Below are 46,753 nucleotides of genomic sequence, written 5' to 3'. Positions count from 1 at the left end.
AAAACGACTACCTAAAGGTAGACGTTTTCGATAGATTACTTAACGTGTTTGGCAAGATCTTTTTGAGCTTTGTCATTAGATTTCGCTCTTTCTTTAAGCCAATCTTTATAAGCTGAGTCGTATTGTTTCTTAGTTACAATATCATCTTGAGATTTAAGATACTTGAAGTAGTATGTAGAACCTTTATCACCAGCTTGAGCATATGCTCCTGAGAATGGCTTAATACGAGAAATTACAGCGGCTGCACCATTATAAGTAGTCGTTGGGATATAAAGTGCACTATCCGTCAACCATGCCTGAGCTTTTGCATATTTTTCATAACGAGCCGTCAAGTCTGTTGTTTCCTTAGAAGCATCATCAACCAATTGGTCATATTCTTTAAGACCTACTTTTTGAACCGCTTGACTATTTGGATCATCATAACCCATGAAAGATTTAGTATTTTCACTATTTGTAGTCTTCAAGACATCAAGATAAGTTGATGGATCAAGGTAATCAGGCTCCCAAGCCACACCTACTGACAAGTCCCAATCCTCTGCAGCTGCATTTGAAGCAGAGTATGTAATATTATAGAAATCATCAGTTGACAATTGGTGAAGATCAAGTACAACATTATCTTTTCCAAGAGCGGATTCAATAGATTGTTTAAGTGACTGCACTTGATTCACAAAGATTTTATTTGACTGATTGACAGGAACATCCAAATGGATTGGGAACTGAACCCCTTCTGCTTGAAGAGCTTCTTTAGCTTTAGCAAATTCAGCCTTAGCTTTTTCTGGATTATAAAGACCATCTTGACTATCTGCAAGATTCACACCAGACCACTCATCACCATAGCTTGGTAATTGATCCATTACCATAGTTCCGAAATCTTTACCATCTGCTTGAACAAAGTCTGGTTTAACATAGATATTACGAACGGCAGTACTACCACCCTCTTTACCGTTAAGTTGTGCAGCATAATTCGTACGGTCAATAGCAAAACCTAATGCTTGACGGAAATCTTTGTTAAGAAGAGCTGTCTTAGTTGATGTCTTTTGCTGGTCATTTTCTTTAGATGTATGACCATAAGTTTGACGATCGATATTAATACCGACACCTTCTACAGCTGCTCCAGGTTGTGTATAGAAAATATTGTCTTTGTACTGTTTTTCAACTTTAGAATAGTTTGAACTAGTTGGGTATAGACGAGCTAAGTTATAGACTCCATCTGTGAAGTTACGTTCCAAGGATTCTTGGTCTGTACCATCATCATAAGTCAATTTAACTGTATCAAAGTAGACATTATCCTTATCCCAATAGTTTTCATTCTTGGTGAACTCAATAGATGATTTCGTTGTCAAAGATTTAAGAAGGTATGGACCGTTATAGAGAATAGAAGTCGGATCTGTTGACTTACCAAAGTCTTTACCTTTAGATTTCAAGAATTCTCCATTAACAGGCCAAGTAACAGAGTAGGTCAATTTTGAATTCCAATAAGGTTCTGGTTGACTAAGCGTATATTGCAAGGTGTAATCATCAACAGCCTTGATACCTACATTTGAAAAGTCCTTGTTGGCACCTGAAAGGTAATCATTCAAGCCCTTAACTGAGTTTTGTAGCAAATAAATCGCTTCAGAATTTGTATCCGCAGCATGCTTAAGTCCTGTCACAAAGTCTTTAGCTGTTACATTGGCATATTCTTCGCCGTCTGAAGTGTACCATTTGATACCCTTACGAATCTTGTAAGTATAGGTCAAACCATCTTGAGAAACAGACCAGTTTTCAGCGACAGAAGGTTTTAGATTCCCGTATTGGTCATTTTCAAACAAACCATCAACACCGTTACTAACGGCTGTCGTCATGTTTTTCTTATTTGTAGAAACATAGTCTAGGGTTGCAGGATCGCCACCGTAAACATAATTATAAGTCTTACCAGACGTCTTACTTGATGACGAGCAAGCCGTTAAAACACCTACAGATAACAGGCCTACGGTTGCTAGTAAAAATACCTTACTCTTTTTCATTCATTGCCTCCTTAATTCGCAACGTAAAAAGTTCAAAATCAATAATTATGTGTATACGCTTAAATTATACCATAAATTCGAAAAAGCAGCACTACTTTCTGAATATTTTTTATTTTCTACTCAAATTTCGTGTCTAGAGTAAGAAAAAAACCTATCCGAAGATAGGTTTTTTACTACTCTTACAATGAGTTAGGATCAACTTTGATACCAGCACCTTGTGTAGTAGTGATTGAAAGGTTTGTGATGTAAGTACCTTTCGCTGTAGCTGGTTTAGCTTTTTGGATTGCATCGTTAAATGCTTTGAAGTTTTCAACCAATTTTTCAGTTTCGAATGAAACTTTACCGATGATAGCTTGTACGTTACCTGCTTTATCAGCACGGTAAGTGATTTTACCACCTTTAGACTCTTCAACTGCTTTAGCAACGTCCATAGTTACTGTACCAGTTTTAGGGTTTGGCATCAAGTTACGTGGTCCAAGGACACGTCCAAGACGACCAACGATTGCCATCATATCTGGTGTTGCAACAACAACGTCAAAGTCAAGCCATCCACCGTTGATTTTAGCAACGAGTTCGTCTTCACCAACGAAGTCAGCACCTGCTGCTTTAGCTTCTTCAGCTTTAGCACCACGAGCAAATACAAGAACGCGTTGAGTTTTACCAGTACCGTTTGGCAATACCATTGCTCCACGGATTTGTTGGTCAGCTTTCTTAACGTCGATGTTAAGGTTGTATGATACTTCAACAGTAGCATCGAATTTTGCGAAGTTAGTTTCTTGTGCAAGAGCTACAGCTTCTTCTACGCTGTAAGCTTTTGTGCTGTCGATTTTCTCAAGAGCAGCACGCATTTGTTTGCTTTTTTTAGCCATGTTAATTATTTCTCCTTGTGTAATGTGGTCATAACGACTTTCATCTTCCACGTCACTCAGCGAAGTGAGACGACGTCTGTGGTTTTCTTGTTAACTGAATTAGTCAGTAACAGTGAATCCCATTGAACGTGCAGTACCTTCGATCATACGCATAGCTGATTCGATGTTTGCAGCGTTCAAGTCAGGCATTTTAGTTTCAGCAATTTCTTGTACTTGTGCACGAGTTACTGAAGCAACTTTAACTGAGTTTGGAGTACCTGAACCTTTTTCAACACCTGCAGCTTTTTTCAAAAGAACAGCAGCTGGTGGTGTTTTAGTGATGAAATCAAATGATTTATCTTCATACACAGAGATAACAACTGGGATGATCATACCAGCTTGATCAGCTGTACGAGCGTTAAACTCTTTAGTGAATCCCATGATGTTGATTCCGGCTTGACCAAGAGCTGGTCCAACTGGTGGAGCTGGAGTCGCTTTACCAGCAGGAATCTGAAGTTTTACGATGTTTTCGACTTTTTTAGCCATTTTGTAATTTCCTCCTATTGTGGTTTTGGCGGTAAGTAAGTTTTGTTACCTCCCACAAGTATGTTTTTACATACCTTATCTATTATACAGAAATTCTTTTTAGATGCAAGAATTTCTTATTAAGTTTAGGAAAAAATTTACATAAAGGACTTTTCGAGGTAAAATAGACTTATGATTCTATATAAATTCTTTGCTATAGCTTTTTTGATTTTAACACCTATCTTTGCTTTTATCATCCACCGATTCTTTAGTTTAAAATACCTCGGGCTTAATTTTGCTGACCTTACCTTCCCACTTTATTTTATTGAGGTGGTTGCTGTGTCAGCCCGTTTCTTCACCCATAGCTTTCTGCCTTACATCACTATCTTATTATCCTTGGCGGCTATAATTATCACAATTCAGATGCTAAGAAAAACACAATCTTTCAAGTTTAAACGTTTTCTTAAGTTATTCTGGCGTATCAGCTTTTTTATCACCAGTCTTTTCTATTTAGGGACTGTGATTCTCATTTTTATCGTTTCTTAAAAACTAGATTAACTCAGCATTTATATTTTATGCTGAGTTTTTTTTATGTCAAACCATGAAAAAAGCAGGCAATCATGCCTGCTAAACTTTTCGGTATTAGGGATGAACTTGAGTCATTCGACCAGTATCTACATCATAAACCGCACCGGAGATGATAACATCCTCAGGGATAAGCGGTGACTGACGAAGAATAGCCATATCTTCACGAACACTCTCTTCTACATCTGTGAATGGAAGAAAATCTTGATCAGAAACATCAACACCAAGTTCTTTATTGAGATAGGCGGTAAACTCATCGTTCTTAAAGGTCTGAGCACCACAATCTGTATGGTGAAGAACTACGATTTCTCGTGTCCCCATCTGTTGTTGAGAAATGACCAAAGAACGAATCATATCTTCCGTCACACGACCACCCGCATTACGTAAAATATGAGCGTCACCTAGGGCCAACCCCAAAGCCTGAGCAACGTGAAGGCGTGAATCCATACAAGTCACAATAGCCACCTTAGTCTTTGGTTTCAAGGGAAGATGGGCTGTCCCGTGGAGGTCAACATAGGCTTTGTTGGCATTGAGAAAGTTTTCAAAATAAGACATAATAACTCACTTTCTAATGAAGAAAATAATTTGACTATCAAATTATTTACACACTATCTTATCATCTTTTTATTAACTTGTCAGCTATTGAGTTCGCAACATAAAAAAGGAGAATAAATGCTAACAAGCATCCATCCTCCTTCAATTTATATTATGAACGTTTTGGCAAGTATCTATTAAGCAAGCCTGCAAAGGTTTGAAGATTGAGACTTTGAACATAAATTTCACCTGTTCCTCTAAAGGTATTCACAACACCCTCTCCTGTCCCAATAGACTGCCAGAAACCATTTTCCAGGTGAATATTATAATCAAGTGTCTGACTCCAGGCAACGACATGAGCATTATCAATAGTCACTTCTTGATTGTTTAGCTCAATTTTTTTAATAGAGCCATAAGCATTTGCCAAGAGAGTTCCTTGGCCTTGGGTAGTCATTACAAAGAAACCACCCTGACCACCAAAAAGAGCCTTACCAACAGACTGAAGCTCCATTGTATAGTAAGCTGTGCCATCAAGTGCTAGAAAGGCACCGTCGTTTAGTCGGTACTGTTTTTCACCTAAATAAAGTGGAATCACTTGACCTGGAGAATCAGGGGCCAAGGCTATATAGCCGTTATTGGACTGCGAGACAACCTGAGTAATAAAGCTACTTTCGCCCGAAACCATTGAACGCCCAACTGCTTTTACAAAGCGACCTAAACCTGATCCACTGGCATTTAATTTGGTACTCAGTGTCACATTCGGTGTGTGATATACCATACTGCCACGCTGGATAAAGACTGTTTCACCTTGATTAAGAGATAACTCTACTAGCGGGAATTGCATATTGCTGTCTGTAAAAAATTGCATAATAAATACCTCCCTATTCTTAAGAAAAGTATAGCATCGAACAGGTACTTTTGCAAGCGCTTCCAAACACTTGTTTTGAGGCCTCTTTTTAAGAAAAGACTTTTTTGAGTACTTCTCCTACCGTCGTGACCCCAATAACCTGGATACCTTCTGGAATCTTCATGCCATGAAGCGAATTTTTAGGAGCATAAATCTTAGTAAAACCTAATTTAACAGCCTCATTAATACGCTGTTCAATGCGAGTTACTCGGCGAATCTCTCCAGTCAACCCAATTTCTCCTATAAAAGCTTCTTGTGGATTGGTTGGAAGCTCCTTGTAACTAGAAGCAATCGCAACGGCTACAGCAAGGTCAATAGCTGGCTCGTCTAATTTGACACCACCAGCCGATTTGAGATAGGCATCTTGATTTTGGAGAAGAAGGCCACAACGTTTCTCTAAAACAGCCATAATGAGGCTGACACGGTTAAAGTCCAGTCCCGTCGTTGTCCGCTTGGCATTACCAAAGACGGTTGGTGTCACCAAGGCTTGAACTTCAGCTAAGATAGGTCTGCTACCTTCCATTGTCACAACAATGGCAGAACCTGTAGCACCGTCTAGGCGTTCCTCTAAGAAAACCTGGCTAGGATTTAGCACCTCTACCAAACCACCAGACTGCATCTCAAAAATCCCAATCTCATTGGTTGAACCAAAACGGTTTTTGACTGCTCGTAAAATACGGAAGGTATGATGACGTTCCCCCTCAAAATAGAGCACAGTATCCACCATGTGTTCCAACATACGTGGTCCAGCCAGCTGTCCCTCCTTGGTCACATGCCCAACAATAAATGTGGCAATGTTATTGGTTTTGGCAATCTGCATGAGTTCAGCAGTGACTTCACGAACCTGAGATACAGAACCTTGAACGCCAGAAATCTCTGGACTCATAATGGTCTGAATAGAGTCGATAATGAGGAAATCGGGTTTTATGGCCTCTACTTGACTGCGAACGGCTTGCATATTGGTCTCAGCATACAGATAAAATTCGTTATCAATATCGCCTAAACGTTCACTCCGCAATTTGATTTGCTCGGCAGATTCTTCTCCAGATACATAGAGGACTGTTCCCTTGTTAGCCAGTTGCGTTGACACCTGTAAGAGAAGGGTTGATTTCCCTATCCCTGGATCTCCTCCAATAAGAACCAGACTGCCCGGAACCACACCGCCACCTAAAACACGGTTAAACTCGTCCATATCAGTCTTTATGCGGGCATAATTGATTGAGGATACTTCTTTTAATTTAGTTGGTTTAGACTTTTCACCCGTCAAACTGACACGGGCATTTTTTACCTCCTGCACCTCAACCTCTTCTTCAAAAGAGGACCAAGAAGAACAGTTGGGACAGCGCCCTAGATATTTGGGTGAATTGTAGCCACATTCTCGACAAACAAAAGTTGATTTTTTCTTTGCTATGATAATTCTCCTTCTACGATTACTCCGACAGAATGCCACTTATGCAATGTTTTTGTAAATTTCTTCTGGTTGGCAACTCCGACAGCGAACAAATCGACAGAAACCTGATAATTCTCCTTGACAGCTGCCAAAATGGAAGCCTTGACACAGCCATTGCCATCTACCCCTATAAACTCTATGCTTCTAGCAGCATTCCCCTCCAGAAACTCTTTTAAATCCAGATTGGTAAAGCAAGAAGCCCGACGCTTCTCAAAGATACGAGAAGATACAAGCAGCAAGCCGGTCGCAAATTTCTTCTTTCTATCTTTTCTCTCCCAGAAAAAACGGTTGAGAATATAGATAACCCGGTCACTGGGATAGCTGGCAATTTTGTCATTTACAGCTACAGTCAGTTCTTCATGATATGCTTTTCCTACAGCAACATAGTCTGACTGCATATCTACAACTAATAAATAGTCTGCCATATTCTTTCTCTATTTCCCTGTCGATCCGAAACCACCTGTACGAACACCGTCAGCTTCATCTCCATCTACAATTAAGAAGGGCATAAAGACACCTTGAACGATGCGTTCGCCAACTTCAAGAGTCACGGGGTGATCCGTAATATTTTTCATCTGGGCGAAGATGTGACCCTCATTCCCTGGATTTCCATAGTAATCGCAATCAATAACTCCAACAGAGTTGATCAAGACCAGACCTTTTTTGCGAGGATTAGAAGAACGATCATAAAGATATAGCACCTCACCCGCTTGCATATAAGCCTTGACCCCAGTTGGGACGAGGACGATTTCTCCTGGTGCAATCACTGTGCGCTCTGCCACCTTTAAGTCGTAGCCAGCTGCATGGGCTGTCTCCCGTTTTGGAAGCAAGTCCTGATTGGTATAGGTTGATACAAGTTCAAATCCACGAATTTTTGTCATTATTTTTCCTTTCGATACATCTATAAATTAATTCTTGTAAAACTAGCCATGCTAGCTTCAGACTTTTAAATCTATCCCATTATAATCTATTCGAAATAAGATGACAAAGGTAATAGTCTAATCACTTTCTCATTAAACGAAGATTGACTTTTAACTAGGAAAACGCTAACATAATAATAGATATAATACTTTTAAGGAGAATTGTCATGAAATTCATCGGACTTGTTGGTACGAATTCAAAACGTTCAACTAATAGACAATTATTGCAATATATTCAGAAACATTTTGCAGATAAGGCAGACATCGAACTTGTTGAAATCAAAGACCTCCCTGTCTTTAACAAACCCGCTAACAAACAATTGCCAGAAAGTGTCCTTGAAATCGTTAAAAAAATCGATGAGGCTGATGGGGTTATTATTGGAACACCTGAGTATGACCACTCAATTCCAGCTGTTCTCATGAATGCTTTAGCTTGGGTCTCATACGGTGTTTTCCCTCTTTTGAATAAGCCTGTTATGATTACAGGAGCATCTTATGGAACTCTAGGAGCTTCTCGTGCACAGCTACAACTTCGTCAAATTTTGAATGCTCCAGAAATCAAAGCTAATGTGCTTCCAGACGAATTCTTGCTTTCACATTCCCTTCAAGCTTTTGATAGCAACGGCGATTTAGTTGACCTCGATGTCATCAAAAAATTAGATGCTATTTTCGATGACTTCCGTCTCTACGTCAAAATTACTGGTAAACTCTCACATGCTACAGAGTTATTACATAAAGAAGCTGAAGACTTCGACTGGGAAAGCCTATAAGACAGGAGAATATAAACTATGAAATTTGTTGGACTCGTTGGAGCAAATTATGATCAATCATATAACCGTAAACTGCTCGAATTTATCAGAAGACATTTTAAAATTAAATTTGAACTTGAAGTTTTGGAAATTGATGAAGTTCCTATGTTTAACCAAGATGAAAAATGGGATGAAAGTTTCCAACTTCGCTTACTTAATAACAAAATTACACGCGCTGACGGTGTCATCATTGCAACACCTGAGCACAATCACACTATCTCTGCAGCACTTAAATCAGTATTAGAGTGGCTATCATTCGAAGTGCACCCTTTTGAAAACAAGCCTGTAATGATTGTTGGTGCTTCTTACTACGACCAAGGAACTTCACGTGCCCAAGTGCATTTGCGTAAAATCCTTGAAGCGCCTGGTGTTAATGCTTATACACTTCCAGGTAATGAATTCTTGCTTGGAAAGGCTAAAGAAGCTTTTGACCTTGAGGGGAACATTACTAACGAAGGTACTATTAATTTCCTTGAACAATGCTTAGACAATTTCATCCAATATGTAGGAGTGGTTTCTAAATTGAAAAAACCAAAACCAATTGAACCTGAAGACTTGGATTGTAACAACCCAATCGCTACAACTGTTACCGAAGTTGATCCTGACGATCCAGAGTGGGTAGAAAAAGTAGCTGAAATCACTGGTGCGGTATCTGGTGATACCTACGTGAAATTGGACCACGGTATTTTGACGGTTAATCAAATTGACATGTTCCTCAAGGCTATGCCATTTGAATTGACCTATGCCGATGATAACAACCAGTTCCTCTACTACAACAACGCCCATCAAGATCCTGACACTATGTTTGCCAAACGTGTGCCACCTCAATCTGGTAGCCGTATGTCAACTGTTCACGGCTCACTTCCACCAGCTCGTATGAAAAATGTGGAATGGGTTATTGGTACACTGCGTAATGGTAACCAAGAATATGTTCGTACGATTGTTCCAGGGTCACCTGAAGGAGTTATCAATACGCATAACTATCAGGCTATGTACTATGATGATGGTTCTTATGCAGGAATCAATGAAATCGTCTTTAACTTTAAACCATGGCTTGACTGGTATCTCGAAACAACTGGTCAACGCCTTGTCGGAGGAAGCGGTCCTTTTGCACCAGCTGCAGCTAGTCATGGCGGTAGCGACGCCACATCTGGTGCATCAGATGCGGGTGGTCATGGTGGCGACGCAGCCCCAGCCGCAGATGCCACATCTGGAGCATCCTCATATTAAGACTTGGAAAAGTTGGGACAACTGTCCTGACTTTTTTTCATGGTCATCCTAGATTAAGTTTCACTCGAGCTTGCGCATTTGCCATGCTCCATGCCACATATTTTAGAGGTAAACCTATGTCTCAATTTAAAGAAAAAGTATTCGCTGCTTGTGCTAAAAAAGAAGCTCTCTTTGACGAAAGTCTGGGTCGCTATGCCTTGCGTTCTATGCTTGCAGGAGCTTATCTTACCATGTCAACTGCTGTAGGAATTATTGGTGCGGATGTTATCGCTACAGGTATTCCGGCCCTTTCTCGTTTTGTTTTTGCCTTTATCTTTGCCATCGGACTGGTCTTCGTTCTCATATTCAATGGAGAGTTGGCTACTTCAAACATGATGTTCCTGACCAGTGGTGCCTATTATGGTAAAATCAAATGGAGCAAGGTGTGTACCATCCTCCTCTACTGTACCTTCTTTAATTTTGTCGGTGCCCTTATCTTGGCCTGGTTCTTCAACCAATCCTTCTCTTTCCAACATTTGACTGACAAGAGCTTCTTAGTTACTGCTGTCTCAACCAAGCTTGGAAAAACAGATTGGATGAACTTTACAGAAGGTATTACAGCGAATATGTTCGTTAATATTGCCATCTTGGGCTACATGCTCCTCAAAGAAGAATCTGCTAAGATTTTCATTGCGCTATCAGCTATCTTCATGTTTGTATTTTTAATTAATGAACACTTGATTGCTAACTTTGCCTCTTTCATGTTGCTCGGTTTCAACGGTGTGCGTGACTCTGTGGATAATTTCACTTTGGCAAATATTCTACGTCAGTGGGTAGTCGTTTTCTTCGGTAACTGGATTGGCGGAGGTATTTTCATTGGTTTGGCATACTCTTGGCTCAATAAAACTAAAACACCTCACATTGATTAGGAGACCACATGCGTCAAAAGACATTCATCAAACAAACCAGCCTAGCTATTCTACTGTATTTTATTTGCCTAGCCCTTGCAGTTGCTATTGATTTAATCTTTTTCAAAGTCAAAAATATGTATCATACACCTGCCTTAGCGGCTATCTTTGCAGGCTGGGTCTACTTGGGGCTTATCAGAAAGACAAAACAATTTGGAGCGATTACCTGTCTGGGTATCTTTATGTCCCTCTTCTTCTTTGCTTCTGGGCACTTTGTTCTAGCCTTTCTTCCTAGCTTTCTGGCTGGCCTTGTCGCTGACTTTCTAGCTAAGAAAGGGAACTATGAGAATAGTAAACTTAATTTACTTTCCTATATGATCTTTTCCCTAGGGAACTTAGCACCCATTATCACCATGTGGCTTGCGCCCAAAGCTTATATCGCACAGCTCCTAGCCAAAGGGAAAACTCAAGATTATGTAAATCAAGTTATGGTTCCCTTTACAGCCAGTCATGTCTTAATCCTGATTGGAGGAACGCTCATGGCTGCTCTCATTGGGGGCTACATTGCCCAAAATTGGCTGAAAAAATAAATAGCCATCAGCCCTCCTAACAGAGAGTACAAGACAAACATGCTTTTCTTATGTTATAATGAGAAAGAATACAGTCTTTTTCTACTTTGTTAGAAAGGACCTAAAGGGAGACCTAATGATGAAAAAACAAAAAATCGCTGTCTTGGGCCCTGGTTCATGGGGAACTGCCCTTGCTCAGGTACTCAACGACAACGGACACGAGGTCCGTATTTGGGGAAACATCCCTGAACAAATTGATGAAATTAACGAGAAACACACCAATACCCGCTACTTCAAGGATGTGGTTTTGGATGAAAACATTAAAGCCTACAAAGAGCTATCTGAAGCCCTAGATAGTGTCGACGCTGTTCTCTTTGTTGTTCCAACCAAGGTCACTCGCTTAGTTGCTAAGCAAGTTGCTGAACTTTTGGACCACGAAGTTGTTGTTATGCATGCTTCCAAAGGTTTGGAACCTGGAACACACGAACGCCTTTCAACAATCCTTGAAGAAGAGATTCCTAAGGAACTTCGTAGTGAGATTGTTGTCGTATCTGGTCCAAGCCACGCTGAAGAAACTATTGTTCGCGATATCACTTTGATTACAGCAGCATCTAAGGATCTTGAAGCGGCACGCTATGTCCAAGGTATTTTCAGCAATAGCTACTTCCGCCTCTACACCAATTCAGATGTGATTGGTGTTGAAACAGCTGGTGCTCTTAAAAACATTATCGCGGTAGGTGCTGGTGCCCTCCACGGTATGGGATATGGGGACAATGCTAAGGCAGCCGTTATTACTCGTGGCCTTGCGGAAATTACTCGTCTTGGTGTGAAACTTGGGGCTGATCCTTTGACTTACAGCGGTCTATCTGGGGTTGGTGACCTTATTGTTACAGGAACTTCTATCCATTCACGTAACTGGCGTGCTGGGGATGCGCTCGGTCGTGGAGAAAAGCTAGAAGACATTGAACGTAACATGGGAATGGTTATCGAGGGTATTTCAACCACAAAGGTTGCCTATGAAATCGCCCAAGAACTCGGCGTCTACATGCCAATAACAACAGCAATCTACAAATCTATCTATGAGGGTGCTGATATCAAGGAATCTATTCTCAATATGATGTCCAACGAATTGCGCTCTGAAAATGAATGGGATAAAAAATAAAAATCTAAGGAGTTCTCATGAAGAATCAAAAAGTTAGAAAAGCTATCATCCCCGCTGCAGGACTCGGAACACGCTTTTTACCAGCTACTAAGGCCTTGGCCAAAGAAATGTTGCCAATCGTTGACAAACCAACCATCCAATTTATCGTTGAAGAAGCCCTCAAATCAGGTATCGAAGATATCTTGGTGGTTACTGGTAAGTCAAAACGTTCTATCGAAGACCACTTTGATTCAAACTTCGAGTTAGAATACAACTTGGAACAAAAAGGTAAGACAGACCTGTTGAAATTGGTTAATGACACCACTGCTATTAACCTCCACTTTATCCGCCAAAGCCACCCACGTGGCCTTGGAGATGCTGTTCTTCAAGCCAAAGCATTTGTCGGAAATGAGCCATTCGTTGTCATGCTTGGTGACGACCTCATGGATATCACTAATGACAAAGCAGTACCTTTGACTAAGCAGCTCATTAATGATTATGAGGAAACACACGCATCAACCATTGCAGTTATGCCTGTACCTCATGAAGAAGTTTCTTCTTATGGTGTCATCGCCCCTCAAGGCAAAGGTGAAAATGGACGTTATAGCGTTGAAACTTTCGTTGAAAAACCAAATCCAGAGGATGCACCAAGTGATCTTGCTATCATCGGGCGTTACCTTCTAACACCTGAAATTTTCGGTATTTTGGAAACTCAAGAACCAGGTGCTGGAAATGAAGTCCAATTGACTGATGCTATCGATAAACTTAACAAGACACAACGCGTCTTTGCTCGCGAATTTACTGGAGACCGTTATGATGTCGGTGACAAATTCGGATTCATGAAAACATCAATCGATTACGCACTTAAACATCCTCAAGTTAAAGATGACCTCAAGCAATACCTCATTGACTTGGGCCACAAACTTGAAGGCAAAGCAGCTAAAAAAGACTAATATAAAAACCATCGAATGTCAGGTTCGATGGTTTTTTCATATAATTTAAAAATAAGTAAATCCTAGAAGAATCAGCAATAGTAAAATGTAAGTTAAAAGAGCTGTAAAACGCCAACCTTTACTAAATAAGCGACTTTCAACCTTGTTAGCCAAAAAGATAGCTGCAAGAGCACCTCCAACTAAACCACCAAGATGGCCTGTAATCCCAACACTAGGTGTAAACAGGTTGAAGATTAAGTTTATGACAATCAAAGCCAAGTAATTGCGACCTAACTGATTAAGCAAAGGACTATGACTATAGTAGCCAAGAATCACAACAGCCGCAAAAAGTCCAAACAAGGATGTCGAAGCACCAGCTGCAATAACATTAGGCGTAAAAAGTAAGGTAAAGGCATTTCCCATAACACCAGCCAACAAATAGAGCCCTAGAAAACGTAGAGTCCCAAAAATCTGCTCAGCCATTTTCCCCATAAAGTAAAGGGCAAGCATATTAAATAGAAAATGCTCAACACCTATATGCACAAAAATCGGTGTTACAAGACGCCAGAGGTTCAGTGGGCTGTACTGAACAAAAGCACCGTACATGGCCCCCATCTTAAAGAGGCTCAAAGGTGAGGTCGCTTGAAAGCCATTTAAGAGATATTGACAGATGAAAGTCAGCGTCGTAAGCCCCAACAATAGATAGGTTGCTGGGTATTTCTTCCACTCATTTACTTGCATGTAACAACCTCCTTAACAGGAATATCATAGCTATCTGGTTGAAAATCATGTTTCTGGCAAGGATAAACCGTACTAACGGTCTCCCCTTCAAAATCAGACAAATAGCGGTCATAGTAACCTGCTCCGTAACCAATGCGATAGCCTTCATCATTGAAAACTACTCCTGGCACATGAATTAAATCAATCTCTGATTTTTCCACAGCCAAATCAGACACAGGTTCCATCAAGCCAAAAGAGGTTGCAACAAGATTATCTGGATCATAATCCACAAAAATCATTCGACCTTGTTTATATGTTTTAGGAATCAAAAGTCGTTTACCATCCTTTAAAGCCTGATTGATTAAAAGACCGGTATCATATTCATGAGGAAAAGACAAATAAGTCGCAATCACCTGGGCATCTTTATAAGCAGGTAAGGCAATCAATTGCTCCAAAAGATATTGATCTATCTTAGCCTTAGTCTCAGGATCTTGTGAAGTTAACTGAGCCAAGACTGTTTTTCTAAGTTCATTTTTCATAGGTTTATCATATCAAAAAAGCTACCAAAAGTCAGACTTGGTAGATTTTTTAGCTGTATCAACTATGGTTAGGCTTCTGCCTTGTGTTTAAGGAATTTTCCAATTTCAGCCACTGCAAAAGCGAGGGCATCTTCATTTGGACTCATCTTAGGATGGTGAAGTGCATATGGCGTGTCAATTCCCAACCAGAACATGACACCAGGAACCTTACTAAGCAAATAACCAAAGTCCTCTCCAGTCATAGCTGGTGGACAATCAATCAGGTTAACCTCTGGGCTAGCATCAAAGAAAGCCATCAACTCTTTGGCCAAGGCTGGATTATTTTCCACAGGAAGATAACCACCTTGTTTCAACATGATATCCACTTCCATACCAAAGCTAGCTGCCACGCCCTCTGCAATCTGGCGCACGCGCTTCTGGATAAGGAGACTCATTTCCTGAGTAAGGGTACGAATAGTTCCATAAACCTCTGCAGTTTCAGCGATAACATTGTTAGTAGTTCCTGCATGGAAAGAACCAAAGGTAACTACCCCACCCTGGATAGGGTCAACATTACGACTGACAATTGTTTGCACCTGAGTAATAAAGTAAGAAGCTGCTACAAGGGCATCATTGGCCTCATGTGGAAAGGCCGCATGTCCACCTTTCCCCTTGAAAGTAACGAGGACTTCACAAGTCCCAGCAAAAAGGGTGCTTGTGTTAGTCGCAATATCACCTACCTTGAAATCTGGACGGACGTGGAGGCCATAGAACTCATCTGGCAACCAGTCTCCAAAGGCACCGTCCTCATACATAAGCATACCACCAGCTTCATTTTCTTCAGCCGGCTGGAAGAGGAAGAGCATGTTATTTTTAGGCTTTACTTGAAGCATCTGGTCCAAAAGACCAAGCGCTGTAGTCATGTGCATATCGTGTCCACAAGCATGCATACGACCTTCATGAGTAGACTTGAAGTCAAGACCTGTTTCCTCTACGATTGGGAGACCATCAATATCTGTACGCCAACCAATAGTTTTTTCAGGAGCATGCCCGTGAAGATAGACAAGGATCCCTGTACGCCAAGTACGTTGCTCCACAAAGTCCTTACCTTCAGTCATTTCAGCAATACGCTCTAAGAGATAAGCCTGAGTTTTAAATTCTTCCAAACCAATTTCAGGAATTTGGTGAAGGTCTCGTCTGATTTTAATTAAATCAAGTGTCATGTTTTTATCCTTTTTATTGTCTTATTTTATAGAGAATCTAGAAATAGAGGCCTTACAGGCCTCTACTATCAATATGTTATAAGTTACGCAAAGCGTCTTCGAGTGCTGTTTTTTGTTGTGTTTTTTCATCAATTTCCTTGATGATACGAGCTGGAACACCAGCTACAACCACATTTTCAGGAACATCTTGAGTAACGATAGCTCCAGCAGCAACGACTGAACCGTTACCAACTTGAACACCTTCAATAACAACAGCATTAGCACCAACAAGAACGTTATCACCGATACGAACTGGGTCTGCTGAAGCTGGTTCAATCACACCAGCAAGGACTGCACCCGCACCGATATGGCTGTTTTTACCAACAGTAGCACGACCACCAAGGATAGCACCCATATCAATCATAGTACCAGCACCAATTTCAGCACCGATATTGATTACAGCACCCATCATAACGACAGCATTGTCTTCGATAGTTACTTGGTCTCGGATAATAGCACCTGGTTCGATACGTGCATTAAGGTGACGTTTATCAAGCAATGGAACAGCTGAGTTACGGCCATCTTGTTCCACAACATAGTCCTTGTTTTCAGTCAAATTCGCAAGAAGTGGTTCGATATCTTTCCAGTCTCCGAAAAGAACGTTACCAAGTTTAGTGACAGAAGCTGGAACAGCAGTTGCCAATTCCCCTTCAAAAGTTACTTTAACATTCGTTTTCTTTTCAGCATTACCGATAAAAGCGATAATTTCTTGTGCAGACATTTTTTGTGCAGTCATGAGATTCTCCATTCACATAAAGTTAGGAATTATTATACCAAAAATTCTGATAATTGTCTTTGCTTTTGCCAAATACAGTGTATTTTTATGTAAAATTGGTCTTTAGAGCTTCTATATCAGTAATCACTCGGTCTGGCTTGATTGGGGAATTCTCCAGTTCTCGACGAGAATAAGGGAAGGTATTGAGCAAGATACTATCGATTCCAACTGCTTCAGCCACAGCAATATCAGTCGTTAAGTCATTTCCAACCATGACTGTCTCAGACGGGTTTAACCCATGATCATCCAAAACTTGCTTTAAAAATTCAGGTTGCGGCTTACAGATACCGGCATCCGAAGACAAGTAAATAGCATCAAAATAAGGTCTTAACGCCATTAGGTCAATCTCAGCGTTAGTAAAGGCTGCTTGAGCATTAGACAAGAGATAAATCCGACAGCCCTGCTCTTTTAGAAAGGCTAGCACCTCCTTGGTATGGGGATAAGCCGTCACATGTTTGCGAGATAAGACGCGAAAGACCATTGCTATCAATTGTCCCCAATCTTCCGGCTGATTAGAGTTACGAGACTGAGGCCGAGCGTCTACATAAAGCTGGTTAAAAATGTGGGCTAAATCAATTTCTGGATAAGCAACTCCTTTGAGATCTATTAACTCCTTACGGGCCTGATCCACGTGCTTAGCATAAGCCTTTTTAAGAGTCTCGCCCTCATAAGCCGCTCCATAAGCCTGATATAGTTGGCCTAGTTTATCCCATAACACAGGATCCTTCTCATCAGTTAAGATATCAACCAAGGTACCATAAAAATCAAAAATGTAGTTCTTATAAGCTCTATTTTTCATCGCTTTTTACCCATTACTGAAACTTTCTTACTCATTGCTCTCATCATACACCTTTTAGGAAGACCAAACAAGCTAACTGAGACATTTTCCCATCAAAAAAAACCCAACGACTGTTAGGATTGCTTATCATCTCTAATACGGCCAATCAGCAGTTCTCCCGCAACGGTTAATTGCGTCACTGAAGTCAAGTCCAAAGTATCCTTATTGGCATGGAAAAAAAGAGGTGTCATCTCAGCAAATGTTTGAACATGCTCTGATGGCATAGACCAAGTCTTAGCAATCGTCACACGCTCCAAAAGGTCACAGGACTCTTGAAAATGTTCCAGAACATCCTGGTTCGAATAAGCCTGCGCCTCCGGTAACAATTGGCGAAACTCTTTAAGATGATCCTCATGAGGAATAACCTTAAAAACCAAGCCATGATCAGACAAAAGTCGTCCAAATTCTTGATAATTAGCTGGTGAAAAAATATCTAAAATCACATCGATACAGTGTTCACGTAAAGGCAATTGAGCCAAATCGCCAACAAACCAAGCTACATTTTTCTGAGGATTTTGACGAGCCGCAAGAAGGATAGAATCCTTAGACAAATCAAAGGCCATGAAATCCTTGTCAAACTCTTGAGCCAACTGACGGCTATAATAGCCCTCACCACAGGCAACATCTAGAACGTGCGAGTGTTCAGGAAGGTCACGCAAGCGCTCTGAAATCACCTCCAGGATAGGATCGTAATAGCCTGCCGCAAGAATCTGACTCCTCTTTTCAAAAGAAGCCATATCATAGTTCTTATCTCCCTTAGTCTGTCTCAAAAAATTGACAAAGCCCTGCTTGGCGATATTAAAGGTATGCCTATTCTGACAAACCAAGCTAGACAAATCCAAATGCATTGGCGCTTGACAGATAGGACAAGCAAAAAGACTCTCTTAATCTTTAAAAACACTAAATTTGGCCATAAATCCTCCTCGACACAAAAAAAGAGCACACACCTGAAATCGCTTAGGGCTGCTGGATTCCTCCCCTGACCCGCTTCACGCACAGATGTTGCTCCGAAAAATATTATACCATAAATTGCAGTGATTGCAAGTAGAGAACTTATGATAAGACTAGCTAGACCTATCCCCTATCAATCCCTATTATTTCCTTCGGTCAGTCTAAACTTCGATAAAACATAAGACTTACCATGGTGACATTTATGTCACTACTTTTTTATTTCTCGACACCTTATAATAAATCCATAGCTTGAGGAAAGCACCAAAAGCTAGTGACATGGCTGACTTTATTTAAAGGAGAAGTCATGTTTAACATACCTCTTAACTCGTGGTGAGAGGGTATGAGATTTAAAAACTCACCAAAAATAAAAAAAGGAGAATGACAGTGATTAACAAAGAAATGAAGGCAGCTGACCTAGCCTCAGTAACAGGAGGCGGATGGAAGACTAACCTTGCCATTGGAGGGCTCTGCCTAGCTTCAAGACCTATTGGAACTATGGTATGCCTTGGAGCCTACAATGGCTACATGGACTCTGCGCGATAAAAGAAAGGACATATGAACAATGACTAAGACCATTAACAATCGTAAAAACATGACTACTCAAGAACTTGAAGCTGTATCAGGTGGAGTGGTTCCTTGGGCCGCTATTTCTGTTGGCATTGCTGCTGCAAAACTGACTTATGACCTTAGCTATGCTGCAGGTAAGTCTTTCTATAACCTCACCCACTAACTAACAGAACTCAGCTGACATCTCAAAGATTTTGAGGATGATAACTCATGAAACATACAAAAAATCAAACAAATGATACTACTGCTAATCAATCACCTAAAACGAATAACTATTTACTCGTAAAAATAGCTTTAGCTGGAATTATCGGTAGCCTACTTCTGATACTCCTAATCAACCTTATCTTTCATGTACGATTAGGAACACCAATTATTGATGCTAATTTGAAGTCCGCTTTTGGTACTCTGATCCTCTTTATGCCTATTTTTCTTTTGACAAGAGAGAAAGAAAAAAATAAAGCATAGAAAGAGTGACCTAAATTGCCTTCAGGAAAACAAAAACTCATCTTCCATTAAAAAGTGCAAGGCCAAAGGGCCTTGCACTTTTGTTTACATATCTTGCCTTGTTTCCAATTTAGCCAATCGTTTGGCTTCTTTTTTACGTTCACGACTCTGACGGAAAAAGTCTTGCATAATCTTAGCACACTCTTCCTCCATGACACCAGTCTCTACTTCTACGCGATGGTTGAGGCGCTCGTCTCTTAGGATATCGTAAAGGCTACCCGCACCACCAAACTTTTGATTGCTTGCTCCATAGATAACTTTAGGAATACGAGCCAAGCCAATTGCCCCACTACACATTACACAGGGTTCGATGGTTACAAAGAGGGTACAATCTAACAAACGCCAATTGCCCACAGTCCTATTAGCCTCCTGAATAGCCATGACCTCCGCATGCATGATAGCTTGATTGAGCTCCTCACGTGCATTGTGCCCACGACCTAAGACTTCTCCATCTTTAACGATGACACATCCAATTGGAATCTCTGCTTTATCTAGAGATTTTTCGGCCTCCTTAAGAGCTTCAGACATAAAAAAATCTTTCTCTTCTTGGGTAAAGTCAAGCATTAGTGTCACTCCCGTTCCAAGATTTGCGAGACAATATCTCGCCTAGTCCTTCTATTATAGCATAAGAATGATATTCCCTTTCTAAAGGACACAAAAAAAGCTAAGACGAATCATCCTAGCTTCAAACACATTAGTCTGGTGAGTCTTAGGAATCACACCAATGTGTTCCCCCAAGGCTAGACGAAAAGTCAACGACCGCTTAACATCCTAATTCATATGTCAGTCGGAGTGTCATAGTCAATTGTCTGTGAAATCATTATATAGGCCTAAGGCCTCACAACGATAAACAAAAATGCAACTGTTTCAAACAATTGCAAGGATAGCGTTATAGTTGTGATATTTCACACTTTCCTTCCAAACAAATAATGCCTACTATAAAAGTAACTTTTATAGCTTTTTCCTTACCCACCTATAGTTTATCATGAAACCTCTATCATTTAATTTAAAAATCGGTAATAAAACAATGATATGCATTAGAAATAACTGTTAATTGTATGCATTGTTTTGAATATTTTGTTTAACATTTAAAACGTTGATATATCAACATTTTAAGGCTTCCTAAACTATTTTTTCTAGTCTATCTACACTATTAAACACCTATCATCCTAAGTCTTATCTAATTTTACTGTTTATTAGTCTAACAAGTGTTTAATATTTTATCTCCAACAATTCTTTAAAACAAGGTATGGAACAAGATCATGATTTTTTAGAGAGGTTGCTTCAAAGATAGGAGACCTAGATAGCTAGTCAAAGGATAAACTAGAAGGGAAGTTCTTCTTCCAAGACGAGGTCAGCCAAGTCATTATCAGGATTATTTTCCCTAACAGCACGCTGAGCACGACTCTCCAGAAGTTGGAAAGAGGAACAAAGCACTTCAGTAACGTAATGAGTTTGACCATCCTTATCGTACTTACGAGTACGAAGCTCACCATCAAGAGAAATTAAACTCCCCTTGCTAGCATAAGATGCTAAGGTCTCAGCCAAACGCCCCCAGACAACCACTGTAATAAAGTCAGCCTCACGCTCACCATTTTGCGTCTTATAGCGACGATTAACCGCAACTGTAACACGTGTAAAAGACCTATCGCTAGCAGTTTTTACCATTTCAGGAGTCGCCGTCAAACGTCCAATTAAAATAACTTTGTTATACATTTTTTTACCTCCACCTATCTATTCGTAAGCAGAAGTAAAAAAAGTGACAGATTTTGAAAAAGCAAGAATAAAAATAAGATATATATATCACATTATTGACTTCAATTAAATAGAAAAAAGTAAAATCTATTCGGGTGAAAAGCAGGATGAGTTCTGCAATAAATGTACTTGTCACTAAATATTAGACATCTGAAGATGAGCTGAGCTACTAGCAAAGGAAGTAGGAAGCTTGGTATGAGCTGTCGATTCAAAGAACAGTTATCGCCATACAAACTTGTCATTAGTTTACTTACTCAAATCATCCTCTGCTGACCCAGAATTACCACTTAAAATAATTTTAACACTCCGTTTTGAAGTTGTTTTATTGATAGAAGAGAGACGAGAGTCCTTTGCCTTTTCTTTGTAAGCTGAAATAGTTTGGAATTCACTTATTGCACACTACCAATGACCAATACTATAAAAGATAAAATATTTCCTAGCACATGAACCATCAAGGGATAGTAAATATTTCCCTTTTCATTCACATAAATAATTGAAAGGGCTACTCCGCCACCTAAGTAACCAACTGCACTGACCCACTCTGATAAAGACAAACTGTGCATATGGGTCAAGGCGAAAACAAATCCTACCACACAAATGCTTAGCCAGCTTGGCAAATGTCTCTGTAAACAATGCAATAAAATTTGACGGAAAAAGAGTTCTTCCACAAAAGGTCCAATGATACAGGCGAAAACTGCTATCAGTAGTGGTTGTTCTTTAAAGGTACTTTGTATATTAGCCTCGTTTAGTCCTTGTTCACTTAGTCCCAAAACCTGCCTCAATATTGCCGATAGTAGTCCAAAGAAAATGGTCACCAGGACAAGTAAGAGCCAGCCTTTTAAAACCCCCAAGAAAAATTTTCTTTTAGAACTTCTGACCTCTTTCCACTTTTTGAGCAATTCAGACTTAAATAAGAAGCAACCATACAAAAACATGATGGTATAAACTAAATAGGTCGTTAAAGAAGAAGGTAAGGGAGCATCAAATACTCGTATACCGTCAAAAACAAAAAGGACTGTATAGAGAATCATAAAAACAAGGACTCCCTTATGTTTGTTGTAAACCATTGAACTTTCCTTTCTTTATATAATCATCACCAAATCTGAGTCTGACAGATAAATAAAACACAACTTGATTAATAAACTTGAAGCCACATTTTTTAGATAATTGCTCGGATAAAGTTGTTTTGGCAAATAATAGAGATTGAGAGCAATACTATTATATTTTGATGATGAACTTGGTAAGCATAAAGAGGTTCTCGAAATTTTGAACCATTTGCCAAGACGAGCTCTCCTAAAAAAAAGCGGCTTACTTACCGCTTCTTGTCTTATTTACCCTTTCCAGTGTTTGGCTGGATCAAAAGCCTCACCAACTACTGCTGAATCATCAAGTTCAATAATACCACGTTTTTGTGGAGCATTTGGAAGTGCCAACTCACGTGGGGCACACATCATACCATAACTATCTTCACCACGAAGTTTTCCTGGGAAGATAAGGGCACCGCTAGGCATCATAGCACCAGGAAGGGCTACGATAGTTTTAAGCCCAAGCGCTGCGTTTGGTGCTCCTGCAACGATTTGGACCTTCTTATCACCAATGTTCACTTGGCAGATGTTAAGGTGGTCACTGTCTGGATGTGCAACCATTTCATCAATTTGTCCAACCACAAAGACTGGTCCTTGTGTGTTTTCCAAACGCTCTTCAAAGCCCTCTTTAGCCAATTCCTCGTTCAAAACAGCTACATCTTGGTCTGACAAGAAAACTTGACCGTTACCTTCGATATCAATGAGGCTTGACGCTTCAAAAATATTCCAAGCAAGAGTCTTGCCTGTTTCATCAGCTGTGACACGCGCCACTTTACCTTTACGTTCTACGCTACGTTTGATGTCTTTAGTATCTTCTAAGATAACCAACAAAACGTCGCCAACTTGTTCTTTATTATATGCAAAAATCATGGATTCTCCTTCAATAATTCTTTTTCTAGATTTTAAAATCGACTGATATGCCAAGAATCGTCGTTACTACCATAGCGATAACTAATCTTGTCAATTTTCCAGTCACTCTCTGTTAATTTTAAGACAAATTGTTTGTGGTACCAAAAGTCATTCCCATAGGAAAATTCGAGAAACATCTTAGCCTTACTCTTCATAATAAACTTAACTCGACAGGGCTCTAACACAAAATCATAGGTGCCTGGAGAACCAAAAGAAGCTGAAAAACCTCTTTTATAACAGTTATCAGTCAAGTGTTTTTGAGCTAAAGGAGTCAACTTCACTTTAAATTCATCAAATAACTCCATTTCTCCAGGAATAGTTTGATGTGTTGGAAGACTATTTTCCTTTTTGTAGGTATTTATTTCTTGGTGTTTCAAGAAGATATCGCTTTCAATTTTGGAATGCTCTACTAAAATTTGGCATAATTCTTCGATGATCTCCTCATTTTTTTCTGTCAGATACTTTTCTTTAGTTTCTGAAATATCAAGAGAGATATTAGGAAAGTGATTGATTTTCATCTTTTAAATCTCCGACAAAAAGGCATTGACTTCTTCTTTGGTTTTACGAGCTTTATTGACCAAGCGTCCCAATTCCTGACCTTTCTGAGTCACGACAAAACTTGGGATACCAAAAATATTCCAAGTTTGCGCCAAAGCCATATAATCATCACGGTTAACACGCACAAAGGTCATATCTGGATGGAGGGCTTCAATTTCAGGCATAACGGGATAGATAAACTGGCAGTCTGGACACCAATCGGCAGTGAAAAAGAAAACCACCTTTTGATCACTTTCAACATAGCTTGCCAATTCTTCAAGATTCTTAGGAATAATCATGCCTGCTCCTCCTCATAGGTCAAGATATCCTCTGCATAAACAAAGCTATAGGAACGTCCATCCTCTAAGACGATACCTCCTGTAAGTCCTGGATTTTCCTTATCAGTGGGATTTGTATAAAGGACTGCGATAGTCCCCAAGTGAGATAATTCTTGTCTAATATCTTGGATTAATGCAGCCTTCTTCATTTCTGTACGTGACTGTCTATACTTCTCTGCCATTGCCAAGAGACCTAAAGCTCCTACGCCTCCAGCAAACAAGGCCAATGTTTTACGTTTCATAAGAAACATTTTACCATAATTTTAGACGAATGGGGAGAGGCTACCTATCTCTTGAGAATCGTGCTAAAATAGTAGCAAGTACTACTCAAGGAGGATTTTATGACTACCCTATTTGACAAAATTAAAGAAGTAACCGAGCTCAGTGCTACTTCAGGCTTTGAAGCTCCTGTACGCGACTACCTTCGCAACAACATCACCCCACTTGTAGATGAAGTCCAAACAGATGGTCTCGGTGGTATTTTCGGTATCAAGCATAGCCAAGCAGAAAATGCCCCTAAGGTGCTTGTGGCTGCCCACATGGATGAAGTTGGGTTTATGATTAAGGAAATCAAAGCAGACGGAACTTTCCGTGTCGTTGAACTTGGTGGTTGGAACCCACTTGTTGTCAGCTCACAACGCTTCACTCTACACACTCGTGACGGCCGTACCTATCCTGTCATCTCAGGTTCAGTGCCACCTCATTTCTTACGTGCTAGCGGTGGAGCTTCAAGTCTTCCCAGTGTTTCTGATATCGTCTTTGATGCTGGTTTTGCCAACCAAGAAGAAGCAAATGCCTACGGCGTTTTCCCAGGTGATGTCATCATTCCTGAATCAGAAACGATTCTCACAGCCAATCAAAAGAATGTCATTTCTAAAGCTTGGGATAACCGTTATGGTGTTCTCATGATTCGTGAACTCTTGGAAAACGTTAAGGATCAAGAACTCAACAATACTCTAATCGCTGGGGCCAATGTTCAAGAAGAAGTTGGTTTACGTGGTGCCCATGTCTCTACCACTAAAATTGATCCTGAAGTTTTCTTTGCAGTGGACTGTTCTCCTGCAGGTGATATCTATGGTAATCAAGGTAAGGTAGGTGATGGTACACTTATTCGTTTCTTCGATCCAGGTCACATCATGTTGCCCAATATGAAAGATTTCCTTTTAACTACTGCTGAAGAAGCTGGTATCAAATACCAATACTACTGTGCTGCGGGCGGAACAGATGCTGGTGCCGCTCACTTGCAGAATGCTGGTGTTCCATCAACAACTATCGGTGTTTGTGCCCGCTACATTCACTCACACCAAACCCTTTATGCGATGGATGACTTCCTAGAAGCACAGGCCTTCTTACAAGCTATTGTTAAGAAGTTGGATCGCTCGACAGTAGATTTAATTAAAAACTACTAAGACAAGGAGTAACCCATGATTATAGGTTTTATCGGTGTCGGAAAAATGGCAACAGCCATTATCAACGGCCTAAATACAAGCTCACATCGTATCATTATTTCAGGGTCTTCCTTGGCTCGTTCACGCCAGATTGCAGAGGAACTAGAGGTTGAAGCGGCTGCTTCCCATCAGGAATTGTTGGATAATGCTGACCTGGTCATCCTTGGTATCAAACCTCAAATGTTTGATAAGGTACTAGCCGATCTCAATTTCCATCAACCTATCATAAGTATGGCTGCTGGAGTGACCTTAGAACGCCTCGCTTCCCTCACCAGTCCAGACCTTCCTCTTATTCGTATCATGCCGAACCTTAATGCTCAAATTCTCAAAAGCACTACTGGTCTTTGCACTAATGATAAGGTATCCGAGGACCTTTTAGCAGTTGCCAAGGAAATCACAGACAGTTTTGGAACCACTGTTGAATTGGCTGAGAAGGATTTTGATACCTTTACTGCCTTAGCAGGTTCTAGCCCTGCCTACATCGCCCTCTTTATCGAGGCTCTAGCCAAGGCTGGTGTCAAAAACGGCCTAAGTAAGCAGGTCGCTCTGACCATTGCCACACAGACTGTTCTAGCTACCGCTGAAAATCTCAGTCTTGGTAGCGACAGTCCACATGATCTTATTGACAAGGTATGTAGCCCTGGTGGGACTACTATCGCCGGTCTCATGGACCTTGAGCGTACAGGCCTCACCCATAGTGTGGTTTCAAGTATTGATACCACCATTGCTAAAGCTAAAAAACTATAAGAAAAAAGCTCGGAAGATTCCGAGCTTTATTTGATATATGGTGCTAAAAATTGTAAGAGTAATAACATTGAAACCGCAATACTATTGTTAATGATATGGGCCATGATACAATACTCTAACTTTTGAAACTTACGATATGCTATCCCAAGGACAAACCCCATACCTGCATATATAATCCAAACACCGATACTATTCGGCATATGAACAAGGCCAAAAAGTAAACTACTAACAATCAAGCCAACAATAGAATCTGGATTAAAGACGCGTCCCATGAGAAGCCCGCGAAAAACCAGCTCTTCCACAATTGGTGCCATAATTACTGTAAACGTTATGAGAAGGAAGGGATTCATATGGGCATTTTCTATGGCTGCCTGATTGGTGCTATTACTAACACCTTCCATCATCATGACTATAGAACCAATCCTAGTAACGATATAAATACCTAGGTAGGTCAAGCCAATCATACCCCAGGCCCTCAGGGAAGAAAGGGCCTTAAAGCCTTCGAAAAGCCCAAGACGTTTTCCTAAGAAAAGAGCTCCTGCGCTCATAAGAAGCAAGACAAAAATTAAGAGACAGACCAGCCTTATATCTTTGACACCTAAATAGATGGTTGGAACTTGATCAATAATTAGTATTAGGAAAGCTAGTAAAAAATAAAGAAAGCGTTTGAGAATTGACCCTTTGTTCATGAGAATCCACCTCTTTTCATCATCTGTTTGTACTTTTATTATAATACAACATAACTTATTTGACAAGACAAAAAGAAAACGAAAGAGGAGTTTTTCAAGATAATATAGACTCTTATCCTATTTTAGATAGGATGAGACGAATAAGAGCAAATCCCAATACTAAACCATAGAGCAAGACTGATAAGACTGTAACATATGGCAACTGAATATTGACAAAGGCATATAGGGCAATCAAAGCAAAGATAAGCAAAAACTCTAAAATCAGAGTTGCAACTGCTGTCGCCATTAAAATCTGTTTATTTCGCTCATCGTAGGCAGCAATATACATCCGATGAAGACGTTTGGGATGGGTAAGTGTAGCAAAATAATAGATTGACAAGACATAAACCCCAATGGTAAATCCCAATACTAATCCTAGAGCATAATCACTAAGACTGTTAGAGCGAACAACAAACAAACCCAAAACACCCAAAGACAAAAGAGAACAGGCTACTCGTGTAATGTATTTCTTAAACTCGGCCTCTGTTTTTCTCTTTCCTAATAACATTTTTATTAACATATCTTAACACTCCCTCTATTATCCTTTATAAGAGCAATATAACTTTTTTCACTGACAACTTTAAACACTTATTCACCTTAAACGAAAAGACTGAGTAGTACACTTATGCTATTGTTTAAGATATGAACACCCATACTGTACTCGATACGCTTAGTCTTATAATATGTTATCGCAAGACCAGCTGACATAATACCATAGATGACAATTGTCTGAAGCGTAAATGCTGAGTGACCAGCCATAAAGAGAAGACTGGAAATAACAAGACCCGTCTTAAAGTATTTTCCAAAGAGCACCTTGGCTAAGAGTCCCCTAAAAATGATTTCTTCCATAATCGGAATAATAAAACCGGCGACTACTAGGTGAAGATAGAATGGTACGTGGGCAAAGATATCATTTAAAGCATCTTGATTTTCCATAGTCGCATTGTGTGTTAACTGACCAATAAAATACCCTAGAAGATCACCTAGGAAAAAGATGACGAGATTGAGAGAAGCAATCGCAACGAGACGTCTCCAATTAATCTCTTTAAGCGATAAGAGTTTAAATCTATAAGCAATCACGATAAAAATAGCCAAACTCCCTAATGCCCAAATACCGTAACCTATTTGCTCCACAAGTGAAAACTTACCATCCTGAGTAAGTAGCGGGAAAGCACCTAATAGTGTTAAATCTAAGATTAGTAGAGTGAGCGCTAAAACAATAACACCAATTTTCTTCATGACTTGTTTAAACATATCTTTTCTCCTTAATCTTCCTCAAAAATAAAGACTTCTTCAATAGTCTTTCCAAAATATCTAGCAATTTTAAAAGCCAGTTCCAACGACGCATTATAGCGACCTTTTTCGAGTGAAATGATGGTCTGTCTCGTGACCCCCATTTCATCTGCTAACTCTGCCTGACTAATCTTATTAGCCTTGCGAAGTTCCTGAATTTTTGTTTCCATGTAGTACCTCAACCTTATCGTTTATTCTCAAATAGTTAAACTCCTTACTTTTATTTGTTAAGTTAACTTTACATTTATAGTATAGTCTACTTTACATATTTTGTAAAGTCTTTTTTACATTTTTTGTAAAGTTTTCTTTACTTATTGAATTACACATATATAGACATCGACAAATGATGCTTTCAGAGCATTCAAAAAAGCTAGCCAATCACTCGGCCAACTTTTCTGGTCTTATCAAATTTTTGATAACTTATTTAGTTTTAAGGCGCTCAACATCACGCGCAATCACCAACTCTTCATCTGTTGGGATAACAAATACTTTAACAGCTGACTCTGCTGTTGTAATATCGCCTACATGTCCAAAGACATTCTTTTCAGGATCCACTTCAATACCAAACCAAGTGAGACCATCCAAAACTGAAGCACGAACTTCCGCAGAGTTTTCACCAATACCTGCTGTAAAGACGATAGCATCCGCTCCGTTCAACACACCGAAGTATTGAGCGATGTATTTACGCAAACGATCCACATAAAGATCATAGGCCAAGGCACATTTTTCATCACCAGCATTCTTACCAGCAATGATATCACGCATATCACTTGATTTTTCAGAAATGCCAAGAAGACCTGATTCCTTATTAAAGACGTGACGGATACGCTCAGCATCTGCCATTTCAGGCTCACGATCAATAACAAATGGAATAATCGCAGGGTCAAGGTCCCCAGTACGTGTTCCCATCATAACGCCACCAAGTGGTGTCAACCCCATTGACGTGTCTACTGATTTACCACCATCAACGGCAGTAATAGAAACACCATTTCCCACATGGGCTGTGATAATCTTAGTTTCTTCAATTGGCTTACCTAACAACTTAGCTGCTTCTTGAGAAACATATTGGTGGCTAGTTCCGTGTGCTCCATACTTACGGACTTGGTAGTCTGTATAGTAACGATTAGGCACTGGATAACGGTAGGCCACTTCCGGCATAGATGTATGGAAGGCTGTATCAAAAACAGCAACACTTGTAATATCTGGGAGGAGCTCCTTAAAGGCACGAATCCCTGAAGCTGCACCTGGATTGTGTAAAGGCGCTAAGGCTGACAATTCTTCAATCTTAGCCAAGGCATCTTCATCCACCAAGCTTGATTCTTTGAAATATTCTCCACCAGCAACCACACGGTGACCAACACCTGTAATTTCATCATAGCTCTTGATAATATCAAAACGAATCAAATCATCAAGCAAGATTTTTACTGCCTGAACATGGTCAGCAATATCTAGAGTTTGCGATTCTGAACGGTCATCAAATTTTACTGTTGAAACAGAATCTTTCAAGCCGATACGTTCAATCAAACCCTTAGCAAGAACAACTTCATCTGGCATCTCATATAGTTGCCATTTCAAGCTTGAGCTTCCTGCATTAATTGCTATTGTTTTTGTCATAAGCCACCTCTTTGTAAAACGCTTTCAATAATATAGTCCTATTCTAACATGTTTTGCTAGAAAATGGAATTATCTGATTTCCATTTTTGGAAATTCTCTGTAAAATCTTTGAGGACCTCTGGGTTTTGCAAATCACTAAGTGGATAAACAAAGGTCTCAGGAGCATTTTCAGTTTGTTTTTTAAGCACAAAGATAGACTTCATGTTATGTTTATTGCCAAAAGCTGCTTCTGGAAGAGTGATAACGGCAATAATATCAGCATATCCTGATAGCCATTTCTTAAGCAAATCACTTTGTGGGCTTGTCAAAAGATTAGTTGGTGCCAAAAGAATAGCAATACCATCTTTCTTCAGGTACTTGAGTGATTGCTCCATGAGAAGGTGATGGGCATAGGTGTGTTCACCGGTTGCTGCAACCTTGAAACGACTCGCAATCTCATCATTTGGGTAATAACCAACAGGTAGATCACTGATAATAACATCACTCTCTTTGAGAATGTGTGGTCGAACAGCATCTTCTTGGATGTAAACTGCACTTGAATTCACCACATCAGCAATGCTAGCTGACAAATCGATAAGGAGATCGTCAACTTCCATTCCCATATAATTAAGGGTTTTCTGACTATTATTTAGAAGAGTTTCAGCCAAGTTTCCTGTCCCCGAACCAATCTCCAAAATATCTAATTGGTCGTCCTTGGTCAAACCTTCAAGTAGGTAAAGAATGATAAATCCAATAGCATCCGGTGTAAATTGGTGATTGGCTTGTAAGGCTTCCAATTGCCCTAGTTTAATAAACAAGAACTGAAAAGCACGACGCCACTCCTCTTTACTTAGATCAAGGGCACGTAATTTCTCGTTGTTTTTGATGATGACTTCATTAGCTACCTCAGCCCCCAAATAATAGGAATTTTGCTCAATAAGCGCATCGTAAGCATGGGTTCCAAGATCATTTTCAATGGTTTGGACATTTTCTAACAACAGCTCAAAGGCTGTCTCAATTGCTTCAAAATTCATGATTTCCTCCGTCCTTCTATCATATCAAAAAGGAAAGAGAATTTCTATTTCTGCTCCTGCTTCTTCACATAACGATAGGTCTTGATTTGACCTTTACTGGCAACTCTAACAATCACTTGTTTGTCCTTAACCTCATAAGTCGTAGTTCCCTGAGAGAAACTAAAAGCACCTGCTTCCTTGTCCGCCAAGTCCATGGTCATCTCTGCCATGAGACGACTCTGACTGGAGATCATTTGCGCTTGGTTCTGTCTAGAGCTAGCAACCACCCGCTCCAGATAAACATGAAGAAGGAGTGTGAAAATGCCAGCCATAAACAGAGCATATAGGAGAACACCTCCCCTAACTTGTTTTTTCAAAAGCATAAACAAAACTCCTTTGTAGCCCATTTTTAAGAGTCACTTGGATGGTGACTATCTGGCTCTTTTGGCTTATCGTACTAGATTTTACATTAAAAAGCATAGGTTGGTAACCTCGACCATCAGCATTTGTTTTTCGAAAATCAGTAGCACTTGATAGTCCAAAAGCTAAGTCTTGATTATCCTGCTTGACATAGAGTTTGTTCCCCTCTACCTTTACCAACTGACAACCTTCTAATTCTGCCTCCATTTGTTGAACAAATAGGAGCCAGTCTTGGTTTTCTTGTTGCTTGACCTGCTTAACATTGCTCACCAATACTGTGGTCAGACCTTGATAAACTTGAATTGAACCAGCAATCACCAATAGAGCTACTAGACATTCCAAGAGGGTAAAAGCACGAACCTTGCTATTGAGAGACATGAATAATCTCCTTTCCTGATTCATAAACCGCGATACCTTGCTTGCTACGTTTAACTGTCACTGTGATGCCATTTAAGGTCAACTGATCCTGTTTGGTCTGAACTGCCATGGTTGCCACACTCAAGACCTCCTGTTGGTGGAGATTCCTAGCCATTAGCCTACGATTGGTATTGATTTGTTCCAAAATAAGACCACTGACAAGTACTAAAACAGCCATTGCTACCAGGCTTTCGATAAGAATATAGCCTCTAAGAGACCGTCTTTTTATATTTACCGCTGCCCATATTAAGCTGATAGGTCACCACCTCCTTATCACTTGAAAAACGAATCTTTGTGAGGCTAGAGTTGCCTCCTTTGGCATCAAACACTAGCGTCTGCCCCTTATCCAGATGTATATTTTTAGGAATCACCAGACTTGATTTTCCGTTACTGATTTTATCCTTGGCCAACTGCAATTCAACATTGGACCCTTCCGCCGCTGCCAAGCGCTGACTATCTCGGTATAGGTACTCAAAGCGCAGATAAAAAAGATTAGTCTCAACCTGCTGAAAAATACCTGTGACTGAGCCTGATAAACTCAGAGTGAGAAAGGCAACCACTGCTAAAGTCACCAGACTCTCCAACAAGGTAAAGGCTCTAATTGGCCACTGAGCGGCTTTCGCCACCATGTTTCGCATAGTAATCATTGTATGAATCTGCCTGTTTTTGCGTGATTTGACCTTCTGAAACAAGAGCGGCTAAGCTAGCTGTCTTGTTATTCTTCATTTCATAAAGTTCTGCTTGAGAATCCACGACCTTGACCACAGCCGCATTTCCAGTCTCTTTAACAGAATCCTTCTGCTTGCTCAAGTTAGGTACAAAGAGCAAAAGGAGAATACTGATAATGAGAAGCACGACCAGCATTTCAATCAGCGTAAAAGCACGTAATTTAACGGCATTCAATTTTTTCAACATCATTTTCATGACATCATTCCTTCCATATTTTGATACATTGGTAATAGCATAGCTGCATAGATCATTACAATCACGACAGCAACAATAACAAAAATGAGGGGTTGCACAAAGGTTGTTGCCTTATTAAGACGGTTAAAGAAAGCCTGCCAAACCTCTTCAGCATAGACTTCTAACTCATAGCCCAACCTAGCATTAGCCTCTCCATAAGCAATAATTAAGGATAGTTCCTTAGTGAAGAAAGGGTGACTAGCAATACGGTCAGGAAAACTCTGTCCTAGCATCAAGGCTTCTTCTAAATCAGTCCCCAGCTCACGAAAGAGCTTGGACTTTTGCTCTTTCATTAGAGCAACCAAGTCTAGCAAGTCAATACCTTGCCCTAAGAGATTTCCCCATTCTCTAGCATAATAGGCGGTCGTATATAGCCTGACAGTTTGGCCTATAAAAGGGATTTTTGCCATTCGTCGATAAAAGACAAGGGCTGGCTGGCGTTTCACCCATAGATAGAGAATTAAGCTTAATACAAGCAGTCCGCACAAAGTCACAAAAAAGAGCTGGGGAAAGATTTGAACCAACTGTACAGCCCAATTATCCTTACCATCACCCTCTAACAGTTGAGGTAAAAGATAATTTTTAAGTCCTAACATAATCAGAATCAGGAAACCCAGGAGTAGGATAGGGTAGGTCGCTACCTCCATGAGTTTCTTGCGAACCTTGGTCATGCGAAGCATGTAGGTTTCAATCTTGGTTAAACTACCTAGAAGATTACCGTGCTTATCAGCAAGGGCAATCTGAGTAACAATATTGTCCGAAAAACCCACTGACGCAAACATCTGGTCTAGCCTGTCGCCTCGCATTAAGCTTGCTTTCATAAGAGATAATGACGATTCTTTCAACAAGTGACTTCGCTCCAAAAAGGCTACGATTTCAGTTAAAGTAAACCCTGCCTTTAGAAGTTGTTTGAAAAGCTGGATAACCTTGACTTGCTGATTAATCTTTAATTTTTTCCCCTTGGATATCCCCTTCAGTGAGATATCCTTGTTGAACCAAGCCTTCCAACTGTTGGTTCCAGCTGGTTGACGAATGGCTTTGGAAATTTTCACTGGCAAAATCAATCACACCTCCTCCCTTAATCAAACGCATATAGGCAATCCCTTGAAGAGCATTATCCAACTCAGACTTATCTACACCAAGGTCCAGAAGACGCTCATAAACACCTGCCACACTCTTTGCGTGAATAGTTGAAAGAACAGTCACTCCTGTCAGACTAGCTCTAATAACCGCTCGAGCAGTCTCCTTATCTCGAATTTCTCCAATAATCAAAACATCCGGGCGGTGACGTAGTGATAGCTTAATCAAATTATCATAGGTCATGTCAATTGCCTGATTTACCTGGAGTTGCAAGACATTATCCTGTTTAATTTCCACAGGATCTTCAATCGAAATCACCTGCTGTCCCTTAAAACGCTCCTGAACCAATTCATGCATAAGCGTAGTCTTTCCAGAACCTACGGGACCTGCAAAGAGATACAAGCCACGATAATCCAAAGCATCCATAATCGGCTGGATTCCTTGATTCCAATACACCAATTCTCGACGTTCGGAATGTAGAACACGAATAACTAAACTTTCTAAGCCGCGATAATCCCCAACGGTTGATAAACGCAGAGAAACCCTTTGACCATCACCACAATCATAGTCACAGGAACCTAGTTGACTCCTACGCTTCTCACCCACCATCATTCCCGCCACAAATTTAAAGTGACCAATAAGACTAGCCATGAAATCAGGCCGATATACATCAATTAATCTCCTCTCCTGGCCAACTCGCATATAGAGCTCGTAATTATCCTGACGTGGAATGACATAGATGTCTTGAGCCCCACAACTATCAGCATTTTTGATCATTTCCTTAGCAAATTCTGTTACCATAAGGACCTCCTCATAAACCTATTCGTAAAAAGTTTAAGAAAATGAAAAGAAGCCCGAAAAAAATTCGAGCTTCTGCATTGTTTAACGTTTAATTTTACAGTGGGCATGATTTGGAAGATCATTTCGCTTTTCATATCCCGGACGGTATTTTTCCTCAGGAATTTCCTGCCAATCATCCAAAAGAGCAATCGATTGATAGACCTGCAGGTATTCGTCACACTCCTCACACCAGTGTTTATCCTCTTGGTCCCAAAAAGCAGTCATGACACTACTACGGCTGATATAACTTGGCAAGGTTTCTTCCATGGCAAACCAAAGTTTTTTATAGTACTTGAGGGCATCATAAAAATTTTCAAATTCCTTAGTACTGATGATATCTTCTTGCCAGCCTTCTAAGAACCACCACGGTTCCAAATCCCCTTTCATTTCAACTACTTGGTACATTTTTCTTTCTCACTTCATCTTTGGTGTTCCTATTATACAAAATTTTCTGGAAAAGATAAAAAAAATGGTCTTATATTTTATATTTATCAAAAATTGAAGAAATTCTAGTCATATAAATACGAAAAGAACTCACAATGAATTGTGAGTTCTTTTGATTTCGTTTTAGTCTTCAGATGATTCCACAATTGCTTCATCAACAGCAATATTTTCAATAACTTCAACTTCGTTAACTGAAAGTGGTTCAATGTTACGGTAACGAGCCATACCTGTACCAGCAGGAATAGTCTTACCAATGATAACATTTTCTTTAAGACCAAGGAGATGGTCTTTCTTACCACGGATAGCTGCATCTGTAAGCACACGTGTTGTTTCTTGGAAGGAAGCCGCTGACAAGAATGAATTTGTTTCAAGTGAGGCTTTCGTAATACCAAGAAGAACTGGACGAGATGTTGCAGGAACACCACCAGAGATAACAATATCCTTGTTAGCATCTGTGAAGTCAGAAATGTCCATAAGTGTACCTGGAAGGAGATCTGTATCACCTGGATCCATAACACGTACTTTACGAAGCATTTGACGAACCATTACTTCGACGTGTTTGTCACCGATTTCTACCCCTTGGCTACGGTAAACTTTTTGTACTTCTGCAAGAAGATAAGTTTCAACTGACAAGGTATCACGCACTTCAAGGAGACGTTTAGGTTGGATTGACCCTTCTGTCAAGGCTGCACCACGGTGTACTTCGTCACCCACTTCAACTTTCATACGAGCTGTAAATGGAACAACGTATTCACCCATTCCAGTCTTACCTTGAACGAAGACTTTCTTAGTACGTGTTGCGGCATCTTCTTCGATTTCAATAACAGTACCTTTAACTTCAGTGATAACCGCTTCCCCTTTAGGGTTACGTGCTTCAAAGATTTCCTGGATACGTGGAAGACCCTGTGTGATATCGGTGTTTGAGGCTACCCCACCGGTGTGGAAGGTACGCATAGTAAGCTGTGTACCAGGTTCCCCGATAGATTGAGCGGCGATAGTACCAACTGCTTCACCAACTTCAACCGCATCACCTGTTGCCAAGTTGATACCGTAACAGTGACGGCAGACACCGTGACGTGTGTTACATGTAAAGACTGAACGGATAGTTACTTCTTCAACACCAGCATTGACAATAGCAGCAGCCATGTCTTCAGTAATCAAAGTATCTGGACCTACGATTACTTCACCTGTTGTAGGATTCTTAACTGATTTCTTAGTGTAACGACCTTGAAGACGTTCTTCAAGTGTTTCCGTAACTTCTTTACCGTCAGTAATCGCACGGATGAGAAGACCACGGTCTGTTCCACAGTCATCTTCACGGATGATAACATCTTGGGCAACGTCAACCAAACGACGAGTAAGGTAACCTGAGTCGGCTGTCTTAAGGGCCGTATCGGTCATACCTTTACGCGCACCGTGAGTAGAGAAGAACATTTCCAAAACGCTCAAACCTTCACGGAAGTTTGAAAGGATAGGCAATTCCATGATACGTCCGTTAGGCGCGGCCATCAAACCACGCATACCGGCAAGTTGAGAGAAGTTAGAGATGTTACCACGAGCTCCTGAGTCCATCATCATAACGATTGGGTTCTTAGGATCTTGTGTCTCAATCAGACGTTTTTCAAGTGCTTCTTTCGCTTCACGCCATGTTGTTGTAACAGCAACATAACGGTCATCATCTGTCATCAAACCACGACGGAAGGCCTTGTTAATTTCTTCAACACGATGGTGAGCAGCATCGATAATTTCTTGTTTGTTATCGATAACTGGGATATCGGCGATACCCACTGTCAAACCAGCAAGTGTTGAGTGGTAGTAACCAAGGTCTTTCAAACGGTCAAGGAAGGCTGATGTTTCAGTCGTACGAAGACGTTTGAAGGTTTCAGCGATGATGTTACCAAGATTTTTCTTCTTGAATGGCGCATTAATTTCCAAACTATCAATAACTGTTTGGATATCTTGACCTGGTTCAAGGAAGTACTTATCTGGTGTACTATCTGTCAAGTTCTCATTTGTTGTTTCTTGAAGATATGGAATTTCTGCTGGAATGATTGAGTTAAAGAGAATCTTACCAACAGTTGTAACCAAAATCTTGTGAAGTTGGTTTTCTTTCCAAGGTTTATCAGGCATGCTGTCTACTGCGATACCGACACGGCTATGCAAGTGAACATAACCATTACGATAAGCCATAACTGCCTCATCAATATCCTTGAAGACCATACCTTCACCCTCACGGCCTTCTTCTTCCATAGTCAAGTAGTAGTTACCAAGAACCATATCCTGAGATGGTGTTACGACCGGTTTACCGTCTTTAGGGTTAAGGATGTGTTCAGCCGCAAGAAGGAGCAAACGTGCTTCAGCTTGAGCTTCTTCAGACAATGGAACGTGGATGGCCATTTGGTCACCGTCAAAGTCGGCATTGTAGGCCTCACATACCAATGGGTGAAGACGAAGGGCCTTACCATCAATCAAGACAGGTTCGAAGGCCTGGATACCCAAACGGTGGAGGGTAGGTGCGCGGTTAAGAAGTACTGGGTGTTCCTTGATAACATCTTCAAGAATATCCCAAATACGTTCGTCACCACGTTCAACCATACGTTTAGCGGCTTTCACGTTACCTGCGTATTCACGCGCAACGATTTCACGCATCACAAATGGTTTGAAAAGTTCGATGGCCATCAAACGTGGCACACCACATTGGTACATTTTAAGTGTTGGACCAACGGCGATAACGGAACGTCCAGAGAAGTCAACACGTTTACCAAGCAAGTTTTGGCGGAAACGACCTTGTTTACCTTTAAGCATGTGGCTCAAAGATTTAAGTGGACGACTACCTGGTCCAGTGATTGGACGACCACGACGTCCATTATCGATAAGGGCATCTACCGCTTCTTGCAACATACGTTTTTCGTTTTGCACGATGATACCTGGGGCATTCAATTCAAGCAAACGAGCCAAACGGTTGTTACGGTTGATAACACGACGATAAAGATCGTTCAAGTCAGATGCCGCAAAACGTCCACCATCCAATTGAACCATTGGACGAAGGTCTGGTGGCAATACTGGCAAGATGTTAAGAACCATCCATTCTGGTTTGTTACCAGACTTATAGAAGGCATCAAGAACGTCCAAACGACGAACAGCTTTAACACGTTTTTGACCAGTTGCTGTCTTCAACTCTTCTTTGAGTTCAGCAATTTCAGCTTCCAAATCCACTTGTTTCAAGAGATCTTGGATAGCTTCTGCACCCATTTTAGCGACAAATGAACCATGTCCATACTCTTGCAATTTTTCACGATATTCACGTTCTGTCAAGAGAGATTTTGGTTCAAGTGGTGTTTCCTTTGGATCGATAACCACGTAAGCTGCGAAGTAGATAACTTCTTCAAGCGCACGAGGACTCATATCCAAAGTCAATCCCATACGAGAAGGGATTCCCTTGAAGTACCAGATGTGTGATACTGGTGCTTTCAACTCGATGTGACCCATACGTTCACGACGAACCTTAGCACGTGTTACTTCAACACCACAGCGGTCACAAACGATACCTTTATAACGGATACGTTTGTATTTTCCACACGCACATTCCCAGTCTTTAGTAGGACCAAAGATCACTTCGTCGAAGAGACCTTCGCGTTCTGGTTTGAGCGTACGGTAGTTGATTGTTTCAGGTTTCTTAACTTCACCATAAGACCATGAACGGACCTTAGTTGGTGAAGCTAGTGTGATTTGCATACTTTTAAATCGATTTACGTCAACCACTAGTATTACCTTTCTTTTGTTCTATTGACAATAGCAGCGCTATTCTCACCTTTATCAGCTACCTTAGCAGAGAGTGTGAACTCCCTCTCTAAAGCTTATTTATTCTGTTTTATCTGAAGCTTCTTCTTTAGCTTTTTCTAATTCAGCAGCTTCTTTGGCTTGTTGTACACGTGCTTTTTCAAGATCATCAACGTGCATGACATCGTCGTCTTCACCTTCATCAAGATCACGCAATTCAACTTCGTAGTCATCCTCATCAAGGACACGCATATCAAGACCAAGTGATTGCAATTCTTTAACAAGTACTCGGAATGATTCTGGTACACCTGGTTTTGGAATTGGTTTACCTTTAGTGATAGCTTCATAGGCTTTCAAACGTCCGTTAACGTCATCTGACTTGTAAGTCAAGATTTCTTGAAGGATATTTGATGCACCATAAGCTTCAAGGGCCCAAACCTCCATCTCACCGAAACGTTGTCCACCAAATTGTGCTTTACCACCAAGAGGTTGTTGGGTAACAAGTGAGTAAGGACCAACTGAACGGGCGTGAAGTTTATCATCAACCATGTGGTGAAGTTTGATCATGTACATGACACCAACTGACACACGGTTATCAAATGGTTCACCTGTGCGTCCATCGTAAAGGATTGTCTTAGCATCACTATCCATACCTGCTTCACGAACAGTATCCCAGAGGTCTTCTGAGCTTGCCCCGTCAAAGACTGGTGTTGCGATGTGGATACCCAAGTTACGAGCAGCCATACCAAGGTGAAGTTCCATAACCTGACCGATGTTCATACGTGATGGCACCCCAAGAGGGTTCAACATGATATCAACTGGTGTACCGTCTGGAAGGTAAGGCATGTCTTCAACAGGAACAATACGAGAAACAACCCCTTTGTTACCGTGACGACCGGCCATCTTATCTCCGACCTTGATCTTACGTTTTTGTGCGATGTAAACACGAACAAGCATGTTAACACCTGATTGCAATTCATCACCGTTTGCACGTGTGAAGATTTTAACATCACGAACGACACCATCACCACCGTGAGGTACACGGAGTGATGTATCACGTACTTCACGAGATTTATCACCAAAGATAGCATGGAGAAGGCGTTCTTCAGCAGAAAGGTCTTTTTCACCCTTAGGTGTTACCTTACCAACAAGAATGTCACCTTCTTTAACCTCAGCACCGATACGGATAATACCCATTTCGTCAAGGTCTTTGAGGGCTTCTTCACCAACGTTTGGCAATTCACGTGTAATTTCTTCAGGCCCAAGCTTTGTATCACGTGTTTCTGATTCGAATTCTTCCAAGTGAACAGATGTATAAACGTCATCTTTCACAAGACGCTCACTCATGATAACGGCATCCTCGAAGTTGTAACCTTCCCATGTCATGTATGCGACAATAGGGTTTTGACCGAGGGCCATTTCTCCACCTTCCATAGATGGACCGTCAGCGATAAAGTCACCTTTTTCAACAATATCGCCAACCTTAACCAAAGTACGTTGGTTGTAGGCAGTACCTGAGTTTGAACGACGGAATTTTTGAATAGTATAAACATCAAGAGAACCATCTTCACGACGAACTTCAACTTTATCAGCATCAGAGTAAACAACTTTACCGTCGTGTTGAGCAATAACTGCAGCTCCTGAATCATGGGCAGCTTGATATTCCATACCAGTACCAACATAAGGTGCTTTAGGATCAATCAAAGGCACAGCCTGACGTTGCATGTTGGCACCCATGAGGGCACGGTTAGAGTCATCGTTTTCCAAGAAAGGAATACATGCTGTCGCAACGGCAACTACCTGTTTAGGAGAAACATCCACGAAATCTACAAGGTGTGATGGGTACTCTTGGTTATTACCTTGATGACGACCCATAACGATTTCTTCTGCAAATGTGCCATCTTCGTTCAATTTAGAGTTAGCCTGAGCAACTGTGTACTCATCTTCTTCATCGGCAGTCAACCAAACTACTTCGTTGGTTACTTTACCAGTTGCACGGTCAACCTTACGATATGGTGTTTGAATGAAACCATACTTGTTAAGGTGTCCGTATGAAGACAAGTTATTGATCAAACCGATGTTAGGTCCTTCAGGTGTTTCAATTGGACACATACGACCGTAGTGCGTGTAGTGCACGTCACGAACTTCATATCCGGCACGGTCACGTGTCAAACCACCAGGTCCCAAGGCTGACAAACGACGTTTGTGTGACAACTCTGACAATGGGTTGTGTTGGTCCATGAACTGTGACAACTGTGAAGAACCGAAGAATTCTTTAACAGCTGCGGTTACAGGGCGAATATTGATGATTTGTTGTGGTGTCAAGACTTCGTTATCTTGAACTGACATACGCTCACGTACGTTACGTTCCATACGAGCCAAACCAATACGGAATTGGTTGGCAAGCAATTCACCAACGGCACGGATACGACGGTTACCAAGGTGGTCGATATCGTCTACTTTACCGATACCTTCAGCAAGGTTGAGGAAGTAGCTCATTTCAGCTAAGATATCCGCTGTTGTCAAAGCACGAACTTTATCATCTGGGTTGGCATTACCAACAATTGTAACTACACGATCTGGATCATTTGGTGCAACAACCTTGAATTTTTGAAGAACAACAGGTTCTGTAACCACCGCATAATCATTTGGTGTGTATACAAATTTGTTCAAATCACCATCCAAGTATTCTGCGATTGAATCAATCACATCACGTGTCATTTCAGTACCAGCTTCAACAAGGATTTCACCTGTTTCAGGATCTACCAAGTTTTCAGCAATTGTTTGTCCCAAAAGACGTGTCTTGATGTTAAGTTTTTTGTTGACTTTGTAACGACCAACAGCAGCCAAGTCATAACGACGTGGATCAAAGAAACGAGCTACAAGCAAGCTACGTGAGCTGTCGGCAGTTTTTGGTTCACCTGGACGAAGACGTTCATAAATTTCTTTAAGCGCTTCATCAGTACGTGAATCTGCTGGGTTTTTGTGGATATCTTTTTCAATGGTGTTACGAACCAACTCGCTATCACCAAAGATATCAACAATTTCGTCATCACCTGAGAATCCAAGCGCACGCACAAGCGTTGTGAATGGAATCTTACGTGTACGGTCGATACGAGTGTAGGCGATGTCTTTTGAATCTGTTTCAAGCTCAAGCCATGCCCCACGGTTAGGGATAACTGTTGATCCATAACCCACTTTACCGTTTTTATCAACCTTATCGTTAAAGTAAACACCAGGTGAGCGCACCAACTGAGAAACGATAATACGTTCACCACCATTGATGATGAAAGTACCCATCTCAGTCATAATAGGGAAATCTCCGAAGAAGACTTCCTGAGTTTTGATTTCACCAGTTTCTTTGTTAATAAGGCGGAAAGTCACAAAGATAGGTGCTGAGTATGATGCATCGTGGATACGAGCTTCTTCAAGTGTATACTTAGGCTCTTTCAATTCGTAACCAACGAATTCCAATTCCATAGTGTCTGTGAAGTTTGAGATAGGAAGTACATCCTCAAAAACCTCTTTAAGACCAGTATCCAAGAATTCTTTGAATGAATCCGTTTGGATTTCAATCAAGTTTGGTAAATCAAGAACTTCTTTGATTCTTGAAAAACTACGACGGGTACGATGTTTCCCGTATTGAACGTCATGTCCTGCCAAGTCTTCTACTCCTTTTCTACATTCGAGACTTGCTTTGCAAGTCGTGCACTTTAAATATTTGTCTTCTGCCTTTTTCAGTTGCTTGTCCTATTGACAAGTGATCAAACACCAAGGTCCACTTAGCTGATTAATGATAAGCGAAAAACTTAATCTGTGAATTTTTAGAACCTTTAAATATGCATTACAACACTTGAAAATCCTAAAAATAAGCACAAAAATAGCAGCTAAATCTGACCGAAAAAACGTTGATTTAACTGCTGTATCTCTTGATTGGACAATATTTCAACCAAGTAAGACGACAAATAGTTGTCTATATTATACCTAATTTTTTACTTTTTTGCAAGTTTTCTTGGCAATTCCTAATGCCCTCCAAGAATGCTAGACCAGGCTTTTTGATAGTCACTGTCGGTTCCACCAATAGCAAACTTGTAAGTCGTATCTCCAGGTCCATTTTTAGCCCAGTAAGTATCAACCATTTCACCACTTACAGAAACATTACGACCATTGACAGACACTGTTGCTGGTTTAAGACCTGTTGATTTGAGTACACTTGCCTTAATGGCACTTGAATCGATATTAAACTTGTCTCCAGTTTTAAAAATACCTGGATTAGCATTATAGATAGCGGAAGTCAAACGAGCCATATATTGCGCATTATAGGTGTAACCCGTTTTAGAATTGGTTGGTGTATTATTGTCATAACCAGCCCAACCACCAAGAGTAATACCAGGCGTTGACACAATCAACCAAGCATCCGCAAAGTTATCTGTCGTTCCTGTTTTTCCCATCCAGTCCGCTGAGGCTGCTGCACCATTGACATTTTTCAATTCAGAATGAAATTGAGTTGTTGCTCCCTTAACTACCACTTCTTTGAGCAAGTTATCCATGATGCTAGCCGTAGCTCTTGAAAAGACTTGAACCCCTTCAGATTTATGCTGATAGATAACTTCGCCAGTCCGGTCGGTAATACTATCAATCATATAGCCCTTCTCATAGACGCCACCATTTGAAAGCATTTGATAGGCATTTACCTGTTGGGCAACCGTGGTTTCAATTCCTCCACCAAGAGGCAAACTCTCGATATTGTAATTAGCAATCTTATAACCCATCTTGGTCATGTAACCCTCAACATCAACATCATGACGTTGAAGCATTTGGTAAGTCCAAAAGGCTGGAATGTTCCATGAGGTATTGAGTGCCTCTTGTAGGTTCATCATAGCTGTACCTTTATCACCATCATGGAGAATAGGCGTTCCACCCGTAAAATTAGTTGGGTAGTTAGAAAGGATACTTGAGCTACCCATCAAACCTTGATCAATAGCAATTCCATAAGCGATAATAGGCTTAATAGATGAGCCTGGGGAGCGTGCCGTATCAAAGGCATGGTTATTTTGATTATTTTCGTAACTACGACCACCAACAAATCCTAGAATTGCTCCAGTCGCATTATCCATGAGCACATTTCCGACTTCAACTCCACTATTGCCACCTTGGTCGAGGAGGCCACCATATTGACTCGCAGCATCTTGCATCGCATTATAAACTGCATTATCAATAGTTGTCTTAACGCTGTAGCCACCGGTTTGGAGCTCTTGAAGGGCTCTCTCACGATAGCTTTCCTTTGTCTTATCATTTTTCAAATCTTGACTCGATACCTTGTCACGTTTAACGAGGTAATCATACATGACATCCTGAGCCTCAGACATGACAGAATAGTACAAATAGTCATGACTTACGGCATCAGACTTCTCACCAGCCTTGAAATCTTTAGTGATGTCATAACTCTTATAGCTTTCGTACTGCGACTTATCTAGATAGCCGCCACGATAAAGATTGTAGAGTACATCTTGTTGACGTGCCAAGCCATAAGAAAGATCCTCTGCGTTTTTTAATTGACCGTCAGCTGTATAAGGTGAGTAGACAATTGGGCTCTGTGGTAAACCTGCCAGATAGGCAGCCTGAGGAACTGTCAAATCCGCTGTAGATACGCCAAAGATACCTTGAGCAGCCTCCTCAATACCAGCAATATTTTTCCCCTTGTTATTACGTCCAAAAGGAGAAACATTCAGATAATCGGTTAAAATTTCATTTTTAGAAACACGACGCTCCAATTGTAAGGCATAGATAATCTCTGCCGCCTTACGTTTAAAGGTTGGTGCATCTCCTGTTACCTGTTGCTTAATTAACTGCTGCGTTAGCGTCGAACCACCACTTGAAGAGCCAACTCCCAAAACTGATGACACCAAAGCCCTAAATACTGCCTTTGGCACAACACCCTTATGCTTCTTAAAATTTTCATCCTCAGTCGCAATGATGGCATTTTTGACATTGTTAGAAATCGCATCACTCTCAATAGGTGTTCTCAGCAAGTCAGTATCAATATCCGTAATCTTCTTAGAATCGGAATAGCTCATCGAAGATACCAAACTAACCTCACTAATCTGATTCAACAAGGTTTTGTCCTTAATCGACGGAACAGACTCAATTTGACTCCCCAAATAACCCAAACCAATTCCTGCACCGAACAAGGTAAGGACGATAATAACCACATAAAAGAAATCAGACAAAAGCTTTAAGGTTTTTAAGAAAACATCGCCCATGTCTAAGAGTGTCATCCGGTCCTCAGTCGACTTTCTCCCTTGCTTACGATTCCACTTAGAATCAGTCGTAGCTTTCCTTTCATTAAAAGATTTATCCCCTCTTTTAGACCTAAAACCAGCAAACCTTGTGCGAATAGCCTGCCCTAGTCGTCTAAAATAATTTATTATTTTTTCAAAATTCATAGAAATACCTCAAAGCCTATTATAACAAACTTTGACAAAGCTTGCATAGGCCTACTTTCTTTTGGTATAATGGTGCAGAATATACTTTACTGGAGAATATCATGACAATTTTTGAAGAACTAAAAGCACGTGGCTTGATTTTTCAAACCACAGATGAAGAAGCCCTTGTAAAAGCCTTTGAAGAGGGACCCGTCTCATACTACACTGGTTATGACCCAACAGCAGACAGTCTCCACCTTGGACACCTTGTCGCTATCCTTACAAGTCGCCGACTTCAATTGGCTGGACACAAACCTTACGCCCTCGTTGGTGGTGCAACAGGTTTGATTGGTGACCCATCATTTAAAGATGCCGAACGTAGCCTCCAAACCAAAGAAACCGTTGAAGGTTGGGTTGAAAAAATCCAAGGTCAGCTTTCTCGTTTCCTTGATTTTGAAAATGGTGACAATAAAGCCGTTATGGTCAACAACTATGATTGGTTTGGTTCAGTCAGCTTCATCGATTTCTTGCGTGACGTGGGTAAATATTTCACAGTTAACTACATGATGAGTAAAGAATCTGTTAAGAAACGTATCGAAACAGGTATCTCTTACACTGAGTTTGCCTACCAAATCATGCAAGGTTACGATTTCTACGAACTCAACGATAAGTACGGCGTAACCCTCCAAATTGGTGGTTCTGACCAATGGGGTAACATGACAGCAGGTACTGAGCTCTTGCGTCGTAAAGCGGACAAATCTGGACACGTTATCACAGTTCCACTTATCACAGATTCAACTGGTAAAAAATTCGGTAAATCTGAAGGTAACGCTGTCTGGCTTGATGCTACTAAAACAACACCTTACGAAATGTACCAATTCTGGCTCAACGTTATGGATGACGATGCTGTTCGCTTCTTGAAGATTTTCACTTTCTTGTCACTTGAAGAAATCGAAGAAATCGGTAAAGAATTTGACCAAGCTCGTCACCAACGTTTGGCACAAAAGATTTTGGCTCGCGAAGTTGTTACCTTGGTTCACGGTAAAGAGGCCTACGAACAAGCTGTTCACATCACTGAACAACTCTTCGCTGGTAATCTTAAAGCTCTCTCAGCACGCGACCTTAAAGTTGCCCTTAACGGTGTCCCAACTTATGAGATCTCAGCAGATGAAAATCTGAACATCGTTGAACTTCTCGTCAACGCTAAGATTTCACCTTCTAAACGCCAAGCACGTGAAGATGTACAAAACGGTGCTATCTACATCAATGGTGAACGTGTGCAAGACTTGGATTACACTCTATCAGATGCAGATAAAATTGATAATGAAATTACTGTTATCCGTCGTGGTAAGAAGAAAAACTTTGTCTTGACTTACTAATTTATAGCTATTCTCACTCCTTAATGGAGTGAGTTTTTTTTTACCAAAAAAGAGCAGTCGGATTCCCAACTACTCTCTTCA

51 protein-coding genes and 1 other RNA gene are annotated in these 46,753 nt (G+C 40.7%); 13 read left to right on the top strand and 39 right to left on the bottom strand.

The annotated features are described in order from the left end of the window. Nucleotides 1-35: 35 nt before the first annotated feature. The 3 genes from O3670_RS07890 to rplK form a co-directional block, all read right to left on the bottom strand. Nucleotides 36-2,006: a peptide ABC transporter substrate-binding protein gene (locus O3670_RS07890; RefSeq protein WP_049545213.1), complete on the bottom strand. Its 1,971-nt coding sequence runs from the start codon at nucleotides 2,004-2,006 to the stop codon at nucleotides 36-38. Between the two features lie 179 nt (nucleotides 2,007-2,185). Then, nucleotides 2,186-2,875 (bottom strand): 50S ribosomal protein L1, encoded by a 690-nt coding sequence (rplA, locus tag O3670_RS07885; RefSeq protein WP_002885800.1) that lies wholly within the window; start codon nucleotides 2,873-2,875, stop codon nucleotides 2,186-2,188. 99 nt (nucleotides 2,876-2,974) lie between these two features. Then, complete coding sequence (gene rplK / locus O3670_RS07880) at nucleotides 2,975-3,400, bottom strand: 50S ribosomal protein L11 (protein WP_002885648.1); 426 nt, start codon at nucleotides 3,398-3,400, stop codon at nucleotides 2,975-2,977. 171 nt (nucleotides 3,401-3,571) lie between these two features. Between rplK and O3670_RS07875 the strand changes: the two genes are divergently transcribed. Beyond that, complete coding sequence (locus O3670_RS07875; protein WP_002885872.1) at nucleotides 3,572-3,925, top strand: DUF3397 domain-containing protein; 354 nt, start codon at nucleotides 3,572-3,574, stop codon at nucleotides 3,923-3,925. A 96-nt stretch (nucleotides 3,926-4,021) separates the two neighbouring features. On the opposite strand, the gene O3670_RS07870 is transcribed toward O3670_RS07875, so the two are convergent. The 5 genes from O3670_RS07870 to O3670_RS07850 form a co-directional block, all read right to left on the bottom strand. After that, nucleotides 4,022-4,519, bottom strand: coding sequence for a beta-class carbonic anhydrase (locus tag O3670_RS07870; RefSeq protein ID WP_002885818.1), 498 nt, complete (start codon nucleotides 4,517-4,519; stop codon nucleotides 4,022-4,024). Between the two features lie 151 nt (nucleotides 4,520-4,670). After that, on the bottom strand, nucleotides 4,671-5,366 hold the full coding sequence (locus O3670_RS07865) for a TIGR00266 family protein (protein ID WP_037598509.1): 696 nt from the start codon (nucleotides 5,364-5,366) through the stop codon (nucleotides 4,671-4,673). 88 nt (nucleotides 5,367-5,454) lie between these two features. Continuing rightward, entirely contained in the window at nucleotides 5,455-6,816 is a 1,362-nt protein-coding gene (gene radA / locus O3670_RS07860; protein ID WP_371595957.1) for a DNA repair protein RadA, read from the bottom strand. Beyond that, nucleotides 6,813-7,280: an isochorismatase family protein gene (locus tag O3670_RS07855; RefSeq protein WP_175057813.1), complete on the bottom strand. Its 468-nt coding sequence runs from the start codon at nucleotides 7,278-7,280 to the stop codon at nucleotides 6,813-6,815. The genes radA and O3670_RS07855 overlap by 4 nt, the downstream gene beginning before the upstream one ends. A gap of 9 nt (nucleotides 7,281-7,289) precedes the next feature. Further along, nucleotides 7,290-7,736, bottom strand: a complete 447-nt coding sequence (locus tag O3670_RS07850; protein WP_175057814.1) for a dUTP diphosphatase — start codon at nucleotides 7,734-7,736, stop codon at nucleotides 7,290-7,292. A gap of 206 nt (nucleotides 7,737-7,942) precedes the next feature. On the opposite strand from O3670_RS07850, the gene O3670_RS07845 reads away from it, so the two are divergent. From O3670_RS07845 to galU, 6 genes are all read left to right on the top strand, one after another. Next, nucleotides 7,943-8,545, top strand: a complete 603-nt coding sequence (locus tag O3670_RS07845) for an NADPH-dependent FMN reductase (RefSeq protein ID WP_002886986.1) — start codon at nucleotides 7,943-7,945, stop codon at nucleotides 8,543-8,545. An 18-nt stretch (nucleotides 8,546-8,563) separates the two neighbouring features. Continuing rightward, nucleotides 8,564-9,814, top strand: coding sequence for an NAD(P)H-dependent oxidoreductase (locus tag O3670_RS07840; protein ID WP_002885631.1), 1,251 nt, complete (start codon nucleotides 8,564-8,566; stop codon nucleotides 9,812-9,814). A 116-nt stretch (nucleotides 9,815-9,930) separates the two neighbouring features. Beyond that, nucleotides 9,931-10,722, top strand: a complete 792-nt coding sequence (locus O3670_RS07835; RefSeq protein ID WP_175057815.1) for a formate/nitrite transporter family protein — start codon at nucleotides 9,931-9,933, stop codon at nucleotides 10,720-10,722. A gap of 8 nt (nucleotides 10,723-10,730) precedes the next feature. Continuing rightward, the gene (locus tag O3670_RS07830) at nucleotides 10,731-11,291 is read left to right on the top strand and encodes an MptD family putative ECF transporter S component (RefSeq protein WP_038676838.1); all 561 of its coding nucleotides are present in this window, start codon (nucleotides 10,731-10,733) and stop codon (nucleotides 11,289-11,291) included. Between the two features lie 118 nt (nucleotides 11,292-11,409). Further along, nucleotides 11,410-12,432, top strand: a complete 1,023-nt coding sequence (locus O3670_RS07825) for an NAD(P)H-dependent glycerol-3-phosphate dehydrogenase (protein WP_022496721.1) — start codon at nucleotides 11,410-11,412, stop codon at nucleotides 12,430-12,432. Between the two features lie 17 nt (nucleotides 12,433-12,449). Further along, a complete protein-coding gene (gene galU / locus O3670_RS07820) occupies nucleotides 12,450-13,364 on the top strand; it encodes a UTP--glucose-1-phosphate uridylyltransferase GalU (RefSeq protein WP_003091906.1) in 915 nt (304 codons plus the stop codon). A gap of 45 nt (nucleotides 13,365-13,409) precedes the next feature. On the opposite strand, the gene O3670_RS07815 is transcribed toward galU, so the two are convergent. The 7 genes from O3670_RS07815 to ffs form a co-directional block, all read right to left on the bottom strand. Continuing rightward, on the bottom strand, nucleotides 13,410-14,084 hold the full coding sequence (locus tag O3670_RS07815; RefSeq protein WP_038676843.1) for a rhomboid family intramembrane serine protease: 675 nt from the start codon (nucleotides 14,082-14,084) through the stop codon (nucleotides 13,410-13,412). Next, entirely contained in the window at nucleotides 14,075-14,602 is a 528-nt protein-coding gene (locus O3670_RS07810; protein WP_038676845.1) for a 5-formyltetrahydrofolate cyclo-ligase, read from the bottom strand. Before O3670_RS07810 ends, O3670_RS07815 begins: the two co-directional genes overlap by 10 nt. A gap of 68 nt (nucleotides 14,603-14,670) precedes the next feature. Further along, nucleotides 14,671-15,804 (bottom strand): N-acetyldiaminopimelate deacetylase, encoded by a 1,134-nt coding sequence (locus tag O3670_RS07805; protein WP_038676847.1) that lies wholly within the window; start codon nucleotides 15,802-15,804, stop codon nucleotides 14,671-14,673. A 76-nt stretch (nucleotides 15,805-15,880) separates the two neighbouring features. Further along, on the bottom strand, nucleotides 15,881-16,579 hold the full coding sequence (gene dapD, locus O3670_RS07800; RefSeq protein WP_002886999.1) for a 2,3,4,5-tetrahydropyridine-2,6-dicarboxylate N-acetyltransferase: 699 nt from the start codon (nucleotides 16,577-16,579) through the stop codon (nucleotides 15,881-15,883). Nucleotides 16,580-16,664: 85 nt separating this feature from the next. Further along, the gene (locus O3670_RS07795; protein WP_038676849.1) at nucleotides 16,665-17,417 is read right to left on the bottom strand and encodes an HAD family hydrolase; all 753 of its coding nucleotides are present in this window, start codon (nucleotides 17,415-17,417) and stop codon (nucleotides 16,665-16,667) included. 113 nt (nucleotides 17,418-17,530) lie between these two features. Beyond that, complete coding sequence (locus tag O3670_RS07790; protein ID WP_371595956.1) at nucleotides 17,531-18,319, bottom strand: methyltransferase domain-containing protein; 789 nt, start codon at nucleotides 18,317-18,319, stop codon at nucleotides 17,531-17,533. 65 nt (nucleotides 18,320-18,384) lie between these two features. Then, nucleotides 18,385-18,470: signal recognition particle sRNA small type (ffs, locus tag O3670_RS07785), an RNA gene on the bottom strand. A gap of 321 nt (nucleotides 18,471-18,791) precedes the next feature. Between ffs and O3670_RS07780 the strand changes: the two genes are divergently transcribed. Genes O3670_RS07780 through O3670_RS07770 form a run of 3 tightly spaced genes read left to right on the top strand, consistent with a single transcriptional unit; the run spans nucleotide 18,792 to nucleotide 19,439 of the window. Further along, nucleotides 18,792-18,950 carry a class IIb bacteriocin, lactobin A/cerein 7B family gene (locus O3670_RS07780; protein ID WP_038676853.1) on the top strand — a complete coding sequence of 53 codons (159 nt, stop codon included), beginning with the start codon at nucleotides 18,792-18,794 and terminating at the stop codon, nucleotides 18,948-18,950. A 19-nt stretch (nucleotides 18,951-18,969) separates the two neighbouring features. Continuing rightward, nucleotides 18,970-19,137: a class IIb bacteriocin, lactobin A/cerein 7B family gene (locus tag O3670_RS07775; protein WP_002885883.1), complete on the top strand. Its 168-nt coding sequence runs from the start codon at nucleotides 18,970-18,972 to the stop codon at nucleotides 19,135-19,137. A 47-nt stretch (nucleotides 19,138-19,184) separates the two neighbouring features. Beyond that, nucleotides 19,185-19,439, top strand: coding sequence for a hypothetical protein (locus O3670_RS07770; protein WP_038676855.1), 255 nt, complete (start codon nucleotides 19,185-19,187; stop codon nucleotides 19,437-19,439). 84 nt (nucleotides 19,440-19,523) lie between these two features. On the opposite strand, the gene tadA is transcribed toward O3670_RS07770, so the two are convergent. From tadA to O3670_RS07735, 7 genes are all read right to left on the bottom strand, one after another. After that, nucleotides 19,524-20,042, bottom strand: coding sequence for a tRNA adenosine(34) deaminase TadA (tadA, locus tag O3670_RS07765; RefSeq protein ID WP_049553956.1), 519 nt, complete (start codon nucleotides 20,040-20,042; stop codon nucleotides 19,524-19,526). 759 nt (nucleotides 20,043-20,801) lie between these two features. Then, entirely contained in the window at nucleotides 20,802-21,194 is a 393-nt protein-coding gene (locus O3670_RS07760; RefSeq protein WP_002885697.1) for a single-stranded DNA-binding protein, read from the bottom strand. A 428-nt stretch (nucleotides 21,195-21,622) separates the two neighbouring features. After that, nucleotides 21,623-22,300 (bottom strand): CPBP family intramembrane glutamic endopeptidase, encoded by a 678-nt coding sequence (locus tag O3670_RS07755; protein ID WP_002887005.1) that lies wholly within the window; start codon nucleotides 22,298-22,300, stop codon nucleotides 21,623-21,625. Nucleotides 22,301-22,564: 264 nt separating this feature from the next. Then, entirely contained in the window at nucleotides 22,565-23,188 is a 624-nt protein-coding gene (gene ytpR / locus O3670_RS07750) for a YtpR family tRNA-binding protein (RefSeq protein WP_002885779.1), read from the bottom strand. Between the two features lie 32 nt (nucleotides 23,189-23,220). Further along, nucleotides 23,221-23,745 carry a hypothetical protein gene (locus O3670_RS07745; protein WP_371595955.1) on the bottom strand — a complete coding sequence of 175 codons (525 nt, stop codon included), beginning with the start codon at nucleotides 23,743-23,745 and terminating at the stop codon, nucleotides 23,221-23,223. Between the two features lie 3 nt (nucleotides 23,746-23,748). Further along, entirely contained in the window at nucleotides 23,749-24,063 is a 315-nt protein-coding gene (locus O3670_RS07740; RefSeq protein ID WP_070475326.1) for a thioredoxin family protein, read from the bottom strand. Beyond that, entirely contained in the window at nucleotides 24,060-24,344 is a 285-nt protein-coding gene (locus tag O3670_RS07735; RefSeq protein ID WP_021152625.1) for a DUF4651 domain-containing protein, read from the bottom strand. Before O3670_RS07735 ends, O3670_RS07740 begins: the two co-directional genes overlap by 4 nt. A gap of 99 nt (nucleotides 24,345-24,443) precedes the next feature. Between O3670_RS07735 and pepA the strand changes: the two genes are divergently transcribed. Together pepA and proC are read left to right on the top strand one after the other, a co-directional pair. Beyond that, nucleotides 24,444-25,511 carry a glutamyl aminopeptidase gene (gene pepA / locus O3670_RS07730; RefSeq protein ID WP_175057816.1) on the top strand — a complete coding sequence of 356 codons (1,068 nt, stop codon included), beginning with the start codon at nucleotides 24,444-24,446 and terminating at the stop codon, nucleotides 25,509-25,511. A gap of 15 nt (nucleotides 25,512-25,526) precedes the next feature. Next, entirely contained in the window at nucleotides 25,527-26,297 is a 771-nt protein-coding gene (proC, locus tag O3670_RS07725) for a pyrroline-5-carboxylate reductase (RefSeq protein ID WP_013991257.1), read from the top strand. 26 nt (nucleotides 26,298-26,323) lie between these two features. Here the strand turns inward: proC and O3670_RS07720 are convergent, their stop codons facing one another. The 17 genes from O3670_RS07720 to pbp1b all read right to left on the bottom strand — a co-directional run bounded on the left by O3670_RS07720 (nucleotide 26,324) and on the right by pbp1b (nucleotide 45,314). Next, complete coding sequence (locus O3670_RS07720) at nucleotides 26,324-26,986, bottom strand: CPBP family intramembrane glutamic endopeptidase (RefSeq protein WP_175057817.1); 663 nt, start codon at nucleotides 26,984-26,986, stop codon at nucleotides 26,324-26,326. Nucleotides 26,987-27,098: 112 nt separating this feature from the next. Further along, nucleotides 27,099-27,545, bottom strand: coding sequence for a CAAX protease (locus tag O3670_RS07715; RefSeq protein ID WP_175057818.1), 447 nt, complete (start codon nucleotides 27,543-27,545; stop codon nucleotides 27,099-27,101). A gap of 77 nt (nucleotides 27,546-27,622) precedes the next feature. Beyond that, the gene (locus tag O3670_RS07710) at nucleotides 27,623-28,279 is read right to left on the bottom strand and encodes a CPBP family intramembrane glutamic endopeptidase (RefSeq protein WP_014632546.1); all 657 of its coding nucleotides are present in this window, start codon (nucleotides 28,277-28,279) and stop codon (nucleotides 27,623-27,625) included. 11 nt (nucleotides 28,280-28,290) lie between these two features. Next, entirely contained in the window at nucleotides 28,291-28,488 is a 198-nt protein-coding gene (relB, locus tag O3670_RS07705) for a type II toxin-antitoxin system RelB family anti-toxin (protein ID WP_002885716.1), read from the bottom strand. A gap of 250 nt (nucleotides 28,489-28,738) precedes the next feature. Next, nucleotides 28,739-29,932: an acetate kinase gene (locus O3670_RS07700; RefSeq protein WP_002885831.1), complete on the bottom strand. Its 1,194-nt coding sequence runs from the start codon at nucleotides 29,930-29,932 to the stop codon at nucleotides 28,739-28,741. Between the two features lie 56 nt (nucleotides 29,933-29,988). Continuing rightward, nucleotides 29,989-30,945, bottom strand: a complete 957-nt coding sequence (locus tag O3670_RS07695) for a class I SAM-dependent methyltransferase (RefSeq protein ID WP_002885753.1) — start codon at nucleotides 30,943-30,945, stop codon at nucleotides 29,989-29,991. 44 nt (nucleotides 30,946-30,989) lie between these two features. Beyond that, nucleotides 30,990-31,307: a competence type IV pilus minor pilin ComGG gene (gene comGG, locus O3670_RS07690; protein WP_021144683.1), complete on the bottom strand. Its 318-nt coding sequence runs from the start codon at nucleotides 31,305-31,307 to the stop codon at nucleotides 30,990-30,992. Continuing rightward, nucleotides 31,285-31,722: a competence type IV pilus minor pilin ComGF gene (gene comGF, locus O3670_RS07685; protein WP_021144684.1), complete on the bottom strand. Its 438-nt coding sequence runs from the start codon at nucleotides 31,720-31,722 to the stop codon at nucleotides 31,285-31,287. Before comGF ends, comGG begins: the two co-directional genes overlap by 23 nt. Beyond that, on the bottom strand, nucleotides 31,709-31,939 hold the full coding sequence (comGE, locus tag O3670_RS07680; RefSeq protein WP_021144685.1) for a competence type IV pilus minor pilin ComGE: 231 nt from the start codon (nucleotides 31,937-31,939) through the stop codon (nucleotides 31,709-31,711). Before comGE ends, comGF begins: the two co-directional genes overlap by 14 nt. Nucleotides 31,940-31,970: 31 nt before the next feature. After that, the gene (comGD, locus tag O3670_RS07675; RefSeq protein WP_253183813.1) at nucleotides 31,971-32,399 is read right to left on the bottom strand and encodes a competence type IV pilus minor pilin ComGD; all 429 of its coding nucleotides are present in this window, start codon (nucleotides 32,397-32,399) and stop codon (nucleotides 31,971-31,973) included. Then, nucleotides 32,359-32,673: a competence type IV pilus major pilin ComGC gene (comGC, locus tag O3670_RS07670; RefSeq protein WP_037611125.1), complete on the bottom strand. Its 315-nt coding sequence runs from the start codon at nucleotides 32,671-32,673 to the stop codon at nucleotides 32,359-32,361. Before comGC ends, comGD begins: the two co-directional genes overlap by 41 nt. 8 nt (nucleotides 32,674-32,681) lie before the next feature. Beyond that, nucleotides 32,682-33,782: a competence type IV pilus assembly protein ComGB gene (gene comGB / locus O3670_RS07665; RefSeq protein WP_175057819.1), complete on the bottom strand. Its 1,101-nt coding sequence runs from the start codon at nucleotides 33,780-33,782 to the stop codon at nucleotides 32,682-32,684. Beyond that, nucleotides 33,664-34,605, bottom strand: a complete 942-nt coding sequence (gene comGA / locus O3670_RS07660) for a competence type IV pilus ATPase ComGA (RefSeq protein WP_002885658.1) — start codon at nucleotides 34,603-34,605, stop codon at nucleotides 33,664-33,666. The genes comGB and comGA overlap by 119 nt, the downstream gene beginning before the upstream one ends. A gap of 81 nt (nucleotides 34,606-34,686) precedes the next feature. After that, nucleotides 34,687-35,049, bottom strand: coding sequence for a DUF1033 family protein (locus O3670_RS07655; protein WP_002887019.1), 363 nt, complete (start codon nucleotides 35,047-35,049; stop codon nucleotides 34,687-34,689). 162 nt (nucleotides 35,050-35,211) lie between these two features. Next, the gene (rpoC, locus tag O3670_RS07650) at nucleotides 35,212-38,850 is read right to left on the bottom strand and encodes a DNA-directed RNA polymerase subunit beta' (RefSeq protein WP_002887020.1); all 3,639 of its coding nucleotides are present in this window, start codon (nucleotides 38,848-38,850) and stop codon (nucleotides 35,212-35,214) included. 99 nt (nucleotides 38,851-38,949) lie between these two features. Continuing rightward, a complete protein-coding gene (gene rpoB, locus O3670_RS07645) occupies nucleotides 38,950-42,531 on the bottom strand; it encodes a DNA-directed RNA polymerase subunit beta (RefSeq protein WP_002885744.1) in 3,582 nt (1,193 codons plus the stop codon). Nucleotides 42,532-42,890: 359 nt separating this feature from the next. Then, nucleotides 42,891-45,314: a penicillin-binding protein PBP1B gene (gene pbp1b / locus O3670_RS07640; RefSeq protein WP_048790862.1), complete on the bottom strand. Its 2,424-nt coding sequence runs from the start codon at nucleotides 45,312-45,314 to the stop codon at nucleotides 42,891-42,893. A gap of 101 nt (nucleotides 45,315-45,415) precedes the next feature. On the opposite strand from pbp1b, the gene tyrS reads away from it, so the two are divergent. Then, nucleotides 45,416-46,672 carry a tyrosine--tRNA ligase gene (tyrS, locus tag O3670_RS07635; protein WP_021144690.1) on the top strand — a complete coding sequence of 419 codons (1,257 nt, stop codon included), beginning with the start codon at nucleotides 45,416-45,418 and terminating at the stop codon, nucleotides 46,670-46,672. Nucleotides 46,673-46,753 lie beyond the last annotated feature (81 nt).

It is taken from the genome of Streptococcus sp. 27098_8_74, from assembly GCF_041431705.1.
GTDB lineage: Bacteria > Bacillota > Bacilli > Lactobacillales > Streptococcaceae > Streptococcus > Streptococcus salivarius_E.
Note: the sequence above shows the minus strand (reverse complement) of the source record. Positions and strands in the feature narration are given on the sequence as shown.

Bases quoted from the DNA above. Each gene is read 5' to 3' on its own strand.
- O3670_RS07890 (WP_049545213.1), bottom strand. From the start codon at position 2,006: ATGAAAAAGAGTAAGGTATTTTTACTAGCAACCGTAGGCCTGTTATCT.
- rplA (WP_002885800.1), bottom strand. From the start codon at position 2,875: ATGGCTAAAAAAAGCAAACAAATGCGTGCTGCTCTTGAGAAAATCGAC.
- rplK (WP_002885648.1), bottom strand. From the start codon at position 3,400: ATGGCTAAAAAAGTCGAAAACATCGTAAAACTTCAGATTCCTGCTGGT.
- O3670_RS07875 (WP_002885872.1), top strand. From the start codon at position 3,572: ATGATTCTATATAAATTCTTTGCTATAGCTTTTTTGATTTTAACACCT.
- O3670_RS07870 (WP_002885818.1), bottom strand. From the start codon at position 4,519: ATGTCTTATTTTGAAAACTTTCTCAATGCCAACAAAGCCTATGTTGAC.
- O3670_RS07865 (WP_037598509.1), bottom strand. From the start codon at position 5,366: ATGCAATTTTTTACAGACAGCAATATGCAATTCCCGCTAGTAGAGTTA.
- O3670_RS07855 (WP_175057813.1), bottom strand. From the start codon at position 7,280: ATGGCAGACTATTTATTAGTTGTAGATATGCAGTCAGACTATGTTGCT.
- O3670_RS07850 (WP_175057814.1), bottom strand. From the start codon at position 7,736: ATGACAAAAATTCGTGGATTTGAACTTGTATCAACCTATACCAATCAG.
- O3670_RS07845 (WP_002886986.1), top strand. From the start codon at position 7,943: ATGAAATTCATCGGACTTGTTGGTACGAATTCAAAACGTTCAACTAAT.
- O3670_RS07840 (WP_002885631.1), top strand. From the start codon at position 8,564: ATGAAATTTGTTGGACTCGTTGGAGCAAATTATGATCAATCATATAAC.
- O3670_RS07835 (WP_175057815.1), top strand. From the start codon at position 9,931: ATGTCTCAATTTAAAGAAAAAGTATTCGCTGCTTGTGCTAAAAAAGAA.
- O3670_RS07830 (WP_038676838.1), top strand. From the start codon at position 10,731: ATGCGTCAAAAGACATTCATCAAACAAACCAGCCTAGCTATTCTACTG.
- O3670_RS07825 (WP_022496721.1), top strand. From the start codon at position 11,410: ATGAAAAAACAAAAAATCGCTGTCTTGGGCCCTGGTTCATGGGGAACT.
- galU (WP_003091906.1), top strand. From the start codon at position 12,450: ATGAAGAATCAAAAAGTTAGAAAAGCTATCATCCCCGCTGCAGGACTC.
- O3670_RS07815 (WP_038676843.1), bottom strand. From the start codon at position 14,084: ATGCAAGTAAATGAGTGGAAGAAATACCCAGCAACCTATCTATTGTTG.
- O3670_RS07810 (WP_038676845.1), bottom strand. From the start codon at position 14,602: ATGAAAAATGAACTTAGAAAAACAGTCTTGGCTCAGTTAACTTCACAA.
- O3670_RS07805 (WP_038676847.1), bottom strand. From the start codon at position 15,804: ATGACACTTGATTTAATTAAAATCAGACGAGACCTTCACCAAATTCCT.
- dapD (WP_002886999.1), bottom strand. From the start codon at position 16,579: ATGACTGCACAAAAAATGTCTGCACAAGAAATTATCGCTTTTATCGGT.
- O3670_RS07795 (WP_038676849.1), bottom strand. From the start codon at position 17,417: ATGAAAAATAGAGCTTATAAGAACTACATTTTTGATTTTTATGGTACC.
- O3670_RS07775 (WP_002885883.1), top strand. From the start codon at position 18,970: ATGACTAAGACCATTAACAATCGTAAAAACATGACTACTCAAGAACTT.
- O3670_RS07770 (WP_038676855.1), top strand. From the start codon at position 19,185: ATGAAACATACAAAAAATCAAACAAATGATACTACTGCTAATCAATCA.
- tadA (WP_049553956.1), bottom strand. From the start codon at position 20,042: ATGCTTGACTTTACCCAAGAAGAGAAAGATTTTTTTATGTCTGAAGCT.
- O3670_RS07760 (WP_002885697.1), bottom strand. From the start codon at position 21,194: ATGTATAACAAAGTTATTTTAATTGGACGTTTGACGGCGACTCCTGAA.
- O3670_RS07755 (WP_002887005.1), bottom strand. From the start codon at position 22,300: ATGGTTTACAACAAACATAAGGGAGTCCTTGTTTTTATGATTCTCTAT.
- ytpR (WP_002885779.1), bottom strand. From the start codon at position 23,188: ATGATTTTTGCATATAATAAAGAACAAGTTGGCGACGTTTTGTTGGTT.
- O3670_RS07745 (WP_371595955.1), bottom strand. From the start codon at position 23,745: ATGAAAATCAATCACTTTCCTAATATCTCTCTTGATATTTCAGAAACT.
- O3670_RS07740 (WP_070475326.1), bottom strand. From the start codon at position 24,063: ATGATTATTCCTAAGAATCTTGAAGAATTGGCAAGCTATGTTGAAAGT.
- O3670_RS07735 (WP_021152625.1), bottom strand. From the start codon at position 24,344: ATGAAACGTAAAACATTGGCCTTGTTTGCTGGAGGCGTAGGAGCTTTA.
- pepA (WP_175057816.1), top strand. From the start codon at position 24,444: ATGACTACCCTATTTGACAAAATTAAAGAAGTAACCGAGCTCAGTGCT.
- proC (WP_013991257.1), top strand. From the start codon at position 25,527: ATGATTATAGGTTTTATCGGTGTCGGAAAAATGGCAACAGCCATTATC.
- O3670_RS07720 (WP_175057817.1), bottom strand. From the start codon at position 26,986: ATGAACAAAGGGTCAATTCTCAAACGCTTTCTTTATTTTTTACTAGCT.
- O3670_RS07715 (WP_175057818.1), bottom strand. From the start codon at position 27,545: ATGTTAATAAAAATGTTATTAGGAAAGAGAAAAACAGAGGCCGAGTTT.
- O3670_RS07710 (WP_014632546.1), bottom strand. From the start codon at position 28,279: ATGTTTAAACAAGTCATGAAGAAAATTGGTGTTATTGTTTTAGCGCTC.
- relB (WP_002885716.1), bottom strand. From the start codon at position 28,488: ATGGAAACAAAAATTCAGGAACTTCGCAAGGCTAATAAGATTAGTCAG.
- O3670_RS07700 (WP_002885831.1), bottom strand. From the start codon at position 29,932: ATGACAAAAACAATAGCAATTAATGCAGGAAGCTCAAGCTTGAAATGG.
- O3670_RS07695 (WP_002885753.1), bottom strand. From the start codon at position 30,945: ATGAATTTTGAAGCAATTGAGACAGCCTTTGAGCTGTTGTTAGAAAAT.
- comGG (WP_021144683.1), bottom strand. From the start codon at position 31,307: ATGCTTTTGAAAAAACAAGTTAGGGGAGGTGTTCTCCTATATGCTCTG.
- comGF (WP_021144684.1), bottom strand. From the start codon at position 31,722: ATGTCTCTCAATAGCAAGGTTCGTGCTTTTACCCTCTTGGAATGTCTA.
- comGE (WP_021144685.1), bottom strand. From the start codon at position 31,939: ATGGCTGTTTTAGTACTTGTCAGTGGTCTTATTTTGGAACAAATCAAT.
- comGD (WP_253183813.1), bottom strand. From the start codon at position 32,399: ATGCGAAACATGGTGGCGAAAGCCGCTCAGTGGCCAATTAGAGCCTTT.
- comGA (WP_002885658.1), bottom strand. From the start codon at position 34,605: ATGGTAACAGAATTTGCTAAGGAAATGATCAAAAATGCTGATAGTTGT.
- O3670_RS07655 (WP_002887019.1), bottom strand. From the start codon at position 35,049: ATGTACCAAGTAGTTGAAATGAAAGGGGATTTGGAACCGTGGTGGTTC.
- pbp1b (WP_048790862.1), bottom strand. From the start codon at position 45,314: ATGAATTTTGAAAAAATAATAAATTATTTTAGACGACTAGGGCAGGCT.
- tyrS (WP_021144690.1), top strand. From the start codon at position 45,416: ATGACAATTTTTGAAGAACTAAAAGCACGTGGCTTGATTTTTCAAACC.